The organism is Kitasatospora sp. NPDC056273 (assembly GCF_042268845.1).
In the GTDB taxonomy this organism is placed as follows: Bacteria; Actinomycetota; Actinomycetes; order Streptomycetales; family Streptomycetaceae; genus Kitasatospora.
The window spans coordinates 1-56,447 of sequence record NZ_JBHJSJ010000012.1 but is presented as its reverse complement, the minus strand read 5'-3'; the positions used below and the strand labels follow the sequence as shown (position 1 = coordinate 56,447).

At 72.2% G+C, this 56,447-nt stretch carries 55 protein-coding genes and 1 pseudogene (1 of these 56 running past the window's edge); 24 read left to right on the top strand and 32 right to left on the bottom strand.

Annotation, left to right across the window (positions count from 1 at the left end):
• From ACFCY1_RS13470 to ACFCY1_RS13440, 7 genes are all read left to right on the top strand, one after another.
• Positions 1-620 carry the 3' portion of a BTAD domain-containing putative transcriptional regulator gene (locus ACFCY1_RS13470; protein ID WP_375874620.1) on the top strand. The gene continues 2,101 nt to the left of window position 1, outside the view, so 620 of the gene's 2,721 nt are visible here — the last part of the coding sequence; its start codon lies beyond the left edge, outside the window; it ends in the stop codon at positions 618-620.
• A gap of 127 nt (positions 621-747) precedes the next feature.
• Complete coding sequence (locus ACFCY1_RS13465) at positions 748-1,461, top strand: DUF4232 domain-containing protein (protein ID WP_375874619.1); 714 nt, start codon at positions 748-750, stop codon at positions 1,459-1,461.
• Between the two features lie 200 nt (positions 1,462-1,661).
• Positions 1,662-2,399 carry a helix-turn-helix domain-containing protein gene (locus ACFCY1_RS13460; RefSeq protein ID WP_053112011.1) on the top strand — a complete coding sequence of 246 codons (738 nt, stop codon included), beginning with the start codon at positions 1,662-1,664 and terminating at the stop codon, positions 2,397-2,399.
• A gap of 69 nt (positions 2,400-2,468) precedes the next feature.
• Positions 2,469-3,914, top strand: coding sequence for a CoA transferase (locus tag ACFCY1_RS13455; protein WP_375874618.1), 1,446 nt, complete (start codon positions 2,469-2,471; stop codon positions 3,912-3,914).
• Positions 3,915-4,076: 162 nt separating this feature from the next.
• A complete protein-coding gene (locus tag ACFCY1_RS13450) occupies positions 4,077-5,270 on the top strand; it encodes a CaiB/BaiF CoA transferase family protein (RefSeq protein ID WP_375874617.1) in 1,194 nt (397 codons plus the stop codon).
• An 85-nt stretch (positions 5,271-5,355) separates the two neighbouring features.
• On the top strand, positions 5,356-6,501 hold the full coding sequence (locus ACFCY1_RS13445; RefSeq protein WP_375874616.1) for an acyl-CoA dehydrogenase family protein: 1,146 nt from the start codon (positions 5,356-5,358) through the stop codon (positions 6,499-6,501).
• On the top strand, positions 6,501-7,568 hold the full coding sequence (locus tag ACFCY1_RS13440) for an acyl-CoA dehydrogenase family protein (protein WP_375874615.1): 1,068 nt from the start codon (positions 6,501-6,503) through the stop codon (positions 7,566-7,568). Before ACFCY1_RS13445 ends, ACFCY1_RS13440 begins: the two co-directional genes overlap by 1 nt.
• On the opposite strand, the gene ACFCY1_RS13435 is transcribed toward ACFCY1_RS13440, so the two are convergent.
• The 3 genes and pseudogenes from ACFCY1_RS13435 to ACFCY1_RS13425 all read right to left on the bottom strand — a co-directional run.
• Positions 7,552-7,824 (bottom strand): glycosyltransferase, encoded by a 273-nt coding sequence (locus ACFCY1_RS13435; protein WP_375874698.1) that lies wholly within the window; start codon positions 7,822-7,824, stop codon positions 7,552-7,554. The two genes, ACFCY1_RS13440 and ACFCY1_RS13435, sit on opposite strands and share 17 nt — an antisense overlap.
• A 75-nt stretch (positions 7,825-7,899) precedes the next feature.
• Positions 7,900-9,198: a glycosyltransferase 87 family protein gene (locus ACFCY1_RS13430; RefSeq protein WP_375874614.1), complete on the bottom strand. Its 1,299-nt coding sequence runs from the start codon at positions 9,196-9,198 to the stop codon at positions 7,900-7,902.
• A gap of 360 nt (positions 9,199-9,558) precedes the next feature.
• Positions 9,559-9,726: pseudogene (locus ACFCY1_RS13425) on the bottom strand (pirin family protein); the annotation flags it as partial.
• Between the two features lie 95 nt (positions 9,727-9,821).
• On the opposite strand from ACFCY1_RS13425, the gene ACFCY1_RS13420 reads away from it, so the two are divergent.
• Positions 9,822-10,976, top strand: coding sequence for a tyrosine-type recombinase/integrase (locus ACFCY1_RS13420; RefSeq protein WP_375874613.1), 1,155 nt, complete (start codon positions 9,822-9,824; stop codon positions 10,974-10,976).
• A 57-nt stretch (positions 10,977-11,033) separates the two neighbouring features.
• On the opposite strand, the gene ACFCY1_RS13415 is transcribed toward ACFCY1_RS13420, so the two are convergent.
• From ACFCY1_RS13415 to ACFCY1_RS13330, 18 genes are all read right to left on the bottom strand, one after another.
• Positions 11,034-11,225 (bottom strand): helix-turn-helix domain-containing protein, encoded by a 192-nt coding sequence (locus ACFCY1_RS13415; RefSeq protein ID WP_375874612.1) that lies wholly within the window; start codon positions 11,223-11,225, stop codon positions 11,034-11,036.
• 131 nt (positions 11,226-11,356) lie between these two features.
• Complete coding sequence (locus tag ACFCY1_RS13410; RefSeq protein ID WP_375874611.1) at positions 11,357-11,560, bottom strand: hypothetical protein; 204 nt, start codon at positions 11,558-11,560, stop codon at positions 11,357-11,359.
• A gap of 51 nt (positions 11,561-11,611) precedes the next feature.
• Entirely contained in the window at positions 11,612-12,796 is a 1,185-nt protein-coding gene (locus tag ACFCY1_RS13405) for a hypothetical protein (protein ID WP_375874610.1), read from the bottom strand.
• 70 nt (positions 12,797-12,866) lie between these two features.
• A complete protein-coding gene (locus ACFCY1_RS13400; RefSeq protein ID WP_375874609.1) occupies positions 12,867-14,747 on the bottom strand; it encodes a hypothetical protein in 1,881 nt (626 codons plus the stop codon).
• 366 nt (positions 14,748-15,113) lie between these two features.
• Positions 15,114-15,716, bottom strand: a complete 603-nt coding sequence (locus tag ACFCY1_RS13395) for an endonuclease domain-containing protein (RefSeq protein ID WP_375874608.1) — start codon at positions 15,714-15,716, stop codon at positions 15,114-15,116.
• A 402-nt stretch (positions 15,717-16,118) separates the two neighbouring features.
• Positions 16,119-16,976: an aminoglycoside phosphotransferase family protein gene (locus ACFCY1_RS13390; RefSeq protein ID WP_375874607.1), complete on the bottom strand. Its 858-nt coding sequence runs from the start codon at positions 16,974-16,976 to the stop codon at positions 16,119-16,121.
• Positions 16,973-17,521, bottom strand: coding sequence for an AAA family ATPase (locus ACFCY1_RS13385; protein WP_375874606.1), 549 nt, complete (start codon positions 17,519-17,521; stop codon positions 16,973-16,975). Before ACFCY1_RS13385 ends, ACFCY1_RS13390 begins: the two co-directional genes overlap by 4 nt.
• Before the next feature lie 62 nt (positions 17,522-17,583).
• Positions 17,584-19,503, bottom strand: a complete 1,920-nt coding sequence (locus tag ACFCY1_RS13380; RefSeq protein WP_375874605.1) for a hypothetical protein — start codon at positions 19,501-19,503, stop codon at positions 17,584-17,586.
• Positions 19,500-21,677, bottom strand: coding sequence for an HAD-IA family hydrolase (locus ACFCY1_RS13375; RefSeq protein ID WP_375874604.1), 2,178 nt, complete (start codon positions 21,675-21,677; stop codon positions 19,500-19,502). The genes ACFCY1_RS13380 and ACFCY1_RS13375 overlap by 4 nt, the downstream gene beginning before the upstream one ends.
• Positions 21,674-23,374, bottom strand: a complete 1,701-nt coding sequence (locus ACFCY1_RS13370; protein ID WP_375874603.1) for a non-ribosomal peptide synthetase — start codon at positions 23,372-23,374, stop codon at positions 21,674-21,676. The genes ACFCY1_RS13375 and ACFCY1_RS13370 overlap by 4 nt, the downstream gene beginning before the upstream one ends.
• Positions 23,371-24,702: a hypothetical protein gene (locus ACFCY1_RS13365; RefSeq protein WP_375874602.1), complete on the bottom strand. Its 1,332-nt coding sequence runs from the start codon at positions 24,700-24,702 to the stop codon at positions 23,371-23,373. The genes ACFCY1_RS13370 and ACFCY1_RS13365 overlap by 4 nt, the downstream gene beginning before the upstream one ends.
• A complete protein-coding gene (locus tag ACFCY1_RS13360) occupies positions 24,690-26,045 on the bottom strand; it encodes a hypothetical protein (protein ID WP_375874601.1) in 1,356 nt (451 codons plus the stop codon). Before ACFCY1_RS13360 ends, ACFCY1_RS13365 begins: the two co-directional genes overlap by 13 nt.
• A gap of 32 nt (positions 26,046-26,077) precedes the next feature.
• Complete coding sequence (locus ACFCY1_RS13355) at positions 26,078-26,950, bottom strand: TauD/TfdA family dioxygenase (protein ID WP_375874600.1); 873 nt, start codon at positions 26,948-26,950, stop codon at positions 26,078-26,080.
• A 24-nt stretch (positions 26,951-26,974) separates the two neighbouring features.
• Positions 26,975-28,192, bottom strand: coding sequence for a hypothetical protein (locus ACFCY1_RS13350; protein ID WP_375874599.1), 1,218 nt, complete (start codon positions 28,190-28,192; stop codon positions 26,975-26,977).
• Positions 28,189-28,941, bottom strand: a complete 753-nt coding sequence (locus ACFCY1_RS13345; RefSeq protein WP_375874598.1) for a hypothetical protein — start codon at positions 28,939-28,941, stop codon at positions 28,189-28,191. The genes ACFCY1_RS13350 and ACFCY1_RS13345 overlap by 4 nt, the downstream gene beginning before the upstream one ends.
• Complete coding sequence (locus tag ACFCY1_RS13340; protein ID WP_375874597.1) at positions 28,938-30,272, bottom strand: aspartate aminotransferase family protein; 1,335 nt, start codon at positions 30,270-30,272, stop codon at positions 28,938-28,940. Before ACFCY1_RS13340 ends, ACFCY1_RS13345 begins: the two co-directional genes overlap by 4 nt.
• Before the next feature lie 49 nt (positions 30,273-30,321).
• Positions 30,322-30,957, bottom strand: a complete 636-nt coding sequence (locus ACFCY1_RS13335) for a hypothetical protein (RefSeq protein ID WP_375874596.1) — start codon at positions 30,955-30,957, stop codon at positions 30,322-30,324.
• A 61-nt stretch (positions 30,958-31,018) separates the two neighbouring features.
• Entirely contained in the window at positions 31,019-31,819 is an 801-nt protein-coding gene (locus ACFCY1_RS13330) for a TauD/TfdA family dioxygenase (RefSeq protein WP_375874595.1), read from the bottom strand.
• A gap of 174 nt (positions 31,820-31,993) precedes the next feature.
• On the opposite strand from ACFCY1_RS13330, the gene ACFCY1_RS13325 reads away from it, so the two are divergent.
• A complete protein-coding gene (locus tag ACFCY1_RS13325) occupies positions 31,994-32,422 on the top strand; it encodes an NUDIX domain-containing protein (protein WP_375874594.1) in 429 nt (142 codons plus the stop codon).
• A gap of 3 nt (positions 32,423-32,425) precedes the next feature.
• Positions 32,426-33,571, top strand: coding sequence for a helix-turn-helix domain-containing protein (locus ACFCY1_RS13320; RefSeq protein ID WP_375874593.1), 1,146 nt, complete (start codon positions 32,426-32,428; stop codon positions 33,569-33,571).
• A 270-nt stretch (positions 33,572-33,841) separates the two neighbouring features.
• Here ACFCY1_RS13320 and ACFCY1_RS13315 read toward each other — a convergent pair whose 3' ends face one another.
• From ACFCY1_RS13315 to ACFCY1_RS13300, 4 genes are all read right to left on the bottom strand, one after another.
• Positions 33,842-35,926: a tetratricopeptide repeat protein gene (locus ACFCY1_RS13315; protein ID WP_375874592.1), complete on the bottom strand. Its 2,085-nt coding sequence runs from the start codon at positions 35,924-35,926 to the stop codon at positions 33,842-33,844.
• A 116-nt stretch (positions 35,927-36,042) separates the two neighbouring features.
• Positions 36,043-36,561 carry a LuxR C-terminal-related transcriptional regulator gene (locus ACFCY1_RS13310; RefSeq protein ID WP_375874591.1) on the bottom strand — a complete coding sequence of 173 codons (519 nt, stop codon included), beginning with the start codon at positions 36,559-36,561 and terminating at the stop codon, positions 36,043-36,045.
• A gap of 46 nt (positions 36,562-36,607) precedes the next feature.
• The gene (locus ACFCY1_RS13305) at positions 36,608-37,990 is read right to left on the bottom strand and encodes a hypothetical protein (RefSeq protein WP_375874590.1); all 1,383 of its coding nucleotides are present in this window, start codon (positions 37,988-37,990) and stop codon (positions 36,608-36,610) included.
• 101 nt (positions 37,991-38,091) lie between these two features.
• On the bottom strand, positions 38,092-38,481 hold the full coding sequence (locus tag ACFCY1_RS13300; protein ID WP_375874589.1) for a roadblock/LC7 domain-containing protein: 390 nt from the start codon (positions 38,479-38,481) through the stop codon (positions 38,092-38,094).
• Between the two features lie 383 nt (positions 38,482-38,864).
• Between ACFCY1_RS13300 and ACFCY1_RS13295 the strand changes: the two genes are divergently transcribed.
• On the top strand, positions 38,865-40,229 hold the full coding sequence (locus ACFCY1_RS13295; RefSeq protein WP_375874588.1) for a hypothetical protein: 1,365 nt from the start codon (positions 38,865-38,867) through the stop codon (positions 40,227-40,229).
• On the top strand, positions 40,226-41,068 hold the full coding sequence (locus ACFCY1_RS13290) for a DUF1932 domain-containing protein (protein ID WP_375874587.1): 843 nt from the start codon (positions 40,226-40,228) through the stop codon (positions 41,066-41,068). The genes ACFCY1_RS13295 and ACFCY1_RS13290 overlap by 4 nt, the downstream gene beginning before the upstream one ends.
• A gap of 143 nt (positions 41,069-41,211) precedes the next feature.
• On the opposite strand, the gene ACFCY1_RS13285 is transcribed toward ACFCY1_RS13290, so the two are convergent.
• Entirely contained in the window at positions 41,212-42,024 is an 813-nt protein-coding gene (locus tag ACFCY1_RS13285) for a helix-turn-helix transcriptional regulator (RefSeq protein WP_375874586.1), read from the bottom strand.
• 400 nt (positions 42,025-42,424) lie between these two features.
• On the opposite strand from ACFCY1_RS13285, the gene fabG reads away from it, so the two are divergent.
• The 11 genes from fabG (at position 42,425) to ACFCY1_RS13230 (ending at position 51,839) form a co-directional block, all read left to right on the top strand.
• Positions 42,425-43,129 (top strand): 3-oxoacyl-ACP reductase FabG, encoded by a 705-nt coding sequence (gene fabG / locus ACFCY1_RS13280; RefSeq protein WP_375874585.1) that lies wholly within the window; start codon positions 42,425-42,427, stop codon positions 43,127-43,129.
• Between the two features lie 98 nt (positions 43,130-43,227).
• Complete coding sequence (locus tag ACFCY1_RS13275) at positions 43,228-44,175, top strand: IclR family transcriptional regulator (RefSeq protein WP_375874584.1); 948 nt, start codon at positions 43,228-43,230, stop codon at positions 44,173-44,175.
• Between the two features lie 702 nt (positions 44,176-44,877).
• Positions 44,878-45,192: a transcriptional regulator gene (locus ACFCY1_RS13270; protein WP_375874583.1), complete on the top strand. Its 315-nt coding sequence runs from the start codon at positions 44,878-44,880 to the stop codon at positions 45,190-45,192.
• A 1-nt stretch (position 45,193) separates the two neighbouring features.
• On the top strand, positions 45,194-46,243 hold the full coding sequence (locus tag ACFCY1_RS13265) for a hypothetical protein (protein ID WP_375874582.1): 1,050 nt from the start codon (positions 45,194-45,196) through the stop codon (positions 46,241-46,243).
• Positions 46,243-46,950 carry an ATP-binding protein gene (locus tag ACFCY1_RS13260; protein ID WP_375874581.1) on the top strand — a complete coding sequence of 236 codons (708 nt, stop codon included), beginning with the start codon at positions 46,243-46,245 and terminating at the stop codon, positions 46,948-46,950. Before ACFCY1_RS13265 ends, ACFCY1_RS13260 begins: the two co-directional genes overlap by 1 nt.
• Before the next feature lie 110 nt (positions 46,951-47,060).
• On the top strand, positions 47,061-47,627 hold the full coding sequence (locus ACFCY1_RS13255) for a WhiB family transcriptional regulator (protein WP_375874580.1): 567 nt from the start codon (positions 47,061-47,063) through the stop codon (positions 47,625-47,627).
• The gene (locus tag ACFCY1_RS13250; RefSeq protein ID WP_375874579.1) at positions 47,624-48,694 is read left to right on the top strand and encodes a DUF2637 domain-containing protein; all 1,071 of its coding nucleotides are present in this window, start codon (positions 47,624-47,626) and stop codon (positions 48,692-48,694) included. The genes ACFCY1_RS13255 and ACFCY1_RS13250 overlap by 4 nt, the downstream gene beginning before the upstream one ends.
• A gap of 83 nt (positions 48,695-48,777) precedes the next feature.
• On the top strand, positions 48,778-49,002 hold the full coding sequence (locus ACFCY1_RS13245) for a hypothetical protein (protein ID WP_375874578.1): 225 nt from the start codon (positions 48,778-48,780) through the stop codon (positions 49,000-49,002).
• 275 nt (positions 49,003-49,277) lie between these two features.
• Positions 49,278-49,610 (top strand): MobC family plasmid mobilization relaxosome protein, encoded by a 333-nt coding sequence (locus ACFCY1_RS13240; RefSeq protein WP_375874577.1) that lies wholly within the window; start codon positions 49,278-49,280, stop codon positions 49,608-49,610.
• Positions 49,607-51,346, top strand: coding sequence for a relaxase/mobilization nuclease domain-containing protein (locus ACFCY1_RS13235; RefSeq protein ID WP_375874576.1), 1,740 nt, complete (start codon positions 49,607-49,609; stop codon positions 51,344-51,346). Before ACFCY1_RS13240 ends, ACFCY1_RS13235 begins: the two co-directional genes overlap by 4 nt.
• Positions 51,347-51,440: 94 nt before the next feature.
• Positions 51,441-51,839, top strand: a complete 399-nt coding sequence (locus ACFCY1_RS13230) for a hypothetical protein (RefSeq protein ID WP_375874575.1) — start codon at positions 51,441-51,443, stop codon at positions 51,837-51,839.
• A 56-nt stretch (positions 51,840-51,895) separates the two neighbouring features.
• Here ACFCY1_RS13230 and ACFCY1_RS13225 read toward each other — a convergent pair whose 3' ends face one another.
• The 5 genes from ACFCY1_RS13225 to ACFCY1_RS13205 all read right to left on the bottom strand — a co-directional run bounded on the left by ACFCY1_RS13225 (position 51,896) and on the right by ACFCY1_RS13205 (position 53,901).
• Positions 51,896-52,246, bottom strand: coding sequence for a winged helix-turn-helix domain-containing protein (locus tag ACFCY1_RS13225; protein WP_375874574.1), 351 nt, complete (start codon positions 52,244-52,246; stop codon positions 51,896-51,898).
• Positions 52,247-52,288: 42 nt separating this feature from the next.
• Positions 52,289-52,519, bottom strand: a complete 231-nt coding sequence (locus ACFCY1_RS13220; protein WP_375874573.1) for a MarR family transcriptional regulator — start codon at positions 52,517-52,519, stop codon at positions 52,289-52,291.
• Between the two features lie 531 nt (positions 52,520-53,050).
• Positions 53,051-53,263, bottom strand: coding sequence for a hypothetical protein (locus tag ACFCY1_RS13215; protein WP_375874572.1), 213 nt, complete (start codon positions 53,261-53,263; stop codon positions 53,051-53,053).
• A gap of 44 nt (positions 53,264-53,307) precedes the next feature.
• Positions 53,308-53,583 (bottom strand): hypothetical protein, encoded by a 276-nt coding sequence (locus tag ACFCY1_RS13210; protein ID WP_375874571.1) that lies wholly within the window; start codon positions 53,581-53,583, stop codon positions 53,308-53,310.
• Positions 53,584-53,901 carry a hypothetical protein gene (locus tag ACFCY1_RS13205; protein ID WP_375874570.1) on the bottom strand — a complete coding sequence of 106 codons (318 nt, stop codon included), beginning with the start codon at positions 53,899-53,901 and terminating at the stop codon, positions 53,584-53,586.
• A gap of 686 nt (positions 53,902-54,587) precedes the next feature.
• Here ACFCY1_RS13205 and ACFCY1_RS13200 point away from each other — a divergent pair.
• A complete protein-coding gene (locus tag ACFCY1_RS13200; protein WP_375874569.1) occupies positions 54,588-54,941 on the top strand; it encodes a hypothetical protein in 354 nt (117 codons plus the stop codon).
• 120 nt (positions 54,942-55,061) lie between these two features.
• On the opposite strand, the gene ACFCY1_RS13195 is transcribed toward ACFCY1_RS13200, so the two are convergent.
• Entirely contained in the window at positions 55,062-56,360 is a 1,299-nt protein-coding gene (locus ACFCY1_RS13195; protein ID WP_375874568.1) for a hypothetical protein, read from the bottom strand.
• Positions 56,361-56,447 lie beyond the last annotated feature (87 nt).

The window sequence follows — 56,447 nt, the reverse complement described above, 5'->3', positions numbered from 1 at the left end:
CCCTCGCCGACGCCCGCGCCTGCGCCGACCCCTATGCGGAGGCCCGCGTCCTGACCCTGCTCGGCTGGGTGCTCGCCGAGGAGGGCCGCACCGCCGAGGCCGTCCGGCACCTGCGCGTCGCACCCGAACTCGCGGCCTGCGCAGGCGACGTACTCGGCGAGGCCACCGCCCTGGTCAACCTCGCCGCGGCCCTCCCCGACGACGAACCCGGCGCCGCCGAAACGGCCTGTACCCGAGCCCTCGCGCTCGCCACCGAGGCCGACGACGCGCACACCCGGATGCTCGCGCTCCAGCACCTGGCCCGCATCCACCTCGGCGCGGGCCGCCACCGGCAGGCGTACGAGGCGGCCGAGGTGGCGCTCGGCCTCGGCCCGGAGCACGAGGCGGTCGCCCGGCGGGTGCTCCTGCGCACCTGGCAGGGCGAGGCGCTGGCCGGGCTCGGCGACACCGTGGCCGGGCGGCGCTGCCTAACGCAGGCCGCGCTCGAGGCCGAGCGGACCGGCTACGACGCGGGCGCCGTCACCGCGCTCGATGCCCTGCTGCACATCGCCGACCAGGACGCACTGCCCGAACTGCGGCGCCGGCACGCGGCGGCACACGCCAGGATCCGGGCGCGTTAGCCAGGCGTTAGGACCGCCGCCGCGCTCGTTAGTGATCTGCCAGCGCGCCGCAACACCCTCGTTCCTGCAAGGGGAAGCGACCTCGTACAGGATCGCGACCCACGAACGAGAATCGGGGGAACCAGCCATGCGCACCACCACCCGTCCCACCCTGCTCGCCGTCGGCGCCGTCGCCACGCTCGCCCTGTCCCTGACCGCCTGCAACGACGTCAGCGGCACGCAGGACAGTGGCGCCGCCGGCACCAGCGCGTCAGCAGCCGCCCCGTCGGGTTCCACCTCGGCGTCGGCGCCGGCTGCGGCCTCGGCATCGGCTGCGGCCTCGGCGCCGTCCGGGGGCAAGACGAGCACGAGCGGTGGAGGCAAGACGTCCTCCGGCACCGGCGGGGGCGGCGTCACCGCGGCCTGCACGACCAAGAACACCTCGGTGGCGTTCCTCCAGTCCTCGGGCCACGCCAGTGACGCGCAGCCCGCCGCCGCGACCCTCAAGATCACCAACAGCTCGGGTGCCCCCTGCACCATCGTCGGCCCGACGACCGTGGTCGCCGCCGACGACCAGGGCAAGGCGAGCCCGGTCTCGGGGGACAACTCCACGGCCGGCTCGGCAGCGGTCGACATCCCGGCGGGCGCCGCGGTGGTGGCGGACGTGCTGTACAACGACGTGAACGGCGAGGGCACCGCGTCGGCCCGTTACACGTGCGCGGTGCAGGCGTCCCACGTCAAGGTCGCGCTGCCCAAGGACGCGGGCACCACGGTGAACGTCATGAAGGCGAACGGCTCGCCGGGCGGCGTCTTCAGCGTCTGCGGCGCCGACTTCAAGGTCGGGGCCTTCGCGGCACGGTAGCGCCTGGCGCGGCCCCGTCCGTCCGCACGATCCTCGGCATGACGGCGTGGATCAGGGCCCGGTGCGTGCAGGTGCACGCACCGGGCCGGTGACGTCGGCAGCGGGCCGTGGCCGGCCTGCCCGTCGGGTGGCGGGGGAGAACCGGCGGGCCGTGCCGGCGTGATCGGCCGGCGACGTACGACAGGGACAGGGCGGGCGGGATGAGCGAGCACGGCCGACGGCGGCCGCACCGCACGGTGGACCGGGTCGTGTGGATCCTGGAGGCCGCCGCGCGGGCTCCGGGCGGGGTGACCGTGGCCGAGTTGGCGCGGGCGGCCGGGGCGCCGGCGAGTTCGGTGCAGGACCTGGTCAACGGGCTCGTCGCGACGGGGTTCCTGCTGGAACAGCGCCGGCGCTTCCGGCTCGGGCCCGCCCCGCACGTCCTCAACCTCATCGCCGGCCGGGTCGTCCCGCGGATCGGCCAGGACGAGCTCAACGAACTGAGCCGCGTCGCGGGTACCCCGGTGCTGCTCACGGTGCGGGTCGGGCTCGACGCCGTGCACCTGGCGCGCGGCGGCGAGGACGAGATCCCCCGCCTCCTGCCGCTGGCCGACGAGCACATGGCCCGGCCGCTCCTGCGCACCGCCGCGGGCCGTCTGCTGCTGGCCCTCACCGACGAGGCGGAGCGCCGCGGGCTGCTCGACGAGCTCGCCCGCCACGACCCCGAGGCGGTCGCCGAGTTCCGTCGCGCTCTTCCGGGGATCCGGGCGTCGCGGATCAGCCGCAGCGAGGGTCTGGCCGATCCCGAGGTCAGCGCGCTCGCGATCCCCGTCACCGACGGCCCCGTCGTCACGGGCGCCCTCGTCCTGACGCACCGGCGTCGTGGCCGCTCGGAGCGGCTGAGTCTGGACCGGGCGGCGGCCCGGCTCCTCGCGCACATCCAGGAGGGGAGGACGTGACGTCCGCACCGGTTCACGGATATCCGTGAACGCGGGCGCTCGTGCCGTGTCGGGAACGAGCATCCCGGCATGACTTCGAACCCGCTGACCACGGCCGGGCCGACGCCTCCGCCGTCCACCGCCGAGATCGTCCTCCGGCTGCTGCACACGCTCGGCGACCCCGATCCGGCCCGGGGGGCCGAGGACGTCACCGCCGTAGGGGCGGATCCCCTGGTGCCCTCGGTGCACCGCCTCGCCGATGCCATGTCCGCCGCGATCGGTGTCTTCGGGCGACAGACGGCGGCGGTCGGCGAACAGCGCGGCCACCCGCACCAGAGGGTCGAGGTGCAGGCCGGGGCCGCGATCGACCAGCTCATGGCGACGTACCACACGACGCTCTCGGGACGCCCGCTCCTCTCCCTCCTCGACGACCCGACCCTGCTCGGCAACAGCGACTTCTACCGGGCGCGCGACGGCCGGTGGATCTTCATCATCACCACCTATCCGCATCTGCGGGACGCGGTCCACTCCGTGCTGAGGTGCGGGCTCGACAAGGTGGGGATCGCGCAGGCCGTGGCCGGCTGGGACGCCTTCACGCTGGAGGAGGCCGTCTGCGCGCGGGGCGGCGTCGCCTGCGCGGTGCGCAGCCGGGACGAGTGGCTCGCGCACCCCGCGGGGCGGTACGTCGCGCAGCGCCCGGTCGTCGAGATCGAACGTGTCGGCGACGGACCGGTCCGGCCGCTGGAGCCGATCGGTGCGGCGGACGAGGCGCTCGCGGGCGTACGGGTGCTCGATCTCACCCATGTCATCGCGGGTCCCGTCGCGGCGCGGCTGCTCGCCCAGTTCGGCGCCGACGTGCTGCACCTGTCGCGTCCCGACCGCCCCGACCCGATCCCGATGATCGCGATGACCGGCGGCGGCAAGCGCAACGCCTACTGCGACCTGCGCGACGACCACGACCGTGCGGCCTTCCATGACGCGCTCCAGGACGCGGACGTCTTCGTTCACGCCTACCGGGGACTCGCCCGGCACGGGGCGTCGACCGAGGAACTCGTCCGGCGCCGCCCCGGACTCATCACCCTCGAATACCACGCCTGGGGCGCCGACGGTCCGTGGGGCGAGCGCGGCGGGTTCGACCAACTCGCCTGCTCGGCCACCGGATTCGCCGTCGAGGAGTGGACCGACCGGCCGTCGCTGCCGCCGACGTACCTGCTCAACGACTACCTCGCCGCCTACCTCGGGGCCGCCGCCGTCGCAACGGTCCTGCGCCGGCGTGCGGCGGAGGGCGGCTCGTGGCGGATCCGCGTGACCCTGGCCGGGGTGTGCCACTGGGTGCGGGAACTCGGTCTGCTCGCGCGGGAGGACGTACTCGGCCTGCCCCGGCCCGGGCGCGCACCGCTCGCCGCGCTGTCGACCACGGAGACGGACTTCGGCCCGCTCACCGAACCGGCGACACCGTTCGCGTACAGCGGGCGCACGGTCCCCCAGCCCGGCCGGCGGACCCCGCTCGGGTCCGCTGCGCTCCAGTGGCGCTAAGCCACTTCTACGCGACCAGCTCTGGCAACCGAAACCGCCGCCCCGTGCGGACCGATGCAGCGAGTCCCTTCGCATCCGCCTCGTCGGCAGCACGTGTCCGCGGCCGCCCGTACCGCACCACCGTTCACCCACCCCACCCGACACCCCAGGAGGCACAGCACGATGTCCGAGCAGCCGAGCGGCCCGTCCGGCCGGGGACTCCTCGCCGGAGTCCGCGTCATCGAACTGGCCAGCGTGATCATGGCTCCGTACGCCGCCCAGCAACTGGGAGACCTGGGCGCCGACGTGATCAAGGTCGAGCCGCCCAGCGGTGACATGACGCGCCACTACCCGCCCCAGCGCCACCCCGGCATGGGCGGCGCGGCACTCAACCTGAACCGCAACAAGCGCAGCGCCGCCATCGACCTCAAGGCCCCGCACGGCCGCGACGCCCTGCTCGCCCTGCTGCGCACCGCCGACGTCCTCATCACCAACCTGCGCCCGCAGGCCCTGGCGAAGCTCCGCCTCGGCTACCACGACGTCGCGGCCGTCAACCCCGGCCTGATCTACGCCAACGCCCAGGGCTTCCGCAGCGACAGCCGCTACGGCACCCACGCCGCGTACGACGACATCATCCAGGCGGCCAGCGGCCTGGTCTGGCTCAACCACCAGGTCTCCGGCCAACCCCACTACGTTCCCACCGTGCTGGCCGACAAGATCTGCGGCATGCAGATCGCCCAGTCGGTCCTGGCCGCGCTGCACCACCGGGAGCACGGCGGCACCGGACAGCACATCGAGGTCCCGATGGTCGACACCATGCTCGCCTTCAACCTGGTCGAGCACCTGGGCGCGGCCGCCCTGGAGACCGACGGGGCGTTCGGCTCGCCGCGCTCGCTCAGCCCCCGGCGCCGCGCCCTGCGCACCGCCGACGGCTGGATGTGCATCCTGCCGCAGAGCGACCGCAACTGGCGGGACTTCACCGCCTTCGTGGGCCGCCCCGAACTGGCCGCCGACCCGCGCTTCGCCACCGGCCCCGACCGGGCCCGCAACGCCGACGCGTTCTATCCCTTGCTCGCCGGACTGACAGGACACCACACCAGTGCCCAGTGGCAGGAGTTCTGCGACCGGGCGGGCATCGCGGCCGCCCCCGTGCTCGACCTGGCCTCCGCCGCCACCACCGCCTACGCCCGCGAGGGCGGCCTGCTGCGCGAGGCCGACCACCCCACCGAGGGCCGCTACCGGGTCATCGGCCTCCCGGTCCGCTACTCGGCCTACCCGGAGCCGGAGCTGCGGCCCTGCCCGGCCATCGGCCAGCACACCGAGGAGGTCCTCCGCGAAGCCGGCTTCGACCCTTCCCTGCTGCACCCCGCAGGCTGACCGAACTCCCGTACCGAGAAGAAGCCAACCGCTCGTTCACCAGCCCAGGAGCGAATGAACCATGTCGCCTTCAACGCCGTCACCGATGGCATTCCCCGACGTCGTCCTGCCCGAATCGGCCCGCCGGCTCCGTACCGAGGTCCGCGCCTTTCTCGACGAGGAGCGCGCCTGCGGCACCGTACTCGGCCGCCCCGACTCCTGGCTGGCCGGCTGGGACCCCGACTTCAGCCGCCGCCTCGCGGAGCGCGGCTGGGTCGGCATGGCCCTGCCCGTCGAGTACGGCGGCGCCGGCCGCGGCTTCCTGGAGCGCTACGTGGTGATCGAGGAACTGCTCGCCGCCGGCGCCCCGGTCAGCGCCCACTGGGTCTCCGACCGGCAGGCCGGCCCGTCCGTCCTCCAGCACGGCACCGAGGAGCAGCGCCGCTTCTTCCTGCCCCGGATCGCCGCCGGGCAGTGCTTCTTCTCCATCGGCATGAGTGAGAAGAGCAGCGGCTCCGATCTCGCCTCGGTCGCCACCCGTGCCGAACGGACAGCCGACGGCTGGCGGTTGACCGGTACCAAGATGTGGACCGGCGGCGCCCACGTCAACGACTACGCCATCGTCCTCGCCCGCACCGATGAGGCCGAGGACAGGCACGCCGGCCTCAGCCAGTTCATCGTCGACCTGCGCGCCCCGGGCGTGCGGGTCGAGCCGATCCGGCTGATGAGCGGCGAGCACCGCTTCAACGCCCTCCACCTCGAAGGCGTCGACGTCCCCGACGGCATGCTGCTCGGGCAGCGGGGCGACGGCTGGAAGCAGGTCACCGGCGAACTCGCCTTCGAACGCAGCGGCCCCGAACGCTACCTGTCCACCTTCCCCCTGCTGGTCTCCCTGCTCCGCGAACTGGAGCGGCGCCCCGCGACAGCCGAACAGCTCACCCAGGTCGGCGTTCTGGCGGCGCGTCTGCACGGCATCCGCCGACTGTCCCTCGGTGTGGCCGCCGCCCTGGACACCGAAGCCTCGCCCGACACCCAGGCCGCCCTGGTCAAGGACCTCGGCACCCGCCTGGAGGGCACCCTGGTCGACACCGTCCGCAGCGTCCTGCCGACCACCGCCGACCCGCACGCCACCCCCGGCAGCCACCCGGAACTGCTCGCCTTCGCCCTGCTGCACAGCCCCGGCTACACGCTGCGCGGCGGCACCAACGAGATCCTTCGCGGCATCATCACTCGCGGTCTGGAGCAGCACTGATGAACACCCACACGATCGACACCAGCACCCCCGTCATCTCCGCCGACGCCTACGACACCACCGCCTTCCACGCCGACGCGGACTCCATCGCCGCCGTCACCAACACGACCGCCCCGGACGCCGTGGCCCTCCCCGCCCCGGACGCCCCGACCGCCGAACTCCTCGCCGCCGCCCAGGAGGCAGGACGCCGCGCCGTCCCCGCCCCTCTCGCCGAGACCGCCCTGGTCGCCCGCCCGCTGCTGCGCCGGGTCGGTCTCCCCGTCCCCGACGGCCCGCTCAGCTACGCCATCGCGCCCGAGCTGACGATCCGCTACGCCCGTCCGGCCGCCTCCCCCGTCGGCTCGGCCGGCTGCCTGGGCGACGACGACACCCTGCTGGTCACCGGCACCCTGCGTCGCGTCCCCTGGGCCCGCACCGCCACCGCCGTCACCGTCCTGGCCGCCGCCCCCTCCGGACCCGTCCTGTTCACCCTCGCCCCCGACCGGGCCGTCCTCACCCCCGGCGGCAACCTCGCCGAGGAACCCCGCGACGACCTGCACCTCCCCGCTCTCGAGATCCCCGCCTCGCAGGTCCGCCGGATCTCCCCGGAACTGCTCGACGAGGCCCGGCTCCGCGCAGCCCTGGCCCGGGCCGCCCTGATCGCCGGAGCCGCCGAACGCTGCGTGGAACTGACGGTCGCCCACACCACCGCCCGCACCCAGTTCGGCCGTCCGCTCAGCCGCTTCCAGGCGGTCAAGCAGGAGGAGGCGCGGCTCATCGAGGAGGCCGCCCTGGTACGCGCCGCCGTCCAAGCCGCCGCCACCCCCCTGGACACCGGCGGGGTGGCCGCCCACTTCGCCGTCGCCGCCGCCAAGACCCAGGCATCCGCCTCGGCCGCCGAGATCGCCCGCATCGCCCACCAACTCCACGGCGCGATCGGCATCACCCGGCTCAACCCGCTCCACCTCGCCACCACCCGCCTGTGGTCCTGGCGTGACGAGGACGGCAACGAAACCACCTGGGCGCCCGCCCTGGCCCGGTCCGTCACCGCCGCCACCCTCTGGCCCACCCTCACCGCCACGCCCTGACCCCTCGCCCCGCGCCTGTCGTCATTCGCGGTGGTCGACAGGGTGGAGTGCCGCCCACGACTCGTCCCGTCTCCCCGTCGAGCACGGCGTCCGGGGCGCCGCCGGAGTCGCCGACCAGCACCGGCAGGCCGGCCGCCGCCGCTTCCAGGAACACGATGCCGAGCCCCTCCACGGGGAGGGCGTTGTCGAAGGCGGCGGCGCCCGGGGTGGAGGACGTGTAGACGACGACGCCGTCCGGGGCGAAGCGTTCCGTCATCGCGTGGACGAAGGTCTCGATCCCTCCCTGTCGGGGCGGGAAGTCGTTGGTGACCACGAGTGTGCGCGGCACGGTTCAGGCCCGGCGGCCCAGTCGCCGGAGCAGGGCGTGGGTCCAGCGCAGTCGGCGTCGGGGGGCGTGACGGCCGGTGGGGTGTTGCCGGGGGACGGCGACGGTGCGCATGCGGTCTCCTGGATCGAGGGAATCCGGGCGGAGCCGGACCCAGCCGACCAGGACGAACGGCACCACGAGGTAGCCGAAGCGGGTGGCCGGGGCCAGACAGATGGCGAGGGCCAGTCCGAGGGCCAGCCGGTCGGAGGCGGCGACGACGGTCCGGGGCGGGTGGGTCAGGAGCGAGGTGCCCACCGCGGCCGCGGCCAGCGCGAGGAGGGCGAGGGCGAGCGCGCGGCCCCCGGGCACATGGGCTGCCAGGAGATGACCGGGCAGCGGGCTGTCCGCGGGGGAGGCGGTGACGCCGGCGCCGGTGGGGAACAGCACCGTGTGCTCCAGGAGGGCATTCGGGGTCGCCAGTACGGACGGGATCACCACGGTCCCGGCGACGGCGACGGTGACGGCGAGGGCCCGCAGCGCCGCGCTCCGTCCCCGGACCGTCGCGAGCAGGACGAGCGCGACCGGAACGAGCGGCCAGGCCGTCCACTTCAATGAGGCCGCCGCGCCCAGCGCCAGTCCGGTGCCGCCCGGCCGCCCGGTCCCGGCCAGCGCCAGCGCCAGGCACATCAGCGCGCTCACCGGCAGGTCCACCCCTCCGACGGCCAGTGGGAGGGCGACGGCGGGGAAAGCGGCGAGTGCCGCCAGCCCCACGCTTCCGCGACGCCCCGCGGTGATGCGGGCCGAGACGGCGATCACCGCGAGGAAGGACAGCGTGAACCACCAGCGCGCGTCGCCGGCGACCACGTCGCCCAGCAGCGCGTGTGGCAGGCCGAAGACCGCCATGCCGGGAAGGTAGGGGTTGTAGTCCGCGAGGGCGGCGGGCCGCTCGAGGTACGGAACGCCCGTCGACAGCAGTCGCTCACCCGAGCGCTGGACGACGTCGAGCTCCAGTTGCCCCTGGCCGCGCAGGACCAGCAGGACCAGCGGGACCAGGACCGACCCGGCCGCGGCCACCCGGACCGCCCGGCGCCGCCACACCCCCTGCCCGAGTCCGCTGAGCAGTGCGGCCGCCAGGTACCCCCCGGCCGCGGTCGCGCCCCACACCCGGTGAGGGCCGAGGGTCGATGCCAGGCCCAGTCCTCCGGCGAAGAGCGCGCACAGCGTCCAGGCGACGACGGGCGGCAGCCGGTGTGCCCACCAGGCACCGGGCTCGGACGCGGTGGTGGAAACGGTGCGGTGCGTCAGCAGACGTGGTGCGCTCAACCGGCCCAGCCTCCTTGGTCGGGATGTGCACACCAGTCTCGGGATCCGGGAGGCCGGGATCGTCAAACCGGGATGCGATCCCGGGCGTCAACCCGTGGTATGACGCCAACCACCGTTATCAACCCGTCAGTTGACGACGATCACCGTCCTCTCCCGCAGAATCGGGGCATGAGTTCCGTGTGGCGCTCCGCGTTCGCCCACCTGCAGGCCTGGAGCCGTTCGGCCGCGTTCCCGTATGCCACCGGGGCAGTACCCGCGGTCGTCGAGATCATGTCCGCCGGCATCGGCTCCATGGCCCTGTGGCCCGGCTCGGGGTGCGGTGGACCCGGGCGCCGCACCCCCGATCGCGTAACGCGCGGGTCAGCGGGCGTTTCCGCGGGGCTTGAGGGGGAGGCCGGGGAGTTCGGGGGCGGGGAGGCGGTCGCCGGGGTAGCCCTGGACGGCGCCGAAGCGGTCGGTGGCGGCCTGCCACTCGTCGCGGGCATGGACGATGTCCTCGTGGGACCGCCCGATGAAGTTCCACCACATACCACGTGATTTGCGTTTCTTCCCAGGTCAGGGGTGTGGCGGACCATCTGCGCTCAGCAAACAGTCAGCATTGGACGCGACGGAGACCGCACACGATGGCAACCAGGACTCTGGCCCACGGCATGGGCACCTTCTTCAAGACCTGTGAGCACCCGCAGTCGCGGTGGTCGAAGTGCCCGCACACCTACGTGATCCGGTTCCGCAACGCCTCCGGGCGGCAGACCGAGGAGTCCGGCTTCGCCACCCAGGACAAGGCGATCGACCGGCTCACCGAGATCTACCGGGCGAAGCGCGAGAATCCCTGGGGCCAGAGCAAGGCCGACCGCAACCGCAAGTACGGCGCGATGAACTTCGGCGCCTACACCGAAGAGTGGAAGGCCGGCCAGCGCTCGCTCGCCCCGGCGTCACTACGGCACCTCGACTCCCTGCTGGAACACCACCTCTACCCCGCCTTCCACAGCCGCCGGATGGCCACCTTCGACCACAAGGTCGTCGACGCCTTCATCCAGACCATGGAGCGCAACGGCGTCGGCCTGGCCACCCAGTCCAACGCCTTCGACAAGCTCAAGTCGATCCTGCTCGACGCCCACCGCCTCGGCCTCTACCCGGAGAACCCGCTCGACGGCGTCACCCCGCCCCAGTACGACCCGAAGCGCGCCGTCATCCCGGCCCCGCTCCAGCTGCGCGGGATACGCGAAGCCGGGGACGAGACCTTCAACCTCGTCGCCGAGCTCATGAGCGGCTGCGGGCTGCGCAACGGCGAGGCTCTCGCCGTCAACGTCAACAACATCGTCGCCGACGACGTCTATCGCGTCACCGAGCAGGTCAACCAGACGACCAAGGACTACGCGCCGCTCAAGCACCGCAAGGCGGGCGACTACCGGGACGTCCCGCTGCCGGCCCGGACCCGGCTCAGCATGCTCTCGTACGCGGACACCTACGGCACCATCGACGGCTACCTGCTCCGTCACCCGCTGGACATCGCGAAGCCGTACCCGTCCTACTACCTGCAGAACCAGTGGGACCGGATCAAGCGGACTGGCGACGTCGACATCCCCGATGGCATGACGCTCTACGGCCTGCGGCACTTCTTCGCCTCGAACTGCCTCAGCCACAACATCCCGATCACCGACGTGGCCGAGTGGATGGGGCACAAGAGCATCGACGTCACCTTCAAGATCTACCGCCACCTCATGCCCGGCTCGATCGGCCACGCCGCCCAGGTCCTCGACCTCGGCCTCGCGGCCTGACGCGCGTGGGGCCCTGTTCGCCGTCGAACAGGGCCCCACGCTTCACTCCGCCCGACGTCAGCCGCTGGACATCCGCTGCTGCTTCACCCAGGCATTGACCTCGGTGACCTTGAACTGCAGCTTCGCATTACGCCCACTCCCGAACCGGTACGGGGCGAGACCGGCCCTGGGCGCCTCGCGATAGACCCACTGAACGGACATGTTCAGAAGCTCTGCGGTCTGCTTGACGGTCATGAACTGTGAGGTCACGGACTCTCCTCGGCGAGGACCGGTCGCCATGCGTGCGACCGAGGAGGTCCAAATGTGCTGCACCAAGGACGGTTTGGGAGCGCCGTGATTCCGTGGTACGTCGGGCTCGCATCATCCTCGACCACATCAGCTCAGCTCCGTCGAACCGGCGGCCTGCTGTGCCTGATCGCCGCCGAGCCGGCCGCCAGGCCCACCGCGACCAGCTCCAGCAGCGCGGCGGACAGCCCGCCCCCCGGGCCACCCGGCCCGTACCGAACCGCCGCGTCGAGCCCGTCGACCAGCGCCAGGCCCAGGCTCCGGCCCAGCGCCCGGCCGAGCAGCGGCAGCCGGTCCAATCGCGCCCGCAGCAGACCCAGCAGGACCCGCAGGGACCGCGCCTCCGCTAGCTAGGAGGGTTCGAGGAGGTCTGCGGTGATGCGGTCCCAGGACGGCCGGTCTTCGTCGATACGACGGACCACTGTCAGCATCCGTCCGTCCAGATGGGTGTCCAGCGACTGCGCGTGCCGCGCGGCGTGGCCGCGCCTTGTTACCCGGTCAGGCAGACGGTCGGCAAGGACTCCAAGGAGGACTTCGTGTGTGGCAGGGCCCAGGCGGTCGGCCGAAACCCATCGTCCACGCATCAGGACACCGCCAATCTCGCCTTCCACGTCGCCCGTCATCTCGAACCGGCGGGCCAGCGCCGCATCCATCAGGTCCTCCGGGCTGAGCACCTTCTTTCCGAACAGGACTTTGTCGGAGTGAACTGGGCGAATCTCGGCTCGGGACCGAGGTTCGTCCCCGTCCAGGTCCTCTACCCAGGGTTCCTCGGCTGGAGCTTCCGCCCGCGCGGATGCTCTGCGGCGCTCTGCCCGGATCTCCCAGACTGCATGTCCTGGCTCGTCGATCCAGGTCAAGTCCAAGGCACTGTCGACGCTGTCACTGGCGGGCAGGAAAATGTCGACCCCCACACCAGCGGGACCGATCCACACCCAGCTCATGAAGTATGCGTGGCCCGAGTGCGCGGTCGACCACGCGGCGAGCTGGAGAAGCCGGCCTCGCTGACCGGCTGTTGCCGTCCCGGGGAACAGCTGCTTGGCCCGGCGCCTGCGTCCCCGGGCCTCGCCCGCAAGCGGTCCCCCCGCCACGTGGAAGAGCAGGTCTGGGCGAACTCCTCCGCCGCCGTACTGCTTCACCAACTGACCAGGTAGGACATCGAAGCTGTGCAAGCCGTCGGCCGGCGACCAAGCGAACAGGCACTCGCTGGCGGCGGTCATCACTCCAAGGCCGGTGGCTTCCGCGACGAACCTGCTGATGTGCCCCGAGCTGGCCAGCAGCGTCTGATGCTTCGCGGTGAGGAGCGTGCCGGGTGCGCCTGCGGTGATGTAGCTAAGTAGGAGGGCAACCTCGTGATCCCGTACACGCGGATCGACGATCTTCCGCAGGTCACACGCTAGGGCGTTGATGTGGATCAGTCGTGAGAGGGCCACTGGTAGATGTCCTTGGCCGACCTCGACGGCGACGATGTCCGAGATGCCGTCCGGATCGGGTTGGACGCTGAACTTCCACAGGCGGGCCCGCACGCTGGTCGTCACCTGCCGAGCCTACAAGACTGCAAAGATGCTGGTGGGCCCGGATGGTTGCCTCCGGGCCCGTGGCTCCGAGTCAGGCACGAGCCTCCAGAGAAGGGACCGACCGCCCGACCGCGTGCATCGCGAGCAGGTGGGCGAGGTGCGCACTGGTGGCCAGGAGGTCTTCGCGCGCGAGAGGACTGACGTTGTCCAGGACGGTGCGCTCCTCGAAGATCAGTTCGCTGGTGAGACGGGTAAGGACGGGCGTGCCGAAGTCGGCAAGTCGGGCGTCGGCGGCGTCCCGGAACTCCACTGGGGGCTGTGGGTGCTTGCCCTCCGGGACGAGAATCAGGCCGGCTACCGGGATGTCGCTCGCCAGCATCCGGAGGTTCCGCTCCCGCCATACGGTCGCCGACTCGGCCGGTGTCAGATCGACGTGGCGATCCAAGTTCGTGGTCTGTCGGCCACCGGCACTCGCGACGGCGATCGTGGTTGCGTAGCCCGGGTCTTCTACCGCGACCACGAAGCGATCGGTGATGCCGTCCAGCATCGTGGGGCCCATGTACCTGTAACTGTTCGAGATGCTGTCCGCCAGGATGATCCAGTCGAAGTCGGATCGGGCCCGCGGGATGAGCTTCTCCAGCGCTTCCCAGCTATGGCTTCCCACGTGGACGTGAAGCTCTCCCGGGCCGCTGGTGAGGCGAAGACGCTGCCAGGGCGCATCCTCTGTCGGGGCCTTCGGACGAGGCCGTTCGGGCCACGTTGGAGGGGGATACGCCGCTGGCTGCGCGGATGCCTCGCTGACGTCGTGAACGACGAGCACTCGCCAACCGTGCTGGGCCCAGCCAGCGCCCAAGTGCAAGGCGATCTTCCAGCATGACGTCTTGCTCAGGGAGTAGCCCACCGACTCAAGCTGCACGACGAGTCCGGGGTTCGGGTCGTGTCTGTCCGAGGACGGCAGCGCGCCATTGCGTGCGGGTCGGAGCGGCAAGACCTTGTTCTCCACAAGGGATTCCGCGAGGACTGTGAACGGCCTGGGGCGGCGTGCTGGAAGGTGGTCTGAGACGGCCCGAACAGTTCGTACGGTCAGCACGCCGTTCCACCCGTGGCCAGCCTTCCGGGGGACGAACCGCATACGGCACTCATCGGGTCCGCAGGTGTGGGTCGCCCGATCCCAGATGAGGTCGGGCCCTGCGATTGCGTCGCCCAGGAGGCAGGCAATGCGATCGTCGTGGACCGCCGTACTCGGGGTGACGACGCGGTCGAGCAGCCAGTCGACGCCGTGCTCGACTTCCGAGCTGGAGACCCTCAAGTCCAGGTGGCCCTCCAGGCGCGTCCAGATCCCGGGACGACGCAACAGGGCGCTGGCCAGGAACTGTGAGGTCCTGACCGGCGGTGTGACGGGGCTGGGCTTCTGTCGGCTCAGCGGTCGAACGGCCCTGCGCCCGTGCAGGAGCTTCGGTTTAGGCAGCGGCGAGCTGGTGCTCCACAGCACCCGATGCCCTCGCGCTGTGGTGGCAGCCGCGTGCTCAGCCAGGAGTTCAGTAAGGTCGGCACCCTCGGTCCACAACCGCAACTCCCCGCTGGCCTGCCTGTGGTCGAAGGCCACGTGCACAGAGGTACGGACGGGTCGGGCCAGGAGGCCAGCGATTCCGTGGATCGTCTTGTCGCTGGCCCGGGTCGGGAGCAGATCGAGTACCGGCCGGAACGCCTTGGGCCCGGCGAGATGGACGTCCAGCCGATTCGGCTGCGGGCTCACATCGATGACGCCGAACGGAGCCGGGCCGAGATCAACCTCGGCTGTGCTGCTGCGGGTGACCGCGGAGAGAAAGAGTGCTTCGAGGAGTGCCTGTGTTCCATCGGCCTGCGGAATGAGCCGAGCGAAGCTGTCGAACTGGCCGATGCGGAGTCGGACCACTTCGAGTGGCTCCTGGGTGAAGTCGGCACGCGCGGCTGCTGCTTGCTGGTGCATCATGATCGCTTCCACTCTGGAGAAGTGAGGTGCCCCGACCCGGCGCGAACTGACGCAAGTGCGTGATGAGTTTGTCCTTGGCAATGGCGTGCGGACATACATGCGAAGAAGGTTCTCCGTCGGTGCCGGCAGGTCGGATAAGGCACCCGGATCTGGCCCCTCGCACGGGCCAGGCTGGTTCCAAACCTTAGGGCATCGCAGTCGGCACTTCTGGCGCCTGTTGGACTTGTTCACTCGAATGGGGGATGAGGTGGGTGGTCGACATGCCACCCAGTGCACCGTCGCCAGTGCTGTCCTATAAAAAGCAGGCGGTTGCCAACGAGTACGGCTTTCAGGGCGGCTGCGGGCTGAGGCGGTAGCCGCGGAGGGCTAGAACGCATCGCCAAAGGAAAGCTGACCCGGTGATTCTTTAACTGGCCGCATCTTGCGGCCGTACCGGAAGCGGATTCCGAGCAATTCGGCAGGTGGGCGGCGCCGGTAGTTCAGAAACCGGCCGTCCGTAGTGTGGTGACCTTCGGATGAATTGCACCAGATGCAAAGATAGCCACGCAGCATGCCGGTGGTGTGATCATGGTCCTGAACCAACCCCGATTCTCGGCAGCGGCGGGCCTCGGGGCGCGTTTCCTGCCACCAACAGATCGCGCAGCGACCCTGCTGCCAATTGAACAGAGAAGTGGTCTCGGACGCCCAGTGCGCTCCTCCCGTGTCGGGGAGTGGCCAGAACCAGCATGCCGGCCAGATGTGCGGCAGCCATCGATCGACAACCGGCTTCGCCCACCGGCGTAGTGAGGCCGCGCCTTCCTGCTCCTCGACTGTCATGCACTGACGGCAGGAATGTGTCCCTGCTGCGACGCGCCCATCGCAGTTGGCTGCTGCTGCACAGCGGACCCCTGCCCAGTCCCGCCTGACGATGGCTTGCGCGGCCAGCACTTGCTCCACGAAATCGGGAGTCATGGCAGAGGAGTCGGCCATCAACTGTTTCCTTGCACGGTAGTCGCCCGATTACCCTTTGCAAACGAGCCCGTGCGCATCATGGCGGGTTGCACTGACAAGGGTGTGTCGATCCGGGCGACTGGCGGCTGCGGGTGGCGCCCTGGGTAGGGGGATGACGCAACCATGGCCTGCCGCCCTCCGTGAGGAGAGTGGCAGACCCCGGCGTCGTCCGGCTCGACTGACGCCTCGTCAGTTATTTGCGTCGCCATTTCACACTCATTTCACATGAGGGCGAGGACGGGCGAGTAGCGGTGGGAGCTTGCGAGAGGCGTTTTCGCGGGTCAGAACCCCTAAAACGGCCTCCTGGCCAGGTGGCCCATAGAAGCCGATTCAGAGGTCGTAGTAGAGCTCGAACTCGTGCGGGCTGCACCGCTTATCTGGCTATGCAGCGGCCATGGAGGCGCGGAGCGCCGCATGGCCCTCGTGGGCGAAGTCATCGTGGCCGGCGGCGGCAGCTGTGATGGCGATGGCGGCGGCGTCCCCGATCCCGCACCACCGGATGAGGCGTTGTTCGTCCTCCGAGGGCTGTCGGCCGTACCCGTTGTAGAAGGCGACGGAGAGGTCGGACCGAGTACGGAGGGTGCGCTGGGTGATTCGGAGGAAGTCCCGGCCGGCGGCCTCGTAGCGGCTGGTCTCGAAGTCGATCACGGCGATCCGCACTCGGCCGCGCTCGTCGGTGTCGGCGAGGAGGTTGCGGGCGGTGAGGTCCAGGTGGGAGGGCTGGGACTTCTGTGGGGGCAGGGTCTCCAACTGGTCGATGGCGGCCAGGGCGAAGTCGAGTTCGGCGGTTGTGAGGGGGTGGGTCGGGCCGGTGAGCTGGGCGCGCAGGTAGGCGGCGCGCTGGCGGCCGAAGTCCGTGATCGTCTGCGGCGGGCCGGCTTCGTGCAGGCGGCGCAGGAGTTGGCCGGTCTGCCGGTAGGCGTCCTGTTCCTGGGCGGTGGTGAGGGTGGCGAGGTCGAGACGGATACCGGGTAGCGCGGTCATGAGCAGCACTCGGGCGTCCTCGTCGGCGTCGACCAGTTGGGGTGCCGCGGTTTCGAGAGCGGGAGTCCAGGTGCGCAGCGCGTGCAGCTCGCGGGTGAAGCAGTCCGGGTGGCTGTTCGTCTTGAGGACGAGGTGCTGGCCTCCGGGGCGGCGCAGGATGCGGACGGTTGCGGTGGTGCCGGGCCAGCTGAGGTCGGCGACGACCTCGGCTGGCCCGGTGAGGCGCGCTATCGCCTCGGAGACGGTGGTGGTCACAGGGCGCCGATGGTCTTCAACGCCTGGTCGGCGACCTGGCGGGGGGTGAGGTGGGTGGTGTCGATGACCTCGGCGTCGGCGGCGAGCCAGCCGTCGTACGCCTCGGTGTAGACCGGCAGCTTGCCCCGGCGGAAGACCCGGACCTTCTCGCTGCGCGCCTCGTTGTCGGGGAACTCGACGCTGGCGTCGATGCGGGCGCTGACGGTGTCCGGGTCGGCGTGGAGCAGGAGGTGGTGGAGCGGGATGCCGGCAGCCCGGATGGCACCGTGGATCTCGGCGGCGTATTCCTGGCGCAGCAGGGTCATCGGGATGATCACCGGGTGGCTGGCGTTCTCCCGGTGGCAATGGATGGCGAACTGGGCGACGAGGGGGCGCCAGGCCGGGTTGTCCTGGAAGTCCTTGTACTTGCCGGGGAAGACCTGGCGCAGGAGGAAGCCGACCTCCTCGGCGTCGAAGAGGACGGCGCCGGGCAGTTCCTGCTGCAGGGTGGTGGAGCACGTGGTCTTGCCGCCGCCGAAGGGGCCGTTGATCCAGATCACGGTCACTGAGGTCTCGCTTTCGTCTCTGGGTGGTGGTGTTCGGGCCAACTGCGTGCGCTGGTCGGGGGTTACGACGTGCGGGTACTGCTGTCAGGGTTGCACTCGGTGGGCAGGACGGGCACGCGCCGCTGGTGGAGGGAGAGGTGGTACCGGTCGGCGTGGACGAGCCAGAGCCGGTCGAGTTCGGGCACCAGGTCGGTGGGGACGTCGAGGCTGACGGTCAGCGGCCCTGGTGCGAGGTCGGTGGTGGTGTGGGCGTAGCTGCCGGAGCGGCTGCTGCGCGGGCGCAAGTGGACGGCGAGCAGGCCGTGTTCGGGGCCGTCGACGGTGAGGGTGAAGGGCTGGCCCAGGTGGACGGCGGTGGGGGCGTGGACGGTCGGCGGGGGCTGGCCGGCGGGGTGGCTGTGGGCGGGCCCGCAGCGCGGGCAGGTGACGGTGATGCGGTCGCGGGGGCCGAGCACGCTGGTGAGGTGCTCCGCGGTCAGCGGCATCGCGCAGTGCGGGCACGGCGGGGCCGGTGTCGTGCGGAGGATTCGGTGGGTGGCGCGCAGCGCGGTGAGCTGGCGGCCGAACGCGCCGCCGCGGGTGCGGGTGAGCAGGCCGAGGGCGTGCTCGGCCCACTGGTGGGCGAGGCGTTCCAGCTCCTCGTGGTCGAGGGTTCCGGTGGGGCCGGCGCGCCGCAGGAGGGTCTGGGCGCCGCTGCGCGCTTCGCCCATGGACCGTAGGCACTGGTCGAGGCCCGGGTCGGGCCGGTGGGCGAGGGAGTCGCCGAGGGCCGCCTCGAACAGCGCGGCCTCGGCGGTGCGCTGCGTCCAGTCGACGATTTCCCGGTCCCGCTCGGGGCTGGGCGCGGCGGGCGGGCGGGGGTGGCTGGTGCGGGGCGCGGGGGGTGCGGGGCGGTCGCTGTGCACCGGGTGGGGGTGGTGGTCAGGGTCGCCGAGGAGGATCGCGGCCCCTCCAGTGAGTCCGCGTTCGGCGGCGCGGCGGTTGGCGTCCATGGTGACGGTGCCGAGGTCGGCCCCGGTGTGGAGGAGGTCGGCGGCTGCGTGCGGGTCTTCGGTGGTGGTGTCGGCGTCGCCGCGCAGCAGCCCGAACACGGCGGCCGGGTGTCCGTCGACGGCGTCCAGGGCGAGGTTCACGGTGGTGGGGTACTGCTCGTCGGGGCCGAGGGTGATGGCGTTGCAGATGTAGAGGCCGAGGACTTCGGTGCGCAGGTCGTGGGGGCGGTGGACGGTGAGGCCGCTGGACGGGGCGGTCTTGCACCGGGTGGGGGTGCAGCCGCCGGGGACGAGCTGGCCGGTGTGGGTGGTGCGTTCGGCGTCGCCGGGCAGGCCGCACAGGACGGCGGTGCCGAGGTGGGCGTGGGCGGCGGAGCCGTGCGCGTCGATCAGGAGGGTGCGCCAGGGAGAGCTGATCGCGTCGGCGGTGGTGAGCCGGGGCGCGCCGGGCCGGTGGAGGCGGCGGGAGCGGCCGGTGGTGCCGTCGATCAGCGCGGATGCCCCGTCCGGGGTCGATGCGGCGGCGAGGATCTTGGCGAGGAGGAACACGGCGGCGGGCGTGTCGCGGCCGGTGAGCAGTCCGAGGCGGGTGCCGTGGCGGGTCCAGGTGTCGAGGGCGGGCAGCAGGTCGGCGAGGGTCAGGTGAGCGGGTTCGGCGGTGAGCAGGACGCTGCCGCCGCCCGGGCCGGGGTCGGCGAGGGCCTGGGTGAGGGTCGGGTAGTGGTGGTGGGGGCGGCCGAGCGCGGTGGCGGCGAGCCGGCCCAGGCGCGGGTCGTCGCCGGCGGAGACGACGCGGGCGCACGCCCGGGCCGGGCGCGGGAGAGGCCCGGCAGCGGGCCCGTAGTCGGCGAGGACGGCGGCGACCCGCTCGTCGCGCTCCCGCTCGCCGGTGGGCAGGAGGGGGACGGTCGCGTCGGTGAGCAGGGCCTGGGCGTGGTCGAGGCCGGTAGCCCAGGCGTAGCCGTCCGGCAGACGCGGAGGTGCGTTCACCGTGTCTCCAGCCGGGTGGCCAGAGCGCGCAGGCGGTAACGGACTGGTCCTCCCGCGAGCGGGAGGGTCTGGGCGAGTTCCTCGGCGGCGGCCATCCCGGCGGCGTGCTGCTCGGTGTCGGCCTGCTGCTGGTAGGGCCAGGCCCGGGCGGCGAGCGTGGCCAGGGCCTGGGCGGGGGTGTGGTGGTCGTCGTACTCGGCGAGGAGGGTGTCGGTGGTGGCCAGGCCGCGGGCGCCGAGGTGGGTGGTGACGAGGTGGTCGGTGCCTTTGCCGGTGATCAGCGGCGCTGGCCGGCCGTGGAAGGCCGCCGTGCGGTAGGCGGCGTCCAGGTCGGCGGCCGGGTCGTCGCCGTGGGCGTGAAGGAGCAGGCGCACGAACACGCCGCCGGGGCGCAGCACCCGCAGGGCCTGGTCGGTGGCGGCGAGCGGGTCGTCGGTGAACAGCAGTGCCTCGTGCTCGACGACGACGTCGGCGCTGGCGTCCGGCAGGGGGATGGCGAGCGCGGTTCCGAGGAAGAGCCGCACCTGGGGCAGGTTCCGGGCCGTCAGAAGGGCGGCCATGTCCGGGGACGGTTCGAGTGCCGTGTAGGTCGAGGTCCCGGAGACGAGGTGGGCGGTGATGCGCCCGGTGCCGGCGCCGAGTTCGAGGACGTCGCGTCCGGCGAGGTGGTCGCTGGCGAAGGCGCGCAGGGCATCGGCGAGAGCGGGTGCGACGGCGCGGTGGTCGTCGTACGCCGTGGCGAGGCCCGCGCCGTACAGCACGTCGGGTCCGGGGGCGGTGAGGGTGGCGTCGAGGAGGGGGACGAGGTGGCGTTCGAGGTCGTGCCAGGGCCAGGCGGCCTCGGCGCCGAGTAGCAGGGCCGAACTCTGGCGGAGGCGGCCGAGCAGGTGGACCAGGGCGGTCACCGAGCGGGAGAGCCCGGCGGGGGTGGTCGGGTCGGCCCGCAGGGAGGCAGTGAGCAGCCTGGTGGGGGCGTGGCCGAGGTGGCGGGCGCTCGCGGCGTCGGGCCAGGGGCGCGGCTGGCGGCGGGCGAGCATCGAGGCCAGGCGGGTCAGGGCGTGGCGTGCGGTGTCCAGGTGCAGTGCCGCGGACAGCCGGTCGCCGCCGCGGTGGGCGTCTGCGGTGCGGGTGAGGGCGGCGGCGGCCTCGGCCAGCAGGGCGGTGGCGTGCCGGGCGGCCGAGGCGCGGGTGGCGGCAGTCCACGGCGGCAGGTACTCGGCGCCGGGCGGCGCGGGCTGCGGCATCCAGGCACCGGGGTGCCCTGCCGCGTGGGCCGCCTCGGCGCCGGCCGGGACAAGCCGCCACTGGGTGACGCTGCCGTCCGGCCCGCCGGAGGCCAGGGCGTGCTCGCCGGTGGGCTGCGCCCAGGCGGCGCCGCAGGTGGTGAGACGGGCGGCGACGGCGTCGGCGGGCAGGCCGGTGGCGAGGTAGCGGGTGCGCAGGCTCTGGTGGTCGTCGTGCTCGGCGTGGCCGGGCGGCGGCGCGACGGCCTTGACCGGTTCGGGCGAGGTCGGGCGGCCCGGGGCGTCGGGCAGGGCGACGCCGAGGCCGGCGAGGTGCTGTTCGAAGGCGTCGGCGCCGCCGGGCTCGCGGAAGTGGTGGGCGTGCAGCCCGACCGCGCGGGCGGCGTCGGCGTTGATGTCGGAGTCGTCCGCGAAGGCGACCTGGTCGGCGCTCAGTCCCATGGCGGCGAGGGCGTGTTCGTAGGCGCGCGGGGAGGGCTTGGTCAGGCCGGTGGCGGCCGAGTTGAGGACGTGGTCGAAGAGGGCGTCGAGCCGGTGGTGGGCGAGGTCGCTGTCGAGGATCGTGGTGTTGTTGGTGAGCAGGGCAATGGTCAGGCCGGCGGCGCGGGCGCGGCGCAGCAGGGCAACCATCGGTACGTTGGGCTCGCCGCGGTCGGCGCTCCACAGGGCGAAGGCCCGGTCGGCGCTCTCGGCGCCAAGGCCGGCGGCCATGCGCTCGCGCACTCCTGCGGTCCACTGCCCCCAGGTGAGCGCCCCGGTGTGGGCGGCGTCGCTGTGGCGGCTGGAGGTGTAGGCGCTGAGGGTGCGCGGCGGAAGGTCGAGTTCGGCTTCGGCGGCGCTCGCGCCCTGGCGGCGCCAGAAGCGCACGACGCCGTCGAGGTCGACGAGGATGCCGCGGATGCGGGGCGGCTCGGCGGCGGGGCGGTTCATCGGCTCCTCCGGATGGTGCGCAGCAGGTTGGTCGCGGTGGGGTCGGCGGCGAACTGGGCGATGGTCAGGTCGGTGTCGTAGTGCTCGTTGAAGCGGGCGAGCAGGGCGAGGGCGCCCAGCGAGTCGCCGCCGGCCGCGTAGAAGTCGCCGCCGTCCGGGGCAGGGGTGCCGGTGGCGTCGTGCCACCAGGTCGCCAGCGGCTCGGGCAGCACGGCGTGGGCCGTCCCCGGCGGGCTGTCGGACTCGGGGGGTTCGGTGGCGAGGGCCCGGCGGTCGATCTTGCCGCTGGCGGTGCGCGGGAGGTGGGGCCGGCAGGTGATGCGGGCGGGGACGGCGGCCGGCGGCAGGTGCTCGGCGAGGTGGCGGCGCAACGCGGCCGGGGCGAGGCCGGTGGCCGTTTCGGCGTGGAGGGCGATCTGCTGCCGGTCGCGGTCGAGGACGGCGCACGCGGCCTGGACCTCGGGGTGGTCCAGGGCGCGGGCCTCGATCTCGCCGGGTTCGAGTCGCACGCCGCGGAGGTTGAGCTGGTGGTCGGTGCGGCCGAGGAAGGTGTACTGGCCGTCCGCCAGGCGGCGCACGCGGTCGCCGGTGCGGTAGGCGCGCACCGCCCGGCCGGTGGCGGGGTCGGTGACGGTGAGGAACGCGGCGCCACTCTCCTCGGGCCGGTGAAGGTAGCCGTCCGCGAGTCCGGTCCCGGCGAGGTGGAGTTCGCCTGCTTCGCCGTCCGGCACCGGCCGGCCCTCGGGGTCGAGGACGATCGGGACGACGCCGGGCAGGGGCCCGCCGATCGGCACCGGGGCGGCGTGCGGGTCGACGTCGGGCGCCAGGAACGCCTCGATGCCGGCCTCGGTGGGCCCGTAGGCGTTGGCGATCCGCCGACCGGGCGCGAACCAGGCGCCGAGCGGGCGGACGTGGAGGGCTTCGCCACCCAGGACGACCAGTCGCAGGTCGGGCAGAGCGCTGGCCGGGGCGGGGGTGGCGGCGAGCTGGCTGGGGGTGCACGTCAGCGCGGTGATCCGCTGCTCGGCGAGGAACCGCACGAGGGCGGGGCCGGGGGTTCGGGCGGCGGCCGGGGCGGTCACCAGGGTGGCGCCGGTGGCCAGGGCGCACAGCACCTCCCACAGCACGGCGTCGAACGCCGGGGAGGTGAGCTGGGCGATCCGGTCGGACTGGGTGAGTCCGGCGGCGGTCGGCATCTCCCGGGCACGCTCCGCGAGGGCGCGGTGGGAGAGGACGACGGGCTTGGGGGTGCCGGTGGAGCCGGAGGTGTGGAACAGGCACGCCGTCGCCTCGTCCGGAACGCGCGGCAGGTCGCCGCAGCTGCGGGCACCGGCGGCGACGGCGGGCAGAGCGGGCGCCCAGTGCGGGCTGGTGCCGTCCGGGGTGATCACCGCGCGGGCCCGGCAGCCGGCCGCGAGACGGGCCAGGCGGGCGGGCGGGTGCCCGGCGTCGACCGGCACCGCCACCGCGCCGGCCCGCCACGCCCCGAGCAGAGCGGTCACCCAGCCGGTGCCGGGCGCCACGGCGAGCAGCAGCGGCCCCTCGGCGAACCCGGTGTCCAGCAGTGCGGCGGCGACGCCGCGGGTCTCGGCGTCCAGGCACGCCCACGTCCACGAAGCGACGCCCGGGCTGTCGACGGCCACGGCTTCGGGCCGGGCCTCGGCGGCGGTGGTGATCAGGCGGGTGAGGGCGCTCATCGCTTCGCCCCCACCCGGTCGAGTTCGCGGCGGGCGGTGCGCAGCATGTCCAGGGTGCGGACGAGGTCCGGGTGCGGGACGGACAGGTTGACGCGGATGCGCGGCTCGCCGGGGTAGAGGGCGTTCCAGGAGGAGAGGGTGCCGCCGAACAGCAGGCTGGGGTTGAGCTTGAGGTCGAAGCGCCGTCCGACCGTGTTGACCCAGCCCACCAGGTCCTGAGGGGTGGGCAGGTCGACGTTCAGGCGCGGCAGGAGCGAGTACCCGGCGATAGGCCGCATGTGGGCGGCGACCTGCAGCAGCCCGGCACCGTGGTGGGTGAGCAGGCCGAACGCCTCGGCGAAATGGCCGGCCATGCGGTCCAGGTGGCCGGTGATCGCCCGACAGGTGGACTCGGTCGGGCACGTGGACACCCGGTGGCGCTTGTACTGGGCGCGGACCCAGGCGTGGCGCCGGGCGAAGGTGCCCGGGTCGCTGTGGGCGGCCTCGGCCATCAGCAGGACGGTGAGGTAGAGCAGGACGAACTGGCCGGCCATCGGGTTGGCGCTGGCGACGCGATCGAACACGTCGTCGCGCGCGGCGGCGATCAGGGCGGTGTCCCCGCTGATGAGCAGTCCGGCCCGCAGCCCGGGCAGCGACAGGTCCTTGGACGGGGTCATCAGGACGGCGGTGTCGGTGAGTCGGCCGGCCAGCGCGGTGCGGGCGTGGTCGGCGACCAGGTGCCGCCCGCTGCTGTGCCCGCCGGCCTGGAAGACCAGGTCGAGTACACGGAAATCGGCCTGGACGGCGGGCGGGCGGAAGCCGGTGCCGGTGACGCCGTTGGGAAGGATCTCGACGACGGCGGTGTGACCGGCTCCGCCGCCGGACCAGTGGACGGCGCCGTCGCCGCGGTAGCGGCCGGCTACGGCGAGCGGGTGGCGGCGCGGTGTCTGCTCGAACGCGAAGTAGCACGGCGCGGGCAGGATCATGCTGGCGCCGCACGCCGTCAGGTACCGGGAGACCAGCCCGATCCCTTCACTCGCGCCCGCGCAGAACATCACCTGGTCCTCGTCAACCGGAACGCCGAGGTACTCGCCGGCCAGGGTGGCGGCGAGGGCGCGGTCGTGCTCGTCGTGGACGGTGCCGTACTCGTGCATCCGCCCGTCGCGCAGGCAGGAGGCCAGGACCTGCTGCAGGTGCCGAGCGGTCGCCGTCGAGATCGGGTAGAGGTTGTATCCGTAGCCGATCTGCGCGCAGGAGCGGGCCACCCCGTCGCGCAGATCGCGGTACACCGCGACGCACGAGGCGTCGGCCGCCAGGTCGGGTGCGGGCAGCGCCATCACATCCCCCATTCCCCGCAGCCGAGCAGCGCGGTGACCTCGGCCAGGGCGGCGGAGGCTGACTCGTCGGGGCGGGCGGCGAACGGGTAGCGCTCGCCGGTGCGCAGGACGGCGACGTCGGCGGCGATGTCGGCCGGCTCGCGGGTACCGGTGAGGGCCTGGTCGATGAGCTGGGCGAGGAAGGGCATGTCCGAGGGCGCGAGGCCGCACCACACGGCCTCGGCCAGGCCCAGGCGCAGCGCCGGGTGGCCGAGCGGCAGGTCGTCGAGCCAGTTGACGCGGATTCCGGCCGCGTACAGCTGCCGCGCTGCGACCCGGGCGGCCAGGCGCGGGGTTGTGGTGACCCACAGCTGGTGGGTGCGCGTGTAGCCGAAGTCCGCGCCGGCGACGTCCCAACCGGCCGAGGCGAGGTGCTGGCCGAGCGAGCGGGCACAGGCGACGACGGTGTGCGCGTAGTCGCCGGCGCGGTCGGTGAAGCCCGCGAGCGCCAGGCCCAGCGCCGCGACGGAGCCGAAGTGGTGGCTGGAGATCAGCTGCGGCTGCACCTGCTGCCACGCTGCCGCGATGCCGCTCCGGTTGGTGACCAGGATGCCCTTCTGCGGGCCCGGGAACGACTTGTGGGTGGACGCGGACAGGCTGCCCGCTCCGCAGTCGAGCGGGTTCGGGACGGCGCCGCCGAGGACCAGGCCGAGCAGGTGGGAGATGTCGGCGTGCACCACGGTCCCGGGCGACGCCTTCTTCACCGTGGCGGTGATCGACGCGATGTCGTAGGGCACGAGGGCGTGGCACTGGTCGATGTAGAGCAGCGCGGGGCGCTGCGTGGAGCACAGCTCGGCGAGCTGCCCGAGGTCGAGGCGGTGCGGGTCGGGGCCGGTGACGGTCAGGACGTGCTGGCCGAGGCGGCGGGCGATGTCGACGGTGGCGTAGTGCCCGCCCTGGCGCGGGGACAGGACCGCGACGGGCGCTCCGGCCGGGTAGCAGGCCAGGGTCATCTCCATGGCCTGCAGGCCGGACAGCGCGCGGATGTTGACGTGGGCGGCGCCGAGCAACCGCTGCAGCAGCGGGACGGCGAGGCCGGTCTCCAGCCACTGCGCGTCGCGGGCGCCCGGGAAGCGCCACTCGCCGCAGTCGGGGTCGGGGTGCTGGTCGAACATGTACCGGCCGGCGAGGTCCGCGATGAGCGGCAGCCGGGCGATGGGCCACATCGCGTTCTCGGCGGGCACCAGGTTGATTACCTGACGGGCCGCGCGCTCGTGCCCGGCGAGGACGGCCAGGGCGGTGGTGAGCAGCTGCGCGCCGCTCGGGTCGCTGGTTCCGGAGCCGAGGTCCGGGCCGGTGCTGGTGGTGAGAGTCATGCCGTGCTCCAGGCGTGAGCAGTGGACGAGGGTCAGGCGGTGGGGCGGGTGGTGAACAGGCCGCGGAGGAGCAGGCGAGGAGCGGCGGGGTCGTCGACGAAGGGGCCGCGGCCGTGGCAGAGCTTGTCGTTGGCCAGGATCAGGGCCTGCCCGGCGGCGAGGGTGAAGGTGGTGCGGTGCCAGGAGGTGTCGGCGGCGGCGTCGGCCAGCGCCGCGAGGGCGCGGTTCAGGTGCTCCTGCCGCCCCGGGGCGGTGGGGTGGTAGGAGTCGGTGGCGGTGAGGCTGTAGCGGGTGATCAGGTTGCCCGCCGGGTCACGGCCGAACGCCGGGCCCGCGGTGGACAGGCCGTCGACGAAGGTGGAGGTGCGCACCAGAGCGCGCTCGTGGGTGAGCTGGGCAGCGGCCTCGGGGTCCGCCGCCTGCAGTTCGGCGAACGCCTGGACGGCGTTGAACAGCTGGGTCTGGCCGCCCGAGCGGCCCGGGCGCACGCAGATCATGACCGTGGTGGCGACCTGGCCAAGGTGCTGGAGGGTGGCGTCGCAGTGCAGGTTCTGCCCGGCCCGGTCCTGGAAGGGATGGGCGGGGTCGGCCGTGGCGGCGAGGCGGCTGACCCCGCCCTGGGTGTGGATGCTGCCCCGGTACTGGGGCGGGCTGAACGCCGGGCCGAGCCCGAGCGCGTCGGCCAGCGAGGAGAGGTCGGCCTCGGCCGGGGTGGTGCCGGGGACGTGGACGACGACGTAGCCGCGCGCGCGGTAGTCCTCGGCGATCCGCTGGCGGAAGGCGGGCTCGGGGATACCCCAGCTGCTGGCGACGACGGGCTCGGCGGGTACCGGGGTGAAGCCGGGCAGCTGGAGAGGGGCGGTGAAGCGCGCCGGGGTGTAGCGGGTGATGGCGGGAGCGGGCACGGTGGCCTCCGGTCGGACGCGGGGTCAGATGATGGCGGGAGCGCTGGTGGTCAGCGCCGGGGTGGCGGCGATCAGCCGGGCCACGGCGGCACGGTGAGCGGGATCGTCGCGGTCGGGCGCGGGCCGGGCCTCGGCGATCAGGCGCAGGAGCGGCTGCAGGTGGCGTTCGAGGTCGAAGCGGGGCGCGGCCAGGTCGAGCGCCGCGAGGTGGCCGTCGCGGGCGGGGCCGTCGTCGGTGGCGGCGAGCAGCGCGAGGGCGAGCGCCTTCGGGTCGGCCGGGTCGGCGACGGGGCCGATGCCGAGGGCGGCGACCACATCTCCGGTGGCGCCGTGCGGGTCGACGACGACCGGCAGCCGATACAGGGCCGCATCGCGAAGGCGCAGCCGGTGGCAGGTCTGGGACTCCGCCGTGCGGCTGCCGGTGATCGCGAGGCAGCGGGCACCGTTGAGCATCCGGTCACGGCCGTGGTGCCCGAGCGGCCCATCGGGCAGCTCCACCAGGCTGTCCAGACCCATCGCGTGCACCTGGGCGCGGAAGGCAGGGCCGGGTTCGTACAGCAGGCGCAGCGTCAGCTCCCGGCCGAGCCCGCGGGCGTGGTCGAGGGCGGGCAGCAGCGGGGAGGGGTGGCAGTACTCCCACGCGCCGCCGCTCCACACGACGTCCACCGAACGCCCGGCCGGCGCCTGGGCCGCGGTCTGGGCGGAGTGCCGGTTGTGGCCGATCGGCACCAGACTGAGCAGGTGGTCCAGGGCAGGGCCGGCGCGGTGGTGCGCGGCGGACAGGCGGCCGGTGGCCACCAGTGCGCCGAGGGTGGAGGCGCGCTCGGCCTCGGAGCGCACCAGGACGTGGTCGGCGAGCATCAGCTGCAACCGCCAGCGCGCGACTGTGTCCGCGTACAGGTCCTGTCCGTCCGGGCCGGCCAACGCGTCGTAGTGCAGGTGCTCGATCGGCGGGGCGTTCTCCGCGACCAGGAACAGTCCGGCGGCGTGGGCGGTGATCAGCAGCCGGGTGTCGGGCAGGTCGGTGGTGACCAGCACCCTGTGCCCGGCGAGGAGTTCCTCCCACGGCCGGGTGGTGACCGAGATGCCCGGGTGGGTGAAGCCGGAGGGGCGTGGGGCGGCGATGGTGACCCGATGTCCGGCGTCGGCGAGGACCTGGGCCGTCTCCCACAGGCGGATACCGATCCCGCCGAGCTGGTCGTCGACCGGGTAGGGGCCGGCGTGGATGAGGACGGTCGTCACAGGACGCTCCCGGTGATCGTGGCAGCCAGGCTCGGCCAGGTGCCCAGGTCGGTGAACGGGCCGACGTCGAGCGTCGGCGCGCCGAGCAGCGGGGCGATGCCCTCGGGCCCGAACGGCTGGCGGAGCGTCGCGCGGTGCAGCACGTCGAGTACGGCTCGGCCGGGCCCGCGAGCGAAGGCGTAGGCGAACCAGACGGCGTTGAAGCGGCCGGCCTGTTCGAGGCCCGGCTTGTCCGCGAAGTCCTCCACCTGCGGCCACGCGTGGTCGGCGGCGCTCTCCAGGCGCAGCGCCCCGTCGACGGCCAGTCGGTGCGGGTCGTTCTCGGCGGCCGTGAGGAACGCAGCCCGGTGACCGGCGCCCACGAGGTCGAGGAGGTCCCCGACAGCGTGCGGTGCCGGGTGAGCGAGGATCTGATCCGGCAGCAGGACGGCCGTGGCCGGGCCCCACCACGCTTCGCAGCTCAGCACCGCGCCGGTCGACTCCGCCAGCTTCACGTCCTGCGAGCAGAGCGCGAGCGGCAGGCCGAGGTCGGCACAGCGGGCCGTCAAGTGGCGGGCGGTGGCCTCCCGGCCGGGGCCGAGCACGGCGACCAGGCGAAGCCGGTCGCCGTGCGGGGCGAGCAGGTCCAGGGTGTGGTCGAGGGCGACGCGCCCCGGCCCGGTGGGCAGGAGTTCCTTCGCGATCGGCAGGCCAAGGCGGGTGCCGGCGCCCGCGCACGGCAGCACCACCGTGTCGCGCCCGCCGCTCACCGCGCACCGCCGGCGACGGTGTGCAGGGCGTCGGCGACGGTCCGCGCGCCGGCCAGGGCGTCGGCGACGGTGATGACCAGCGGCGGCGCGATCGTCAGGACCGGCCCGAACGAGCGCACCAGGACACCGGCCTGCTGGGCGAGCGCGGCCACGTCCTGTGCCACCTCGACGGACACGGTCTCCACGCCGATCAGCGACCCGCGGCCACGGACCTGCCGCACCGCCGGGCAGCCGGACAGGTCCTTCGACAGGTACTCCAGGACGGCCGAACCGACGCTGCGGGCGCGGGCCGGCAGGTCCTCGCCCTCGACGATGTCCAGGACCGCGAGCGCCGCCGCGCATGCCGTCGCGTGCCCGCCGGTGGTGTGCCCGTGCCGCAGCCCGCCCAGGTACGGGTCGTCGGCGAACACCTCGTACAGGTCCTGGCGCACCGTGACGGCGGCCAGCGGCGCGTACCCCCCGGTCAGGCCCTTCGAGGTGACCACGATGTCCGGGCCGTCGTCGTGGCCGAGGTCGTGCTGGAAGCCGAGCATGTGCCCGGTGCGACCGATCCCGGTGGCGACCTCGTCGACGATCAGCAGAATGCCGTGCCGGTCGCACAGCGCCCGCAGCGCGGTCAGGGCGCCGTCCGGCGGGACCACGATCCCGCCGACGCTCAGCACCGGCTCGACGAGGACCGCCGCCACCCGGTGCGCGCCGATGGCGGCGAGCTGCGCCTCCCACTCGGCGGAGCCGGGAATCCGGCACTCGTGTCCGGACTCACCGGCCGTGCACCCCGTGCACCGTGGCGTGGCCAGGTGCACGAAGCCGTCCGGAAGCGGCCCGGCGCCGTCGCGGCGAAACTCCGCCCCGGTGGCGGCGATCCCGGCGGTGGTGGCTCCGTGGTACCCGTCCGCCCAGGAGGCGACGACGGTCCGTTCCCGGTCGCCGGTGATCCAGTTGAACATCCGGGCGATCTTGAGGGCGGCTTCGACCCCCTCCGACCCGGAGTTGCAGAACAGGGTGCGCGACAGGCCGGGCGGACAGAAGGCGGCGATCCGCTCGGCGAGCAGCGCCGCGGGCTCAGTGGTCACCTCCGCCAGGTCCCATGTCATCAGCTGCCGGGCCTGGCGGGTCATCGCGTCTACGACGCGCTGCTCGCCGTAGCCGACGACGGCGTTCAGGGTGCCGGCACGCAGGTCGAGGTAGCTGCGGCCGGTGTCGTCGGTGACGCGGCAGCCCTCACCGCTGGTCAGGACGAGGCGAGGTGCGCCGACATGGTTCGGGCTCCACGGGTGCCACAGGTGGCCCGTATCGGCGCGGCGCACCGGGCCGGGCAGTGGGGTGGGCATGACGGATCGCCTCCGGGTGAGGTCGTGGGGTCAGGGAGCGGCGCGCCGGTCAGCGCGTGGTTCGGCGGGGAAGGGCGAGGATCGCGTCGCCGACTTCGCGGGCCACGTCGGTCACGTCCCGGCCGGTGGTGTCGACGGTGATCAGGCGGCGGTGGCGGCGGCCCATCACGGCGAGCGCGTGGTGGAAGCGGTTGGCGAACGGCTCATCCTGCGCACTGCGCAGGTCACGGACGTCGACGTGGTCGCGGCCGTGCAGACGCTCGGCACGGGTCTTGATGTCGGCGGTCACGTGGACCGCGAGGTCGAACGAGGCGAACATCTGCGGCCAGCGCAGGGCCGCGCGGGCCGCGAGGTACGGGCCGCCGGCGATGCCGAAGGCAACCGTCCGGTCCACGTAGGCGTCTTGGATCAGCACCTCGCAGCCCTCGGCTGCCGGCGGCTGAACCCTCGCCAGCAGGTTGTCCAGAGCGAACCCGGCGAACAGGTACGCGGTCGTGGTGAGCGCGCTGTCCGGCTGGCGGGCCATGGACAGCCAGCGCAGGGGCCGGTCCAGTGGGTGGCGCCGGGCCAGCATTCCCCGGTGGCGGCGTGCCACCACACCACGCTCGGCGAGGTACCGCACCACTGCTTCGACCAGCGTGGTCTTGCCGGCCAGGTCGATGCCATCAACCATCACAAGCAGCATCGAGTCTCCTCGTACATTGTGGGCAAGGCTGCGGTTGCCGGGGTGGGGGATGCCATCCAGCTCACACCGGGTTCTTGGCGCTTTCGGTCGCGATCCACGGCGCGGTGAAACCCGGTTCGAGGCCGAGCCCTCCGTGGGCAGGCCCGAGGGCACGCAGCAGCAGCCGCTCTCCCGTGAACGCGGCGCGGCCGTGCAGGACGCGGTGGTTATCGAGGAGGAGCGCCTGCCCGACGGCCAGGCGCACCGAAACGGTGTGCCGAGCGATCGCGGTGCGCAATCCGGGCATCTGGACCTGTGCCTCTGGTGAGAAGCGGGCTAGCTCGTCCTGGCGCAGGCGGATGCGCCAGCGCCTCGATGGAAGGTCTTCCAAGACGGGGGCGAACAGCCCGTCCGCGCCGCCGAAGTAGGCTGCGCGCGGCGCAGACAGGGCCTCCAGCGCGGCGGGCCGGAAGCCGGCCAACTCGCCGAGCACGGCACGCCCGTCGACGAGGATGCTCTCGCCTCCAGCACGGCCCGGCTGGAGGCAAGCGAGTATGACCAGGCGAGGGGGGCAAGGCAGTTGGGCACTCTCCGTGTGGACCGCGAGATCGCTTCGGCCCAGCCCGGCCAGGCCAACACGTCGGCCATGGCGGCCGGTGTCGCGGATCGTGGTCAGCCCGTCCGGGCCGCTGTCGCGGTGCGGGCGTAGCTCGGCCAGCAGCAGGCGCGCGGCTTCCAGGACGTCGTCGCGGCAGTGCAAGCCCGTCAGGCCAGCCACGCCGCGTTCCCGGAGCACCTCCCCGATTCGCTCCCGGAACTCACCGGAGCTGACCGCCGAGGAGTCCGGCGCGAAAAAGTCCACTCCGGGGGTGTTCGAAGGCATGGGGATCTCCCTTGGGCGTAGATGGGATGGGGAGACCACAACAGTCGTCGGCATCGCCACCGCCGTACAGTGACAAACTGTCAAACCGTGATCACGGGAACAGGGCGCTTCGGCTCGGCTCGGGGCTGCTACGTTCGGGATGCCTGCGCCTGGCCGCACATCATGGAGGACGGCGTGATCCAGCTCGAACAGCCTTACGTCCCAGCGAAGTTCCCTATCTCGATCAAGGGTGTGGTCCTCGACAGCCAGCGGCGCGTGCTGCTGCTGAAAAACGAGAGGCAGGAGTGGGAGCTGCCCGGAGGCAAGCTCGAAGGCGACGAGACCCCCGCCGAGCGGGTGGAGACCGAAATCCAAGAGGAGAGCGGCTGGACGGCCAACGCCAGCGCTCTGCTCGATACGTGGATGTACGAGCCGCTGCCCGGCCGGAAGGTCTTCATCGTCACCTACGGCTGCACCGCCACCGGTGCTGACAAGCCCCCCGTTGTCAGCCACGAACACAAGGAGGCCGGACTCTTCCACCGGCACGAGGTCGACGCGCTCGTCATGCCCCAGGGCTACAAGGACTCCATTGCCCGCTGGTACGAACTCCTCGACCGGGACTGAGCCGTGGAGCCCGCGCCACGCGACGGCATCCAGTGGCACTGGACCACGCCCCGAGCCCAGGAGATCCTGCGCCGGCGAAGCCTGGCGGGAATCCTCACCTTCTACCGTGAACTCCACGGCCTGCCCCAGCAGGAACTCGCGGACCTGCTCGGCTACTCCACCAGCTACGTGTCCCGGGTGGAGACCGGCTCGCGCACCATCACCGACATCGGCGCCCTGCGACACATCGCCGACCAGCTCCGCCTTCCGCCCCATTGCTTCGGCATTACCGACGACGCAGACGGAGACCACCACGCCATGATCCAGTTCGCGGAGAGCGTCCTGCGCCTGGCCGAGATCGCCCGCCAGGCCGGCCAGGCCAGCGCCGCCGTCGACGAGCTGTGGCCTCTGGTGGCGCGGTTGGAGGCTCGGGTTGAGGACGGCCGCACCGAAACGGACGTATTGCGGCTGCTCGCCCGCGCCCGCGTCGGCCTCGGCGTCGCCCTCGGTCACGTCCTGCCTGACGAGCGCCTGGCCACCGCTGCCCGCTGGACCGGCAAAGGACTGGCTGTCGCTCGGCGCCTCGGCGATCCGACCCTGCACACCTACGCCCTGCGCCACCACGGCAACGAACTCCGCAAGGCCCGTCTCCTGGGAGCCGCAGTTGACCGGCTCACCCAGGCCCGGGATGCCGCCCGCACACCTGGTGAGCGAGCCGAGGCCGTGATCCTTCTGGCCCGCGCCGCCGGCAGCGCCGGAGACCGGGCCGCGTTCGACGACGCGGTCACCGAAGGCTTCCGGTTGCTGGACGTGGCGCCGACGACGTCCCTGTTCTCCGATTTCAGCCACCACGAGGTCCACGTACGGGGGCTCGCCGCCACCGGCCGTGTCCAAGAGGCTGTTCGCGTCCTGGAACGCGCACCCGCGCCTCGACTTCACACGACCACGCAGTGGCGCATCATCTCCGCGATCACCGCCGGGCAGGTCCTGACGCTTCGGGGCGACCACCGGGCCGCCCGAGAGCACCTGGCCGAGGCAGTGCGGGGAGCGGTGGCGCACCGGCTGCCGCACCAGATCCAGCGAGTGGTGCGCGCCAGCCGAGACTTGCCGGACGTCCGCGAGGAGGCCGGGGTGGCCTTGACTCAGTTGAAGGCGGCGATAGCAGCCTGACCGGCGGCCACTCTGCGAAGGTGCCGCAGGACCTGCCCACCTGGCGGCGATCACAGTCTCGTGCCGCAGCTGCCAAGCCTGCGGGGCAACGGAAACCTCACAATGAATTACGTGGTTCACCATGGTGCAGCCTCCGTCTCGGCCCGTGGATGTGGGGTCTTGGCCCTAGAGTGGTTGGGCCGACTCGACACGCGAACATCGGGTCGACCCCGGTGACTTCGGCTAGCCTCTAGACGGAAACGGCGGGTTCCGGCTCGCGGTTGATGGCGGTCACGGGGTGCTCGCCTGGGTGATTCGGGCGTCGAGGCGTTCCATGTCCCGCAGGCTGGCCAGCGCGGCGTACCCGTCGAGGCTGGCGCCGTACCAGGCGAGCGCGGCCTGCTTCGCCCCGGAGCGTTCGGCGTCCTGGCCGAGGAACTCGGTGGTGAGGGCGCGCCAGTGGCCGTGGCCGATCTCGTCAAATCTCTGGCGTGCCTTGGTGAGGGCGGTGACGGCGAGGTCGTGCCGTCCGGCCAGGGAGTGGGCCTCGCCGAGGAAGGCCAGGGCCCGCGCGGCGTTGAGCGGGTCGGGTGGTTCGAGCAGGGCCAGGCTCGCGTGGGCTTCCGAGAGCAGGGCCACGCCGTCGTCGGGCTGGCCGAGGCGGGCGGCGGCCGAGCCGAGCAGGATGTCCGCCAGCGCCGCGCCGCGTAGGTCTTCGAGGTCGTCGTAGACGCGGGTGGCCTCACCGAGGTGGGGCCTCGCGGCGTCGTACTGCCCGCCAGCCCACAGGCAGGACCCGATGCCCATCGTGCACTGGGCGACCCCGCCGCGGTCCTGGTCGGCGCTTGCCAGGTCGCGGGCGTCCGCGTAGCGTCGGCCGGCCTCGTCGAGGCGGCCGGTTCCCTTGAGCGCGAGGGCCAGGGTGGTGGTCATCTCGCGGATCGCCATCCGGTCGCCCCAGAGCACGGCCGAGCGTAAGCCCTGCTCGTTGGCGGCGACGCTCAGGTCCAGCCGCCGCAGCCGGTGGAAGAGCGGCCACAGGTCGTGGACCAGGGTGACGAGCGCCCGGTGCTCGCCGAGTTCGCGGGCGGCGTCGAGAGCGGGTTGGACGGCGGGCGCGATGGCCTCCAGCCAGGCGAGCGCGCTGCGATCAGAGGCGAAACGGGGCGGTTCGCTGGGCAGGTGGCGGTACTGGCGGGGCAGCACGCGGTGGTGCGGGGTGAGCCGCTGGACGGTGGCGTGCGCGGTGGCGATCAGGACGTCCAGGTAGCGCTGGACGACCATGGTCCGGATCACGGTGGAGTCGGTGCGGGCGGCAGCGGCCCGCATCTGCTCGGCGACGGCGGGCCGCAGCTGGTACACCTCGCCCCGGCCAGCGATTCGTCCGGTGTGTTCCAGCAGGTGCCGGGCGGCCAGCTCTTGGAGCAGCTGAGCGGTCTGGACAATCGGCGTCGCGGTCGCGGCGGCGGCGGTGAGCGCGTCGACGTCGGGCGCTGGCACCAGGGCCAGGAGCCGCAGGAGCCGGGCCGCGGGCTCGGGCAGCGACTCGTAGACGACAGCGGTCGCCACCGCGACGGCCTCCGAAGGCGTGGGCGCGGCCAGCGCCGGGTGTTCGCCGAGCGGCCGGGCCGGGTCGAGGGCGGCTTCCCCAGCAGCGAGGCCGACCGCCAGCGGCATACCGCCGCAGGCCGAGGCGAGCGCGGCAGCGGCCTGCGGCTCGGCGTGGACGCGCTGCGCGCCGACGATCCGCCCCAGCAGCAGGAGAGAGTGCTCGGGCGAGAGCGGGTCCAGGCGGTGGTGGCGTGCGCCGTGGGCGGCGAGGGCGGGCAGCGGGGCGGCGCTGGTGACGACGACGGCGCAGTGCGCGCTGGCGGGTACCAGCGGGAGGACCTGCTCGGCCGAGTCGGTGTCCTCCAGAACCAGAAGCAGGCGGCGGGTGGCGCTCACGGAGCGCCACAGCGCGAGCAGTTCGGTGGTGTCCCACGGCAGCGTCTCGGTCTCTCCGAGGCCCAGTGCCCGCAGCAGGGACCGGGTCACTTCGGCGATCGGGGCCGGGCGGCCGGCGCCGCGCAGGCGGGCCACGAGCTGACCGTCCGGGAACCGGTCGGCGGCCCGGTGCCCCCAGCGGGCGGCCAGGGTCCGCTTGCCGATGCCGTCCGGGCCGCTGATCACCGCCACCGGTGCGGTGCCCGGGGGCGGTGCGGCCAGCGCCGTGTCCAGGAAGCCAAGCGCCCCCACTCGGTCGGTGAACACGCCAGTCACGGCCGGGAGCTGCCGCGGGACGGGCCAGACCCGGTCGGGGTGGATGTGGATGCCGCCGTTGATGTCCCGCGCCTGCACGGCGGTGCGGACTCGAGAGCCCTCGATGCGGTTCATGGTGGTCCTGACGCTGGGTGGAAAGGGTGACAGGGGGCCTCGCGAGACGGTCCCCGCAGTAGCCTCGGAACGGGGCGGGGCGGGGCGGCTGCGCGGCTACGGCCGGAGGTCGGGCATCAACTCGCTTGCTGCGCGGGCGGGCTGGTGGTCGCGGAGAGCCGGGTGTCCGGCCAGCCGTCGCCCAGGGCGCTCAGCGGCACGATGCCGGCGAGGACGGCGAGGGCCGCCGCCTGCTGCCGGGAGCGGACGCCCAGGGTGCGCAGGATGCTCTGGGTGTAGGTCCGGACGGTGCTCGTGCTCAGGCGAAGCCGCTTCGCGGTCGCCGCCGGTTCCTCGCCGGAGACCAGGCCGGCGAGCACCCTCTGCTGCTGGGCGGGCAGGGGCAGGCCGGTCGGGTGGGACACGGGCACGTCCTCGGGACGCACCAACCCCCAGGCCGCGCCGAGAGCGGCGGCGCGGTGGCGGTGCCGGGTGCCGAGCCGGGCCGTCAGCGCCTGGATGGCGGGGTTGACCTCCTTGGCGGCGAGGCCCGTGGCGCGGCTGACCGGGTCGATCAGGTGGCCACCGGCGACCTGGCGCAGCAGCAGGACGTCGGCCTCGGACAGGTCCGGCCGGTCGGGGAGGGAAATGGGCATGGCGAAGCTCCTTGTGGCGCAGGTGAGGGCAGGGTGGGGTGTGCTGCTACTGGACGGGCCGGGGCCGGTCGAGGGCGGCCAACAGCCTCGGGCCGCTGCGGCGGGCAGCCTCGGTGCCGATGGTGAGGATCACGTCGTCGGCGTGGGCGAGGGAGGCGGCCACGTCCTCGGCGCCCATCCCGCAGGGTCCGGGCTCGGGGATCACGAGTGTGCCGCTGTCCCGGCCGCCGGCACCGTCGCTGGCGCTGGCGAGTGCAGCGATGCCGTCGATCTGGAGCTGGGAGCGGGCCGGGGTGGACAGGACGGGCAGCAGCACCGTGCGGTCGGCGGCGGCCAGGGCCGCGGTGATCCGGTCGGCGAGCGCGGCGGTGCGCAGGTGACCGACCGGCTCGTACACCGCGATCACCGCCCCCTCGGTGAGCATCTGCGCCCCCTGGAGGTCGGCGGCGATCTCCTCCGGGTGCTGTGCGCGGGACTCCAGCACGGTGACGCGGCGGACCGTGCCCAGGCGGGTCAGCGACCTTTCGGCCCCGGTGAACGCCCCAAGCCCGTCGACGAGGTCGGAGGGGGACACCCCGAGGGCCCATCCGGCCGCGAACCCCGCCGCGACGCCGAGGGCGGACGTGCGGCCCGCGACGGGCACGGCGAGCGAGACCCGCTCGCTGCCGGCCTGGATGGTGAGGTGGTGGTCCTCCCCGCTCCAGAGCAGACGGAGGATCTGCACGTCCATGCCCTGGCCCCGGCCCACCGTCACCACCCGCGGGCCCGGGGCCCGGCGCAGGCGCTCCAGCAGCTCGTCGCAGCCCGGCTGTCCGGCCCACACCACCACGCTCTCGCTGCGGCGGGCCAGTGCCTCGATGTCGTCCAGCGCCTCCTCGCGGGTCGCGAACATCGGCGGTGCCGTGTCCACGGAGGTGACCAGCGTGACCGCCGGGCGTAGGCCCGAGCCCAAGGTGCGGTGACGCCAGCCCGGCGGGGCGGCCTCGTGAAGTGCGGTGTCGGGGCACAGGTCCACCACCAGGACGTCGCCGCTGCCGTCGTAGCCGGGTGCGTCGCCGTGCGGGGCGGCGGTCAGAATCCAGCCCGGGTCGCGGACGGTCAGCGCACAGGTCAGGGCGGCGGCGGCCATCGCGGTGGAGTGGCTGCCCACGACGGCCACGACGGTGGGCGCGGTCCCGGCCAACAGCTCCACCGCGCGGGAATAGCCCATGCTCGGAAGACCGTGGCCGGCCGCACGATCGAGGATCTCGTGCACCGCCGCGTCGTCTCCGCCCCAGACCAGCGACGTCGTCACGCCCGGCACCACGGGCTGCAGCACGGCGCCGGCGCGGGCGAGGCGCTGGAGCAGCTCGTCGTCGCGGCCGCCCTGCCGCGGTGCCACGGTCACCCGCGCACCGCGCCGGGCCAGGTAGCACGCGAGCCCGGCCATGCCGGGGCTGCGCGGATCAGGGATGTGAGGGGCCACCAGGACATCGGGGAGCGGATGCGGACGCCGGCGGCCCCGAACGGCGTGCTCCTTCGGCGCCGCGCTCACGCTGCCACCGCCACGACGTGGCCCTGGTCCGCGAGTTCGATCAGCCGACCCACGATCATGCCCAGGTCCGCCCCCTTGGCAGCGGCCACGGCGAGCATCGACTTGTCCGGCGAGCCGACCAGAACGAGGGTCTGGCCGTACCGGTCCTCGATCACGCTGTAGCCCCACGGGACTTCGCGGGACGTGAGATCGCCGACGATACCGACGCCTTCGGTGCTCACCGCGCTCAGCGCAGCCATGGCGGCGGCCCAACGGTCGGCCGTCTCGGAGGCGAGCCCAGGGGAGGCCGCGAGGATGAGTCCCTCGGGGCTGACGTGAATGGCGGCCCGAATGCCAGTCGTGCCGGTGACCAGATCCGTTAGGGGCTGACAGTGGGGTGAACTCACGGTGTTGCTCCTTCGCCAGGCTGTGCGGGGAGATGGCCGAGACGCCGGGGCTGTCGTCTCCGAGTCGCTCTTGACGCCCTCGGGCCTGCGCGCGGTGACGCCCCGGACCGCAGCCGCTGTTAGGGCGGTCGGCCCGCCGCTCCAACCGGGGTGCTCGTCCATCGCCTGGACCAGCCACGCGGACGGCGCTCTTCTGGCGCGACGGGGGAATCCTGCTCGTGTCCGGACGACTTCGGCTAGTAACCACGCGCTGACACGAGCCGACACAGGTCGACATCAGCCGACATGAGAGCTGACATTTCGTCGCTGACCCTCCCGCGTCAGGCTGGGATCGGAGATCGTTGTTTCGAGGCCGTTCCATCGATCCCCGTAACGGAGTTGTCATGGCGTCAGACCAAGAGATCTCCCTGTTCCAGGTCCTGGTGCAACAGCGTGGACTGGGCGAGTACCTCGTCTTCCTCCGGCAGCTACAAACCGCCGCCGTCGAGGTGGCGCGCCTCGAACACAACCCCGCGCTGGCGAAGGTCACCATCGGAGAGCGTCAGTTCAGTCGGTGGACGCGCGGACAGCACGGCAGCGGGCCACGGCCACTGACGGCGCGGGTCCTGGAGCACCTGTTCCAGCGAAGCGCCCGGGATCTGTTCGGACCTGTCCACGCCGCGGGCGAGCGCAGTTCGCTTGCTCCTGCCGCACAATGCATAGAGCCGAGCGTCGGCTCGGACGCTCACACCCAGGACCTGCTGATGACAGCCGCCAGCCAATCGGCTTCCTTCGCCGCCTACGCGGAACAGAGCAACGTCGGCCCGCACAGCCTTGAACAGCTGCAGGCCGACATCAACAGGATCGTCGCCACCTACCCCAACCGGCCGGTCGTCCCCCTGTTCGAGGAGGTCGTCTCCTTGAGGGACCGTTGCTTCGAGTTTCTGGAAGGCCGGCAGCCTCCGGGTTACACCAGCGACCTCTACCTGGCAGCCGCGGTGCTCTGCGGAATCCTCGCCAACGCGAGTTTCGACCTCGGTGCCTACCGTGCAGCAGAAACCCAGGCCAGGACCGCGTTCGTCTGCGCGGAGCAGGCTGGCCATAACGGGTTGCGATCGTGGATCAGGGGCACCCAAGCGATGATCTGCTACTGGGAGGATCGCCCGCACGACGCAATTCGCCTGGTGCATTTGGGCGAGCAGTACATCCCGGAGAGCGGAACGGCTCACATCCGCCTCTCCAGCATCGCCGCGAGGGCGCACTCCCGTCTCGGGCAGCAGCACGACGCCGTGGAAGCCCTGCGCCAGGCCGACGCGTATCGGGAGCAGGCGACCAATGACGACATCCCGGGTGGGATGCTCGCGTTCCCGCTGGCCAAACAACGGTTCTACGCTTCCACCACGCACCTTTGGCTTGGGGGCGACGCGAACAACAGGGAGGCGGCGGCCATGGCCGAAGAGTCCGTCGCTCTCTATGAGTCCGACCCGCCGGAGACCCGGCGGCTCGGCGAGATGTCGCTTGCCCGGATGGACCTGGCCCTCGCCGAGCTGGCAGGCGACGAGATAGAAGGGGCGGCCCACCAAATCGACGCGGTGATTGCTGTCGCGAGCAAGCGCCCCACGGAGAGCGTCAGCCGACGTCTCGATCAGTTCGCGCGACGGCTGGCTGTGAGCCCGGCCCGCACCTCGCTCATCGGGCTGTCCCTCCAAGATGGGATCATGCAACACCGAAGGGTCCGCAACGAACTACCAGCTGGGGGTCGCGGTTGAGCACGATCACGGTTCTGCACCCGGGACAGATGGGTGCTGCCATAGCTGCCCAGGCCGTTGCCGCCGGGCACCAGGTTCTGTGGCTGCCGGAAGGCCGCAGTGAGAGCAGTCGTCGCCGAGCCGCTGAGGCGGGCCTGCTTCCTGCCGATGATCTGGCGACCGCGCTTGAGCAAAGCGAGATCGTCATCTCGGTCTGCCCGCCGGCAGCCGCCGAGGAAGTCGCGGCCGAAGTTGCCGCCGTACCTTCCTATACCGGCCTTTATGTGGATGCGAACGCGATCAGCCCGACGCGGGCCGGGAGCATCGCCCATATCCTCTCTGAGGCGGGTGCAACGTTCCTCGACGGCTCCATCATCGGCCCGCCACCAGCCGCTTCGACCACCGCGCGCCTCTATCTCGCAGGCGACCCGGTAGCGGCTCGCCGGGTGGCCGCGATCTTCGACGGCACACTGGTCGCTGCACGCTGCCTCGACCGGGACGCCGGTGCGGCCTCGGCGCTCAAACTGGCCTTCGCCAGCTACCAGAAGGCCGCCAGGACATTGGTCGGAGTTGCGCACGCGCTCGCCGATCAGCACGGAGTGACCGCCGAGTTGATCGACGAAGGCCGCGCAATGGCCGGGCCGCTGCTGGCGGATCGGGATTACCTCCGCACGGTTGCGCCACGAGCATGGCGGTGGGCACCCGAGATGCGGGATGTGGCCGACACTCTGGTGGACTCGGGGTTGCCCGCCGACCTCGCACACGCGGCTGCCGTTGTTCTCACCAGGTGGAGCAGCCTGAAAGATCGAGACGATCTCACGGTCGAAGACGTCCTCGACGCTCTCCGACCGACCGAGTGATCATTTGACCGTTCACTCCGGGGGCACGGTTGGTACTCCTGGGCAGACGAACACCAGGGCGACGGCGCTCACCACGCTCCCGCCGCACCGGTTCGGGAGCGTGGTGCCACTTCTTGCTCAGGCGCAACCGCGCGGGCTGCTGGTCAGACGCCGTGGAAAGCGACGATGAAGCGCAGCTGCCTGTTACGCAGCGGGGCCAGGGCCATGATGCGGACGGGGACCTCGTCCCCGCCGCCGTGAGGGATTCGCATGTGCCTGATGTCGCCGTCAGGGTGCTCGTAGAAGTCGTGTCGGTCCCACAGCTCCTGGGCTTCCGGGCAGCCCTCCAGGATGTCCGCGACGAGCTTCTTGAGCTGCTCGTTGTCGGGGTACTGGGCGGCGGCGGTGCGGATCTGGGCGAGAAAGGGGACGGCCCAGGATTCCTTCCAGTTGACCAGCTGCTCGCGGGCGCCGGGGTAGAGGAAGGCCCATCTCATGATGTTGCGCTCGTAGACCCAGGGGTACATCTCCCGGGACGGGTTGTTGTGCGCGACCACGTTCCAGGCGACGTCCGATATGTACGCGGGGTGCGGGAGCATCTTGTCGAGAAGACGCTGCATGTCCGCGTCCATGGCCGCCATGGCGTCGGGCTCCGTGTCTCGCGGGGCGGGGGCGCGCCCAGTGGCGTGGTGGTACAAGGCGAGGCGTTCCGCATCATTGAGCCGGAATGTGAATGCAAGACGGTCGAGAATTGCGTCGGAGAATTGTGCCGGCTCTCCGTTTTCCAGTTTCGAGTACCACTTGACGCTGATGCCGGCAAGTTTGGCGACCTCGGTTTTGGTGAGTTCCCGAGTGCGGCGACCTGGGGTCGTGACCAGACCTGGGATGGAGTTGGGATCTGTCCGCTCGCGCCAGCACTGGATCATGGCGGCGAGCGTTTGATCGCGAGCCGCGAGGCGCTCGAAGTCGGTGCTCATGGCAACCGAGTCTAGGCATCGTCGAGACGCGGAACGGCCTGGATCGGTGTGTGGGGAAAGCCACAGAAGCGCAATTGTGACCATTTAGTTTAAAGCTCAATATTCCTTCCTTTCGGAATGATGAAGTGTCATTTGATCAAGTGGACTGCTGAGGAAATCTGACGAGTCGTCAATGCACCGGCGGTGCCCCTGAGGTGGCGACGCTCGGGATGTTGCGGAAAATATCCGGAAGATTACTCTGGGTGATCTATGTGTGTAGTTCGGAACTGAGAGTTCGCGAACTCACGGTTCCGGAACTCGGACTTCTGGAAGTCCGAGTTCCAGTGGGGGGCTGGCATGGTGGAAGCCGCCGGGCACCGAACGGGTAGCTCGGCGACCTGCCCCACGAAGGAGAGCCCTCATGTCCCGCTCAGCCCTGGTTATCGGAGGCAGCCGAGGCATTGGCCTTGCTGTCGTGCAGCGGCTCGCCGCGGACAGCGCCACCGTGGCCGTCGCCTCCCGCAGCGGGCTCGCCCCGGAGGGCCTCCTCGGTGTGCAGTGCGACGTGACCTCCGCCGAGTCGGTCGACGCCGCGTTCACCGCAGTCGAGGCGGCCCAGGGGCCGGTGGAGATCCTCGTCGTCAACGCCGGCATCACCCGGGACGCGCTGCTGCTGCGCATGTCCGAGGACGACTTCGACGCCACTCTCCAGACGAATCTCGCCGGCGCCTACCGGGCCGCCAAGCGTGCCTCCCGCGGAATGCTCCGCGCGAAGCGCGGCCGACTGATCTTCATCTCCTCCGCTGTCGCGATGACCGGCGAGAGCGGGCAGGCCAACTACGCCGCTTCCAAGGCCGGCCTCGTGGGCTTCGCCCGGTCCCTGGCCCGCGAACTCGGCCCGCGCGGCATCACCAGCAACGTCGTCGCCCCCGGCCTGACCGAAACGGACATGACCGCAGTCCTCTCCGAGACCCAGCGTGGAGCCCTGCTCCAGCGGGTGCCGCTCGGCCGCATGGCCCAGCCGGAGGAGATCGCTGCCGCAGTGTCCTTCCTGGCGAGTGACTCCGCCGCCTACCTGACCGGGGCGATCATCCCCGTAGACGGTGGCGCCGGCATGGGTCACTGACCGCTCGTCGGGCCTGGGCGCACGAGGCAACGCCCAGGCCCGGTGCACCCCCCGCTGCTCGCGCGCCCGGCGCGCCCACGGCTCTAGCTGCGACGACCTTGTACTGGACCCGTGACGGGACCTGCGGCCTTGGTCGGGCCATCGGCCTCACATGCCTATGCCGACCGGAGAACGGACTTGGCCGGCCGGTCCCGGCACCACAGACCTGCGAGACTCCCTTGCTTTCTGCTGCAACACCAGCGCCATCGACGCCGCGCCAGCAATCAGGCCCGGCGGCCAGCACTCACGCCCGAGTCCTTACCGTTCTCCGCGCGGTCACCCAGGGAAGCGGCGTCCAGGGCGTGCTCGACCTCACCAGGTCCACCGGCATCCCTGACTCCACAGTCCATCGCATTCTGCAGGCCGGCGTGGAGACCCGTACGGTCGACCAGGTCAGTCGAGGCCGCTACCGGCCGGGCCCCGCCATGATCGAGATGGCGCTGCAGGCCATGACCTCCGCCCCGGTCGCGGCCGACGTCCAGCAGATGCTCGACGACCTCCAACGGAGTACCGGTGGGGTCGTAATTCTGTCCACGGTCACCGGGTTCGGTGGCCTGCGTCGCCTGTGTACCGACTACACCCTCGGTGACCGTGACCCGGAGACCCTCAGGGCTCTGACCTACACGATCGGCTCCATGCCGCGCTCGCTGCGCGTTGGCGCAACGGGGCGCGTGATCCTGGCTCACCTGCCGACCCACATGCAGGAGGCGGTGCTCGCTGAGGAGCTGCCCCAGCCCCAGACGCCGGGTGCGATCCGTGATGAGGCTGGTCTGCTTGCCTCCCTTGCCGATATCTGTCGGCGCGGCTTCGCGATCGGCCGCCAGGAGGCGTTGGTCGGATGGGATGCCATCGCGGCACCTGTCATGTGGGGGTCGACGGTGATGGGATCAATCGGCCTGGGAATGCCTGCCGAGGAGATGCCGAGCGACCTGCGAGAACTGATCCAGCGAACATGTGATGCCGCGCGCGCAATGAGCCTTATTGCCGGTGGGCAGATCGCCGCATAAGCGGGCGCCGAGCTTTCGTCATGCTCGAATTGGCGGCCGACAGGAGAACCTGTCGGCCGCCAATTCATTTCCGGGCGTGCGATCCGGAGGGCGTCCGGGCGCTGCTCGATGCGGTATGGGCATGTCGGAATGAGTGATTCATTGGGTCGGGGGGTGTCTGATATTCACCGGCCAAGATCATTTCCCGTCAGGCGGGAAATGAGGGTTACTACTCGCGTAGATGGCTTGAAATTCTTGACCGGAATCAAGTGGCGATCATAGGGTCTCATTGATGTCGCGGGCGGCCCGGAATTTCCGGTTCAGCCTTTGGCCCGGGGTTGCAGCAGCAACGGTGGCCGGTGGCTGGGAAGGCCGAGACCGTGAAGCCGGGGCCCGAAGGCCGGCCGGGCACTCATGGGGCGGCGAGGGGCATGGGGCGGTACGCGCACGAGTCCTCCCCCCCCATGGGGAGTTAAGGACTGGATGTGTGGCTCCGCAGGCCCTAAGGTTCTCACCCCGCCGCGGGGGTGACAGGTGGGCAGAGAGAGGGGGAGTCGATGCAGTAGGACATGTCCGGAAACGAGAACCGGCGCCCTGGAGCTACCAACTCCTGGACGCCGGGCCAGCGCCCCGAAGGTCGCTGATTCACTACCGCGCGAGCGGCGGGACTTCTTTTGCACGAGAGGCCGCCGCGCGCGTTTCCTACGAAACACGGAGTATCGCATGACTGCCCTGCCCGGGGGAACCCAGTACGTGGAGCCCAACCCAAGCCAGCAGCGGCTCGGGGCCAAGCTCGCGGGCATGATTCCCGGCGCGGTCGCCGTCCGCGTCAGCCTCACCCACCCCAGCCGTCAGTGGCCCCACCCCTACACCGTGGCGGTCGACGGACGCGGCGAGCGGCTCATGCTGAGCGGCAGCACCACCAAGGTCGCCGCCCGCTGGGTGCTGCGGTCCTGGCCGGAGGCGGACTGGACGCGCCCGCACACGCTGGACCTCGCCACCGGCCAGCTCGCCGTCACCTCGGTCCGGAGCCGCTGACATGGCGCGAATACGAGCGATCAAGCCCGAGACCTGGGTGAGCGAGACGCTCGCCGAGGTGGCCATCCCCGCTGTGATCACCTTTCTCGGCATGGCGAATCACGCCGACGACCACGGCAGGCACCGCGACCAAGCCGCGATCGTCTACGGCCTCGTCTGGCCGATGCGCGAGGAGATCACCCGCGCTGACGTCGAGGACCACCTCCAGCAGCTCGCCTCCGCTGGCGCGATCTGCCGCTACACCGGCTGCGACGGCCGCCGGTACTTCCACTACCCGACGTGGCGCAAGCACCAGAAGATCGACAAGCCGTCGCTGAGCCGCCTTCCCGCGTGCCCGCACTGCGAGCCGGAGCGGTGCGGCGTCTGCAAGGGCCCCTGCATTCAGCAGGCCGCCCTCGCCGGCACCCCGGGGTCCGGAGTCGAGGCCGCCGCGAGTGCTCCCCGAGTGTTCGGCGAAGCGTCGGCGAACACTCCGGCAGCCCTCAAGCAGCCGCGCGAGCACTTCCCGGCGCCCGCCGCGCAGACGGCGCCGGGCACCGCCGAAGCTGTCACCCTGGTCGTCGAGGCCGAGGTCAAGCCGGTTCCGGCTCCCCGGAAAACCGCAGGTCAGACGGTATTCGTCGAAGCCTCCCCGACGGTTCGCCGAGCCCACCCGGAGTCCTCGACGCCTGGATCTAGGATCTTGGATCCTGGATCTTCTTTCCCTACGGGGCGCGAGGCGCCCGACGCGGGCACCGTCTCGGCCAACCAGCTGATCGGCGAGTACGTCACGGCCTGCGCCGAGCGTCCGCCGGGCAGCGTGCTCGGCCACCTCGGCAAGGTCGTCAAGACCCTGCTGGACGAGGGCATCGCCGCTGAGCACGTCCGGGCCGGGCTGCAGCGGTTCGCCGAGATCCAGGGCCACCCGTCCCGGCTGCCGAGCCTGGTCAACGACGCCATGAACGCACGAGGCACCGGTTTGGCGCGGCCGGGATTCCGGCCTAACGTGCCCGCTCACCAGGCGTGGACCAACCCGGTCGACGCCGTCGCCGCCTACGCCGAGGAGCTGTGATGCGCACCCACCGCGACCCGCAGACCCTCGCCGACGCGTCTTCGGTGCTCGACCGGATGGCCCGCATCCTCGCCTCCCGGGGCATCGACCAGCACGTGGTCGACGCCCTCCCGGACGAGGCGGAGCCGTACTCGGCGGAGGAGGTCCTGTCTGCCGGGCTGCCGCCGCGCTACCGCGAGGCGGTCGCCACGAACCCGCAGGTCCTGGCCTGGGTGCGGCAGGTCGCCGCCGAGGCCACCGCCCCGAGCCTCGGTGCCCGCCGGCAGGTCGCCACCGGCCCCAGCCTGCTGATGGCCGGAGTCGTCGGCGCCGGGAAGACCCACGAGGCGTACGGCGCCGTCCGCCGCCTGGTCGAGGCCGGCATCGGAGTCCGCTGGCGCGCCACCACCGCAGCGGACCTCTACGCCGAACTCCGCCCTAGCTCGGACACCGACGCCGAGCGGGCCCTCGCCGCCTACAGCCGGGTGCCGCTGCTGATCCTCGACGACCTCGGCGCCGCCAAGAGCTCCGAGTTCGTCGAAGAGCAGACCTACCGGCTGATCAACCGCCGCTACAACCACATGCTCCCGACCCTGATCACCAGCAACCTGCCGATCAAGGAGCTCCGCACCTGCCTCGGTGACCGCGTCACCTCCCGGCTCGCCCAGATGACCACCCGGGTCAGCTTCGAGCCGGTCGACCGCAGACGCCTCCAGCGCGCCGCCTGAGCCGCCGCCGCGCCCGGCCGCCCCACGGCGAGCCGCCCACCCTTCACCGACCCAGCGCCCTCTCCGCCGACGCCGACCCCGCGCGCGGAGAGCGATCGGAGCAACCCCAAATGACCACCACGACCCGCCCTGTCCGCCACCGCGCCCTCGGCGACCAGACCTGGCAGGACCAGGCCGTCTGCACCCCGACCGAGTACACCCCCGTCGACCCCGAGGTGTTCTTCCCCGGTCCGGAGGACACGGCCGCGATCACCACCGCGAAGGCGCTGTGCGCCCAGTGCCCGGTCGCCCGCGCCTGCCTGGACGCCGCGCTGGAGACGGGCGACACCCACGGCATCCGGGGCGGCCTCACCGAGGAGGAGCGCGAACCGCTGCACAGCAGGCTCATCGACCGCCTGGACTACAGCCGGGTCAACGCCGTGCTGGCCGGACGGGACATCCACATCACCCGTGCCGAGCGGCGCGCCGTCGTCCTCGCCGGGTACCGGCAGGACGTGCCGGTCGAGCGCCTCGCCTGGCTCCTCAAGATCAGCCCGGAGCACGCCCTCAAGCTCTACCGGGAGACCCGCCGCGCGATCCGCCACCGGCAGATCGCCGAACAGGCCGCCCGCACCGCCTCGGCCGGGCAGGGCGCCGCCGAGCAGCTGCACCGCGACGACTTCGGGACGGCCGCGTGAGCACCACCACCGCTACCACCCCGAACTCCGCGCACGTCACCGGCTGGGACCGGGCCGTCGTCATCGCCCTGGGCGGCGCGGGCTGCGCGCTCAGCTACGACGCGCTGCAGCAGATGGCCGTGGCCATCCACGTGCGGGGCCTGCTCACCCTCGTGTTCCCGCTCGTCATCGACGGCTTCATCGCCTACGGGGTGCGCGCCCTGCTCGTGATGCGCGACGCCCCGCTGCGGGCCCGCGCCTACGTCTGGCTGCTCTTCGGCGCGGCCACCGGGGCGAGTCTGTGGGCCAACGCCCTGCATGCCGTGCGGCTCAACGAGCAGAGCACCACCGCCGGCCTGCGGCTCGGCGACTCGGTGGTCGCGGTGCTCTCCACGATCGCCCCGCTCGCCCTGGCCGGCGCCGTCCACCTCTACATCCTCATCGCCCGCGGACCGGTCAGCCCCGCCGACCGGGACGGTCAGGGTGACCGAGGGACCGAGGCCGACCGAGGTCAGGTCACTCCTGACCTGACCTCGGTCACCCCTGGCCTCGGTCAGGTCAGCGTCGAGGCCGGACTGACCGAGCGGCTGGCAGCGCTGACCGGCGGTCAGGACAGCGGAGTTCGCCCCGGTGCGGGGCGGCCGGTCAGCCGCCCGGTCAGCCGCCCGGTCACCGCGCCGGGAGACCAGCCGAGGCTGACCCCGGTCAGCGCGGTCAGTCTGACCAAGCCCTCTGACCTGGGCGGTCACCCGGCCAACGGCCGACAGGTCACTGACCGACCGGCGGACACCAGGCCGGTCACCGCCGCGACGGTCAGCCCCGCCGAGGTCACCGGTCAGCCGGTCAGTGTTCCGGTCACCGACCCGCCGGTCACTGACCGGGACAGCGACCGCCGTCCTGACCTGGACACCGAGGACCTGCTGGCTATCGCCCGGCAGGCCGCGCCGGAGAACGGCAGGCTGACCCGCAAGGCGGTCGCCGAGGCGATCCGAGGTCAGAAGATCCCCCTGTCCAGCGCCACGCTGACCGAACTGATGGCCCAGCTCCGGCCCCAGCCCGGTCAGCCGGTCACCGCCGACCGGACCTGACCGACACCCGAGCGCCGGGGTGACCGACCAGGTCACCCCGGCCGGTCACCCGCCGCACCACCGCCGAACGGGAGTACCCCACCATGCGCACCACCCCCGCCACCTGGGCCGAGGCGGACTCCTGGCTTGCCGTCCTCACCCAGCACGGCCACCTCCACCGCGTCGAGACCGGCCCGGACGGTACCCGAAGCATCCAGCGCGGCCGACACTCCCGCCCCTGGACCCTCCACCACCCCGTCCTCGCACTCGACTTCGTCGAAGACCTCCTCCTCGACATCCGCCAGCGCGACACCGAGGCCAGCCGATGACCGCACCCGGCCACGACAGCACCACACAGGTACGGGAGAACGACCCCAACACCGCCCCTGGCGGAGCAAGTTGTGGGGTAAGCGATGCTTACCCCGCCCGCGCCCCGAAGGGGGCACGGGCACCCCGATCGTCGGCAGACCCAGGGGGGCCTGCCGACAACCGGGGAGTCGACTCGGGGGAGCCGACCGGGACAGACACGCCGACCGCGCCCGCTCCCGAGCGCGCCGCCTCCCGACGCCGCCGCCCCCGCCACGCCACCCAGCGCCGCACCTGCGTGAGCCTGCGTTTCAGCGAACCGGAGTGGGCCGCCGTCCGGAAGGCCGCCGACCACGCCGACCTCGCCCCCGGCGGCTTCTGCGCCGCCGCCACCCTGGCCGCCGCCACCAGCACCGACCCGAGCGCCGCCATCGCCGACTACCGGCGCGGCATCCAGGAACTCATGGAGTCCAACCGCCAGCTCGCCGCCATCGGCAACAACGTCAACCAGGTGGCCCACTTCCTCAACGCCGGCGGCCAACCAGCCACCGACCTCCGCCAGCTCCTGCACCGCGTCGAAGCCTCCATCGGAGCAGTCGACGAAGCCGTCGCCTGGATGGTCCGCCGGTGATCCCCAAGATCCGCACCGGCACCGGCGGCACCTACGGCCTCATCCGCTACCTCTACGGACCGGGCCGACGCGACGAACACACCGACCAGCACCTCGTCGCCTCCTGGAACGACTTCGCCCCCGACCCCGGCCGCAACCCCCACCACACCACCGCCCAACTCGCCGCCCAACTCGACCAGCCCGTCAAAGCCATCGCAGACCGCGCCCCCGCCGACACCATCTGGCACTGCTCCGTGCGCGCCGACCCCGGCGACCGCCACCTCGACGACAACGACTGGGCGAACATCGCCCGCCGCATCGTCCACGCCACCGGCATCGCCCCCGAAGGCGACACCACCGCCTGCCGCTGGGTCGCCGTCCGCCACGCCGACGACCACATCCACATCGCCGCCACCCTCATCCGCCAGGACGGCCGCCTCGCCAACCTCTCCTTCGACCGGCGCAAGGCCCAGGCCGAGGCCCGCCTCATCGAGAAGGACTACGGCCTGCGCCGGCTCAACCCCGGCGACGGTACCGCCGCGAAGAACCCCACCAGCGCCGAGCGCTTCAAGGCCGAACGCACCGGCCGCACCGAGACCCCGCGCGAAACCCTGCGCGACGCTGTCCGCCAGGCCGTCGCCGGAGCCGCCACCGAGCAGGAGTTCTTCACCCGCCTGCGCGAAGCCGGCCTGCGGGTCAAGCTCCGCCACCTGCCCTCCGGTGACCTCACCGGCTACAACGTCGCCCTGCCCGGCGACCGCAACCGCACCGGCGAGCCCATCTGGTTCTCCGGGTCCAAACTCGCACCCGACCTCTCCCTGCCTCGCATCCGCCTTCGCCTCGACAGCGCATCCACCACCGGCACCACGAAACCGGGCAGCCACCGGGCCCGCACCGGACGCTCCACTCCCGCGCGGCGCCGCCGGGACGCCGCCGGCGCCGCCGAGCGTGCCGCCGCCGTTCTCGACCAGGACGATGACGATGCCGCCGCCGCTCACCTCGTCGGTGCCGGGGAGATCCTCGACGCCCTCGCCCAGACCTCTTCGGCCGCCACCCGCGCCGAACTGCGGGAAGCCGCCCGCGCCTTCGAGCGCGCCACCCGCAGCCAGGTCCGCGCCGAGAACGCCGACATCCGGGCCCTGCGCTCGGCCGCCCGCGGAATCGTCCATGCCGGCAGCGCGCTCGGCCGGGGCGAGGACGGCGGCGCCACCGCCATGGTCCTGTCCACCTTCGTCCTGGTCACCCTGGCGGCTGCCCGCTGGCACTCCGCCCGGGGTCACGCCCAGCAGGCCGCCGCCTCCCGCCAGGCCGCCGAGCACCTGCGCTCCGCCTACCAGCAGGCCGCCGCCACCCCCATGCGAACGATGCGCGAGATCGGCCGCGCCCTCCCGGACGGCGAGCGCCGCCGCCACGACACCACCATCCACACCGTCCTCGGCACCGCCGGGAGCCCCAAGGGCCCGGCCCGCGAGCACGACGCCCTGGCCGCCGTCCTCGCGGAAGCGGAGAAGGCCGGCCACGACCCCAAGGTCCTCCTGGAGAAGGCCGTCGACCGGCGAGAGCTGGAAACCGCCCGCAACACCACCGACGTCATCGTCTGGCGCATCCGCCGCCTCGCCGACCTGCCCGCCAACCCCGAACACCCTCGTACGTCCCCCAGCCCCCGGACACGGACCGGACCGGCACAGGCGCGCACCGCACAGCCGGCACCGGCCCAGCCCGCGACCGACCCGCGCCGCCCGGCACCGCGCCGCTGAACCGGCAGCCTGCCGAGCAGCCATCACGGAACCCCTCGACACCCGGTTCCACCAGGTGTTACGCAAGTACCCGAGCACCACGAACGGAGAGCCCGTGACCAGAACCACCGAGAACACCACCACCGCCCCGGCCCCGATCACCACCCCGGTCCCGGCCGGCTCCGACCCGCTCCTGCAGCTGGAGTACGAGACCCAGACCCCCAGCGGCCCGGAGGCCGTCCGCGGTCTGCTCCACCCGGCCGAACTCGCGCTGTGCGGCATACCGGTGACGTGTTCCGCCTGCCGGGCCCGCCGAGACTGGCTGCTGCTCAACCACCGCCGCAACGTGTGGGTCCGCTGCCGCTGCGGGAACGAGTGGCTGGAACCGGAGATCACCCGCAAGGACTTCGACGCGATGATCGCCAACCCGACCTGGACCCACCACCCCGACACCGACGCCGCACGGGTGGCCCTCGGCTTCGACGGCACCTTCGCTGGCATCTACCTGGATTAGGCCGGGCAGCGCGAAGGACCGCCACCCACGTCGGTGGCGGTCCTTCGCGCTTTGGATCAGTGTCCCGAATCGAGAGGTGCTGTCGGGGGGAGTCTGCGGGCAGTGGCCAGTCGGTGAAGGCTGAGCCGGACGGCGGCCAGGCGCAGGCCGAGGCCGGCGGCGAGTTCCTCAGGGCTAAGGCCGGGCCTACGCTGCAGGTGGTCGAGGACGGCGCGGTCGGTCCGGTTCTCGGCGGTGCGGATGGTGCGGTAGGCCGCCAGCGTGCCACCCCCGAGGGCGAACAGCCCTGCGGCGCACACCCCGTGGGCGCCGGTCACCGCAGCGCTGATCGCTGTGGCGGCGCCGATCACAGCGGTGGAGCACCAGGCGGTCAGCGCGGCGGGGCCGCGGACCAGGCGGTCGGGCATCGGCAGGTACTCCCCTTCAAGCTCGGTGGCGAGTGGCGCGGGTCAGCCGGACGCGGGCTCGGAGGGCTTGCCGAGCAGGTCGCTGCGGCGGCCCTGGCCAGGGGGCGTCCAGTCCTGGAAGGTGGACGGCTTCCAACGGGGGCGGTCCGGGACGCTGGTGTCGTCGGGATCGGGCAGGGTGCCCCTGTTCTTGCGGTTGCGGGCGGCGCCGACACTGATGCCCAGGTGCGCGGCGACCTCGGCGTAGCCCCAGAGCTGCTGGTCGTCGGCCATGCGCGTGTCCTAATCCTCGGTGTTCCGGTGATGAGCGTACGCGCCGCCGGTCGGGTGGGTGCACGGCGAGGCCGCCCCGGCTGGTCAGCGCGGGGCGGCCTTGTGCGGTGCTGTTCAGGAGTCGACGAGGCGGTTGGCGAGTTCGAGGGCGGCGGTGGCGACGGCGAGGGCGGAACACAGGCCGGTGACCTCGTCCAGGGTGGGGCGCACCAGACGGGGCCAGTCGTCGCTGGCAGCGGGCCAGGTGGCGAGGCGGACGTCGGCGGTGGCGAGGCCGAGGCGGGCGGTGACGTCCCAGCCCGCCTCGGGGGCCTTCTCCCACCGCAGCAGGATGCGGCCGAAGGGGAGTCTCGTGGTGGTGGCGGGGAGCCAGAGGACCTCGATCGGCTGGCCGGGGTCGGTGGGGACGCGGCGGACGAGCGCTCCGCTCGCCCAGTGGGGTACGGGGTGCAGCGCGAGCCGGTCGAGCGGCTGCGTGCGGGTGCGGCGGTGGGTGGTCGGGATGCGGGTCTCCTTCGGGCGGGCGGTGGTTCAGGCCCAGGCGAGTTCGTCGCGGACGGCGGCGGGCAGGTAGCTCTCCTGGCCGTCTTCGGCGAGGTAGGCGATGCCGTCGTGGACGACGACGTCCGTGCCGATGTAGTGGGCGAAGGCCCAGTCCGGGTTGACGGCGAGACGGACACGCAGGTTCGGGTCGACGGTCTGGAGCTGGGCGATCAGGTGGGCGACGGTCAGGTACTGGGGCATTGCGGGTCTCCGAGCAGAGAGGCGGTGGTGGGTATGGGCGGCGGTCACGGGAGGTCGAGGCGGAGCCGGTCGCGCAGGACGGCCGGGCCCTTCGGGTGGGGCTTGGGGTGGGTGGCGAGGTGCCGCTTGCGGGACTCGTCGACGTAGCCCTTGCCGGTGCCTTTGAACTCCCAGTCGCCGCAGGTGCAGACGGCCTGGGAGTAGGAGCGCCCGGGGCAGTCGGGGTGGAGCGGCTTGCCGGAGCTGGCGTGCTTGTGCTCGGGCGGGCAGAGGCTGTGGTCGGCGTGGTGGTTGGTCAGCGGGGCGCGGTGGACGGTCATTCAGACCCTCTCGGTGGGCGGAATCGTCGGGGCGGGCATGGAGCCTCGGGGATCGACGAGGACGGGTTCGTCGGCGGGCCACGGGTCGCAGCACTCCCAGGGGAAGCCCCGGGTGAGGACCACGGTCCCGTGCGGGCCCTCGACCTCGGGCAGGCCGCAGACGCCACATCCGCACGTCGGGTCGTACGGTCCGGGGTCGGCCGGGTAGGGGCCACAGGCGAAGTAGTCCGTGCGGCGCAGGCGCCCTGGAGCGGCGAGTGCGAAGGCGGAGACGATCAGGTCGCCGGGGCGGACCTCGTCCGCGCGGACGACCCGCAAGGCCGGGCTGGCAAGGAAGCGGCGGGCAGCGCGGTGTTCAGTGGTGGCGGTGACGATGAGCGGGTACAGGGCGACGTGCCGGGTGTTCGCGGCGTGTCCCTTCGCTGACCTGCGGTTTTCGGCGACACCGATACTTTGACATGCAGCGTCCCGAAGTTGGTAGTCCTTTTTTCGGGACCAGTGCTCTGCCGTTGTGACCGTTCGCGATAGTTGGCGGTTGTTCACGACAGATGGCGGGGCGCTGAGACGACTGCCGGAGCTGCGTGTGACTGTGCACGGTAGACGGCCATCTTTCAGAGTTGATGGCCAAGGCTTCCGTGCTACTTGGTCTGCCTGAGCACCTCACCCGGCCAGCACCCGACGCTGCCCGGAGTCCCGGTTCAAGGGCTTTCGCCCGGCGGTACCGGGAACCACGTGAAATGGGCCGCTGCTGAGCCTGACCGATGCCATCATGAACGTCGTGACGTAGCCGTCCCGGACAGCGGCGACACCCGGGTGCTCGGCGCGCCGTGGAACCGGTGGAAGTTCGAGGGTGGAAGCGAAGTCCTGTCCCGGTACGTGCCCGGCGCGAGCGTGCATCAGTACCGCAGGGATCGTTGTGGCTTGACGGACGACAGTGAATGATCTTGAAAGCATCGGGCGAACTGCTGCGCTCGACCTGACTCGTTCAATTTTGAGGAGCACTCGTGACCACCGACAAGAACGCACCCGCCACAGAGACCGCCGACAACGGCGGCATTGAGCAGATCCCCGCGACCGTGGTCCAGGTGACTCAGCCAGCTGCGGTCGTCGACGCCCGCGACGCGCTGCTGCGGGCCATTGGCCGCGAAGCCGAACACGTCGCAGCCAACAACCCCGGCCATGCTTCCCCAGCCCTCGAAGCACTCGCCCGCGCGTACACGCTGGTGACTTCCGGAACCGTCATCCCCTCGACGACCGATCGGAACCCCGTCGCCGTCTCCGGCAGGAACTTCGACTTCGTCGGCCCGGCCGTCACGGACCCGCTACTGGGCAGCGGCGTCACCATCGGGGTCCGGTAGCAAGGGCGGACACCGGCACACGGGCGTGACCGACAGGTCGGGTCATGGCCAGCGGCAGCATCCGCCTCGCGGGCTACGCGCTGCCGCGAGGCGGATCCGGCCCTGTGCTGCTTCATGGGGTCAGGGGTTGGCGACCTCGACGGCGTACAGGCCGCGGAGCCGGCCGTCGCCGGCGTCGTACTGGGAGGGGTAGAGCAGTTGGACGTGGACGGGCAGCGGGGTGCCGGGCTCGATGGTGTGGGAGCCGTCGTTGGGTGAGCCCAGGACGACGGTTCCCTCCAGGCCGTCCTTGATGACCCGGTACCACTGGCTCTGCGCGGGGTTGACGCGGGTGCGCGCGGGGACGTCGAAGGCGATCTCCCAGGCCGTCACGCGGTGTTCGTTGGCGGCCAGCATAAGGTTGTAGCTGACGAGCCAGCCCCTGGCGTTCTCGGGCCAGGTCTGGTCCCACTGCCCGGCGATCTCCTGATCGACGCTGATCAGGGGCAGTTCGGCGGTGGTGGTGACCTGGGCGGACTGCTGGGCCGCGGTGTTGGCACGGGTAGCCGAGGTAATCCGGCTCGTGACGGTGAAGTCACCCTCGTAGTGCGATTCGACGGTTCCCCGCAAAGTGATCACCGCCTTGCTGCCCTTGGGCAGGCTGAGCGGCTGGCGGAGTTCGCCGTCGGCGACCCCCGCGCCGCACACCGCGCCATTCTCCCCGCGGCACGTCACCTCCACGTCGACCAGCTGGGCGGGCACCTCTGCGCGCACGACGGCGTCGGGGGCGTCGTTGGGCCCGTGGTTCTGGACACCGACGGTGTAGGAGATCCGGTGGCCGCCCTGAGCGGTCAGCGGACCGCTCATCTCCAGCGGCATGGCGACGGGCAGGGCGACGGTGAGGTTGCGGATGCGGTGGGCGGCGGTGGCGCCGCCGGTGCCTGCGGCGAACCCGAGCTTGAACGTCGCGGGCATCTGCACCTGGCCCGGCCCGGACGCCAGGTCGAGATCGTCGATCACCACCGCGCCGTTGGGGTCCAAGGCGCTGGAGCGCCGCACCGTCAGGCGCCCGCCGATGACGGTCACCTGCAGATGGGCCCCCACCTCCCAGCCGCCCCGGAACCCGCCCGGCACCTCGACACCGGTCAGCCAGGCGAAGCCCGTGAGCAGGTCCCCGGAGCCGCGCACACCCACACTGTTGGGGCTGCGGCCGGGACCGCCGGGGCCGGTGGAGGGGGCGGCGAAGTTCCCGTGGTTGTCGAAGCCGACGCCCACATAGCCGGCCGTGACGCCGGGAAGGTTGACCGAGCTGTCCTTGATGAAGGAGTAGCCCAGCGCCCCGCCGCGCGCCCCCGGTTCCGTGGTGCGGCTCCCGTCGATCAGGTAGAGGCTGAACCCGTCCCCCAGGCCCTGGGCCCCGCCGCCCTCGCACGTGTCCACGGACACTGATCCGTGGCTCTGCGTCACTTTGAGTGATTGATCATGGCGAGAGCAGAATCCGGCGACGGAGTAGGCCGAAGCCAGCCC

What these genes read in the sequence shown, in the direction of transcription:
- ACFCY1_RS13465 (WP_375874619.1), top strand. Translation starts at nt 748, where the DNA reads ATGCGCACCACCACCCGTCCCACCCTGCTCGCCGTCGGCGCCGTCGCC.
- ACFCY1_RS13460 (WP_053112011.1), top strand. Translation starts at nt 1,662, where the DNA reads ATGAGCGAGCACGGCCGACGGCGGCCGCACCGCACGGTGGACCGGGTC.
- ACFCY1_RS13455 (WP_375874618.1), top strand. Translation starts at nt 2,469, where the DNA reads ATGACTTCGAACCCGCTGACCACGGCCGGGCCGACGCCTCCGCCGTCC.
- ACFCY1_RS13450 (WP_375874617.1), top strand. Translation starts at nt 4,077, where the DNA reads ATGTCCGAGCAGCCGAGCGGCCCGTCCGGCCGGGGACTCCTCGCCGGA.
- ACFCY1_RS13445 (WP_375874616.1), top strand. Translation starts at nt 5,356, where the DNA reads ATGGCATTCCCCGACGTCGTCCTGCCCGAATCGGCCCGCCGGCTCCGT.
- ACFCY1_RS13440 (WP_375874615.1), top strand. Translation starts at nt 6,501, where the DNA reads ATGAACACCCACACGATCGACACCAGCACCCCCGTCATCTCCGCCGAC.
- ACFCY1_RS13435 (WP_375874698.1), bottom strand. Translation starts at nt 7,824, where the DNA reads ATGACGGAACGCTTCGCCCCGGACGGCGTCGTCGTCTACACGTCCTCC.
- ACFCY1_RS13420 (WP_375874613.1), top strand. Translation starts at nt 9,822, where the DNA reads ATGGCAACCAGGACTCTGGCCCACGGCATGGGCACCTTCTTCAAGACC.
- ACFCY1_RS13400 (WP_375874609.1), bottom strand. Translation starts at nt 14,747, where the DNA reads ATGATGCACCAGCAAGCAGCAGCCGCGCGTGCCGACTTCACCCAGGAG.
- ACFCY1_RS13395 (WP_375874608.1), bottom strand. Translation starts at nt 15,716, where the DNA reads ATGGCCGACTCCTCTGCCATGACTCCCGATTTCGTGGAGCAAGTGCTG.
- ACFCY1_RS13375 (WP_375874604.1), bottom strand. Translation starts at nt 21,677, where the DNA reads ATGAACCGCCCCGCCGCCGAGCCGCCCCGCATCCGCGGCATCCTCGTC.
- ACFCY1_RS13370 (WP_375874603.1), bottom strand. Translation starts at nt 23,374, where the DNA reads ATGAGCGCCCTCACCCGCCTGATCACCACCGCCGCCGAGGCCCGGCCC.
- ACFCY1_RS13365 (WP_375874602.1), bottom strand. Translation starts at nt 24,702, where the DNA reads ATGGGGGATGTGATGGCGCTGCCCGCACCCGACCTGGCGGCCGACGCC.
- ACFCY1_RS13360 (WP_375874601.1), bottom strand. Translation starts at nt 26,045, where the DNA reads ATGACTCTCACCACCAGCACCGGCCCGGACCTCGGCTCCGGAACCAGC.
- ACFCY1_RS13340 (WP_375874597.1), bottom strand. Translation starts at nt 30,272, where the DNA reads ATGCCCACCCCACTGCCCGGCCCGGTGCGCCGCGCCGATACGGGCCAC.
- ACFCY1_RS13335 (WP_375874596.1), bottom strand. Translation starts at nt 30,957, where the DNA reads ATGCTGCTTGTGATGGTTGATGGCATCGACCTGGCCGGCAAGACCACG.
- ACFCY1_RS13330 (WP_375874595.1), bottom strand. Translation starts at nt 31,819, where the DNA reads ATGCCTTCGAACACCCCCGGAGTGGACTTTTTCGCGCCGGACTCCTCG.
- ACFCY1_RS13315 (WP_375874592.1), bottom strand. Translation starts at nt 35,926, where the DNA reads ATGAACCGCATCGAGGGCTCTCGAGTCCGCACCGCCGTGCAGGCGCGG.
- ACFCY1_RS13310 (WP_375874591.1), bottom strand. Translation starts at nt 36,561, where the DNA reads ATGCCCATTTCCCTCCCCGACCGGCCGGACCTGTCCGAGGCCGACGTC.
- ACFCY1_RS13305 (WP_375874590.1), bottom strand. Translation starts at nt 37,990, where the DNA reads ATGGCCGGGCTCGCGTGCTACCTGGCCCGGCGCGGTGCGCGGGTGACC.
- ACFCY1_RS13295 (WP_375874588.1), top strand. Translation starts at nt 38,865, where the DNA reads ATGGCGTCAGACCAAGAGATCTCCCTGTTCCAGGTCCTGGTGCAACAG.
- ACFCY1_RS13285 (WP_375874586.1), bottom strand. Translation starts at nt 42,024, where the DNA reads ATGAGCACCGACTTCGAGCGCCTCGCGGCTCGCGATCAAACGCTCGCC.
- fabG (WP_375874585.1), top strand. Translation starts at nt 42,425, where the DNA reads ATGTCCCGCTCAGCCCTGGTTATCGGAGGCAGCCGAGGCATTGGCCTT.
- ACFCY1_RS13270 (WP_375874583.1), top strand. Translation starts at nt 44,878, where the DNA reads ATGACTGCCCTGCCCGGGGGAACCCAGTACGTGGAGCCCAACCCAAGC.
- ACFCY1_RS13265 (WP_375874582.1), top strand. Translation starts at nt 45,194, where the DNA reads ATGGCGCGAATACGAGCGATCAAGCCCGAGACCTGGGTGAGCGAGACG.
- ACFCY1_RS13260 (WP_375874581.1), top strand. Translation starts at nt 46,243, where the DNA reads ATGCGCACCCACCGCGACCCGCAGACCCTCGCCGACGCGTCTTCGGTG.
- ACFCY1_RS13255 (WP_375874580.1), top strand. Translation starts at nt 47,061, where the DNA reads ATGACCACCACGACCCGCCCTGTCCGCCACCGCGCCCTCGGCGACCAG.
- ACFCY1_RS13245 (WP_375874578.1), top strand. Translation starts at nt 48,778, where the DNA reads ATGCGCACCACCCCCGCCACCTGGGCCGAGGCGGACTCCTGGCTTGCC.
- ACFCY1_RS13225 (WP_375874574.1), bottom strand. Translation starts at nt 52,246, where the DNA reads ATGCCCGACCGCCTGGTCCGCGGCCCCGCCGCGCTGACCGCCTGGTGC.
- ACFCY1_RS13220 (WP_375874573.1), bottom strand. Translation starts at nt 52,519, where the DNA reads ATGGCCGACGACCAGCAGCTCTGGGGCTACGCCGAGGTCGCCGCGCAC.
- ACFCY1_RS13215 (WP_375874572.1), bottom strand. Translation starts at nt 53,263, where the DNA reads ATGCCCCAGTACCTGACCGTCGCCCACCTGATCGCCCAGCTCCAGACC.
- ACFCY1_RS13210 (WP_375874571.1), bottom strand. Translation starts at nt 53,583, where the DNA reads ATGACCGTCCACCGCGCCCCGCTGACCAACCACCACGCCGACCACAGC.